Raw genomic sequence first — 55,972 nt, forward strand, 5'->3', positions numbered from 1 at the left:
CGTGTTCGCGGGCAAGCCCGCTCCCACAGGGAAGGCGCCAGCTTTTAGAAATTGAGCAAGACAGTTGCTCCCACAGGAATAACGCAGCTTCCAGGCTTACGCGATCCCTGTGGGAGCGGCCTTGTGTCGCGATAGGGCTGCGAAGCAGCCCCAGCACTCTCGGATCAGAACTCGACCTTGACCGCCTGCGAAGCACGGGTCGCCTTGGCCCGCGCCAGTTCGACCGATTCGTCACGCGCCAGGCACACGCCCATGCGGCGGGTACCGTTGATTTCCGGCTTGCCGAACAGGCGTATGGCGGTATCCGGCTCGCTCAGCGCTGCGCCCAGGTTGGCGAAGCTGGTCTGTTGGGACTGGCCTTCGGGCAAGATCACTGCCGAGGCCGACGGGCCGAACTGACGCACCACCGGAATCGGCAGGCCGAGAATGGCGCGGGCATGCAGGGCGAATTGCGACAGGTCCTGGGAAATCAGGGTGACCAGACCGGTGTCATGCGGGCGCGGCGACACTTCGCTGAACCACACCTGGTCGCCCTTCACGAACAGCTCCACACCAAACAGGCCGCGACCGCCGAGGGCATCGGTGACCGCCTTGGCCACGCGCTGCGATTCGGCCAGCGCCTTCGGGCTCATGGCCTGTGGCTGCCAGGACTCTTGGTAATCGCCCTTCTCCTGACGGTGCCCGACAGGTTCAAGGAAGGTGGTACCGCCCACGTGGCGCACGGTCAGCAGGGTGATTTCATATTCGAAGTCGATGAAACCTTCGACAATCACCCGGCCCTTGCCAGCGCGGCCGCCCTCCTGGGCATAGTCCCACGACTTCTGCAGGTCAGCATCGCTGCGCAGCAGGCTCTGGCCCTTGCCCGACGAGCTCATCACCGGTTTGACCACGCACGGGTAACCCAGGTCGGCTACGGCCTTGGCGTAGTCTTCATAGGTGTCAGCGAAGTGGTACGGCGAGGTTGGCAGGTCCAGCTCTTCGGCAGCCAGGCGGCGGATGCCTTCGCGATTCATGGTCAACTGGGTGGCGCGGGCAGTGGGCACCACGGTGAAGCCTTCGTTTTCCAGCTCGACCAGGGTGGCGGTGGCGATGGCTTCGATTTCCGGAACGATGTAGTGCGGCTTCTCGGCTTCGATCACCGCGCGCAGGGCAACGCCATCGAGCATGTTGACCACATGGCTGCGGTGCGCCACCTGCATTGCCGGAGCATTGGCGTAACGGTCGACGGCGATTACTTCGACGCCCAGGCGCTGCAGCTCGATTACCACTTCCTTGCCCAGCTCGCCACAGCCGCAGAGCAGTACACGGGTCGCGGTGGGCGACAATGGGGTTCCGATACGGGTCATTTCAGGTCCTCGAAGGCATCCGGGGCCGCGCCAGGCTAGGCGCCACCCGCTGAAAAAGGACCGCTATTCTACACCATCAACCGGCCACGGCGGCCCGCCGGGCGCGAAATGCCATGGCCAGCCACACCGCCGTTACACCGGCGAACTTCGAGGCCATCGCGGTGCCGATGACTGCCGGGGTCAAAGCGCCGATCATGCCGAAGAAAATGAAGGTATCCACCGGGATGCTCAGCGCCGAACTGAGCCACAGGCGGTCGCGCAGCGGCCGACGGGTGATGCTGAACACCAGCCAGTCGATCAGCTCGGAAATGAAGAACGCAGTGGCGCTGGCCAGGGCGATGGCCGGCTCCGAGGTGACATAGGACAACACCAGCGCCGCCAGCATGGCCACCAGCGCGCCGTGACCGAAGCGGGTTTGCACCATGTCGCGCAGGATGAACACCAGGCCGCCCCAGGCGGACCAGATGATGTCCAGATGCGGGGCACTGGAGAAGGCGTAGTTGATCAGCACTACGCTGCTGATATAGGCAATCAGATAGAACATGGCGGGCTGTCTGTGGGCAAGCCGTACAGATTACCGCTGGGCCGTTCGCGGGTAAACCCGCTCCTACAGGGTTCGCGTCAGGCCTGCAAGATGAGGCCGGCTTCTACTGCCCGTTCATGGCAACGCTTGAGCACCGCCCGGCGCTCGTCGTTGTCCATCCGCCCCCAGCGGCCAATCTCGGCCACGGTACGCTGGCAGCCGGTGCAGATATCCTGCTCGTCCAGCGCGCAAATGCTCACGCACGGCGATGCCACCGGCCGCTCTGCTACATCACTCATCATCAACCACCAACGCTTGCGCATAACGCTGGGCATTATGCACGTAATGTGCAGCACTCGCTTCCAGCATGCGTTTCTGCTGCTCGGTCAGCTCGCGTATCACCTTGCCCGGCGAGCCCATCACCAGCGAACCGTCCGGGATTTCCTTGCCCTCGGCAATCAGTGCGTTGGCGCCGATGATGCAGTGCTTGCCGATGCGTGCGCCATTGAGGATCACTGCGTTGATACCGACCAGGCTGAAGTCGCCCACCGTACAGCCATGCAGCATGGCATTGTGGCCCACGGTCACGCCCTTGCCCAACGTCAATGGCGAGCCCATGTCAGTGTGCATCACCGTGCCATCCTGCACGTTACTGCCTTCGCCAATGTCGATCAGCTCGTTATCACCGCGCAACACCGCGCCAAACCACACACTGGCATTGGCTTGCAGGCGCACGCTGCCAATGAGCGTGGCGTTGGGGGCGGCCCAACTGGTGGGGTGGCTCTCGACCCGCAGGTCGCCCAGGCGATATTTCATGCTTGTTCCTCAGGCTGCGACGCAGACGGCGGGGTAGGCCCCGCTCAATTTTCGATGTAACACTCCGGGGGTTGATGCAGGCTGATACCGGCATCGAACAGCAGGTTGACCAGCTCGACGATCATGATCGCCGACAACCCCCAGATCTTGTATTCACCATAGCGGTAACTTGGCACATACCAGCTACGCCCCTGGTAATCGATACGGTGGGTATGGTCACGCGGGTCCTGGCGGAAGAATTCCAGCGGCACGGTGAATACTGCCGCGATCTCGGCATCATTGGCGCGATACTCGACGAAGTCCGGGATAAGCCCGACGAATGGCGTCACTTTCAGGCCATGTAGCGAAATCAGCGGGCTGAGCGGGCCAATCACCTCCACCAGGCCAGGGGGCAGGCCGATTTCTTCTTCAGCCTCGCGCAGGGCAGTAAAGACCAGGTCCGGGTCTTCCGGGTCGCGGCGGCCACCGGGAAAGGCGACTTCACCACCGTGGGTAGACAGGCCCTTGGCGCGCAGGGTCAAAACCAGTTCGGGCGCTTCGCTGCGGGTAATGGGCAAGAGGACCGCCGCTTCGGGGAACCGCCTGTCGGTTTCCAATGACGCGGGTTGGTGGTTGCTCATTCGGCGAAGTAGCTCGTCCAGCATTGCGCACGCTCGTATCCAGGTCCTGTGTTGCATCATGCACCAAAGCCGCGAAGCACCCAAGCCCCAGCGCTTGCGGCGGCACGGTGGCCGCGCCAAGATAGCCTTGAACATAAGGAACCACACATGAAATTCTGCAGCGCGTGCGGCCAACCGGTCACTCAGCAGATCCCCGAGGGCGACAGCCGCCTGCGGTACGTCTGCGGCTCTTGCCAGACCATCCACTACCAGAACCCCAACATCGTGGCCGGCGTGCTACCGACCTGGGGCAGCCAGGTGTTGCTGTGTCGCCGCGCCATCGAACCGCGCCGGGGTTTCTGGACCCTGCCCGCCGGTTTCATGGAAAACGGCGAAACCCTCGACCAGGCCGCGCGTCGCGAAACCGTAGAGGAAGCCTGCGCCCGGGTCGGGCCAACGTCCCTGTACCAGCTGTTCGATCTGCCGCACATCAACCAGGTGCATGTGTTCTTCCGCGCCGAGTTGGCGGACCTGGACTTTGCCGTGGGTGTCGAAAGCCTGGAGGTGCGCCTGTTCGAAGAACATGAGATACCGTGGAACGCGCTGGCTTTCCGCACCGTCACTCGCACACTAGAATGCTACTATCGCGACCGCATCGGCCAGCACTACCCCATAGGCCATGAATACCTGCCGCCGATGAACGTTTCGCCACACACCTAAACGCCTTCAGGGATACTGTTACATGCGCTGGTTGCTTGCCCTCTTCTGCCTTTGCGTTACCTCGGTGTCCCAGGCGGCCTTCACCGAAACCATCATCCGCAAGCCCGCACCGGCAGCGCAAACCCCATCGCCTTCGCAGCAAGCCATGCAACCGTTGATCGACAAGGTACTGGTGATCAAGTCCGAGCGCCGCCTGCAGTTGATCAGCCGTGGCGAGCCGCTGAAAACCTACCGCATCTCGCTGGGCAAGCAGCCCAAGGGCGCCAAGGAACGCGAAGGCGACAAGAAAACCCCTGAGGGCTTGTACTGGCTGGACTGGCGCAAGCAGAGCGACCGCTTCAACCTGGCCATGCACATCAACTACCCGAACATCAGCGATGCCGCCCGCGCGACCCGGGCAGGGGTGAGTGCCGGCAGCATGATCATGATTCACGGCACGCCGATCAACGATGAATACCCGGAATGGTACTTCCATACCCTGGACTGGACGGATGGTTGCATTGCCATGCGCAACCGCGACATGCAGGAAGTGTGGGACTTGGTACGGGATGGAACGCTGATCGAGATCAGGCCTTGATATAGGGCCTTTCAGTACAGGTTGTAGGAACCTTCTCACCACTTTGCGAGAACTTGCCTGACAGTTGCTTAGGCAGGGTACTGCATCCAGACGAGTGACTTAATTTTTAGCATCCACGCAGACGAGTACGAAAACCGTACATCATTTGCGGGGTGCTTCAATGCCGTGCCTGATTCACCGCATCGCCCATTGGCTGTCGGCCAGTTGCCTGTCAGGCGTGCTGTCCATTCCCCACGTGCTGGCCGACGACCCTGCCAGCCAGCAGTTGCGCGATCAACAGCATGGGCTGCGGCAACTGGAGCAACAGCAGCGGCTGGAGCGCTGGCGGCGCATCTCCGCCCCGACTGAACCGACCAACAGCACTTCCCAGCGACCGCACGATGATCGCTGCTGGGCAGTCGATGGCGTGCGCGTGGCGGGTATGCACCGGCTTTCGAGCTCGGCACTGGCGCTCACCCTCCGTGCGCTCACGCCTGCCTGCATGGGCATCGCCGACATCAATCGGCTGCTCAAAGCCATCACCCAACGTTATGTACAAGCCGGCTACCCAACCAGCCGACCCTACCTGCGACAGCCCCCAGAACAAGGCATGCCGTTGGACATCGTCATTGTCGAAGGCTTTGTCGAAACCATCGAACTGGCAGGGCCCGACCTGCCCCTGTCCCTCTCCAGTGCCTTCCCAGGCCTGCTCGGGCAGCCACTGTACCTGCCCGACCTTGAGCAAGGCCTGGACCAGCTCAACCGCCTACGCGCCTATGAACTGGGCGCCACCTTGCTGCCCGGCGAACTGCAAGGCGGCACCCGCGTGGTCGTGCAGCCGGGCAAGGTTGCTTCACGCTGGCACCTGGACAGCCGCTTCGACAACCGGGGCAGCGAGCTGACCGGCCGCCACCGCGTCAACCTCGGCATTGGCCTGGACAGCCCGCTTGGCCTCAATGATGAGCTGCGCCTGTCGTGGACCCGCACGGTGCTCGATACGCCCGGCCAAAGCCAAGGGATATCGTTGTACTACAGCATCCCCTACGGCGCCTGGACCTTTGCCCTCAGCGCCAGCCAGCTAAGCTATCAAGCCCCACTCCCCTACAGCGACAAGGCTGCCGACGGCAGCAGCAGCTATCAGGGCCTGAGTGTCGAGCGGGTGTTGTGGCGCAACCAGCAAGGCATGCTCAGCGCCAGCGCCCGGCTGGACCGCAAGCAGCTGATCAACCGCAGCGCTGGCGCAGTTATCGTCCAGCAGAGCCCGACGCTGGCCACGGTAGAGGCCGGTCTCAACCTGCTGTGGCTCGAAAATGGCTTGTGGAACGGCTACTTCGGCGTTGCCCAAGGCATTGACGCATTGGGTGCCGACCGCGCGCCCCTGGGTGCTCAACGCCTGCGCCCGGACTTTCGCAAATACCGCGCCAACCTGCTGCACCTGCGTCAGGGCCCGGCACCCAACCCTTGGCGCTGGCAGAGCGAGCTGGCCCTGCAGTACAGCCGCGACCTGTTGCCTGCCGTCGAACAACTGCTGGTCAGCGACGATTCGGCTGTCCGCGGCTTTCGTTTGCACACTTACTCCGGTGCCAGCAGCGCCGTCTGGCGCAATACGTTCAGCCAAGCGCTGCCACTGACCTGGGCCCACCCCTTCGAGATACGCCCCTACATCGGCCTGGACCAGGGCTGGGTTCGCACCGCCGAAGGCAAACCGTCACAGCGCCTGGCCGGGGCCGCCGCAGGGTTGGAACTGAGCCTGCCCGGCAGCCGCCTGCGCCTGGACTACCAACGCGCCTTGTACACCAGTGACCTGCCCCGCCCGCTGCTGGAGCCCGGCTTCTGGGTGCTGGACTGGACCCTGAACATCTGATTCACCCACAACAAAGAGAACGAGAAAATGCAAACACTCTCGCAGTTACCGCCTGTTCGCCCGGATACCTTGCGCTGGGCAATCTTCCTCGCCGTGCTCGGGCCCAGCGCCGCACTGGCTCAGACCGGGCTGGAAGCAGCCAGCGGCCCCGGGGGGACCCCGGTCATCCACAATGGCCACGGGGTGCCGGTGATCGACATCGTGCCGCCCAACGCCAAGGGGCTGTCACACAACCAGTTCATCGACTACAACGTGGCCACCCCTGGCCTGGTGCTGAACAACGCCACCGCAGCCGGGCAGTCGCAACTGGCCGGTGCCCTGGCGGCCAACCCGCAATTTCAAGGCCAGGCCGCCTCGACCATTCTTAACGAAGTGGTCAGCCGCAACGCCTCGCTGATCGAGGGGCCGCAGGAAATCTTCGGGCGCCCGGCCGACTACATACTGGCCAACCCCAATGGCATCACCCTCAATGGCGGCAGTTTCATCAACACCACCCGCGCAGGCTTCGTGGTGGGCACCCCGCAATTCGAGGAGCAACAGCTCAGGTACCTCGATACGCTCACGGCCAGTGGCACCCTGCAGGTACTGGAGCATGGCCAGGGCAATGCCGGTGGCGCACTCGAACTGATCGCACCACGCGTGGACAGCAAAGGCCTGCTCATGGCCAGCGAAACGCTCGACATCACCGTCGGTCGCAACCGTATCGACAGCCGCAGCGGCGAGGTGGTCGAACACCTGCCCAGCCCCTCGTCGAGCATTGATGCCAGCCTGTTCGGCGCCATGCGCGCCGGGCGTATCCGTGTGGTAAGTACCGCCGAAGGCGCGGGTGTGCGTGTGGGGGCCTCGCAGATTCTGGGCGCCGAGGGGGTCGACATCAGCTCGGCCGGGGGCCTGCATGTCAGTGGCAGTGGCGACCGCCCGACCGAGCTGCGCAGCGAGCGCGGCGTGCTGAAACTCACCGCTGCCGATGACCTGATGCTTGAAACGGTCGACGGCCAGGCCCCGCGAATCGAAGCAAGGGCGGGCAAGAAACTCACACTGGACGCCAAGACAATCGAGCACATCAAGCACGACAGTGACAGCTGGAACAAGAAGTTCTGGTTCGTCACCCGCGAAACCTACAACAGCAAAACCACCACCACCCACCAGCAGCAACAGGGCAGTCAATTGCTGGGCACTGACAGCGTGCTGTTGCAGTCCGGCGACGACATGCGCATGACCGCAGCGAAGGTGGACGCCGGTAGCGAGCTGATGGTCGACAGCGGTGCCGGCCTGGACATCCTCGCCGGCATCGACAGCAAACGCACCGAACAGCAGGTGCGTCATCGCAAGGATTTATGGCGCGGTGACAGCGATAGCGACCAGCTCAAGGAAACCGCAAAGGGCAGTACCCTGAGCGCCGGGCACATGTCGATAAAGGCAAGCGACAACCTCAACGTGCAGGGCAGCAGCCTGCACAGCCGCGGCGATCTGGCTATCCAGGCAAAACAGGCCGACATCGGTACCACCACCTTGCAGGAACACGGTACCCAACGCGATTACCGAGGCGACCTGGTATCCGGTACATTCTTTGGCGATCGAAAAGGTAACGACACCGAGGGCCAGGTCGTCGCGGGCAGCACCATAACCAGCGATGGCGAGCTCACAGTCAGAGCCGACCAGGTCGCCATCAAAGGCAGTACCGTGTTCGGTAAAAAGGACGCGGTGCTCTACAGCGAGAACGGTTCGCTGGCCATCGCGGCGGACCATGGCAGCACGACCTCCACCCAGCGCACCAGTGACAGTAAGCTGTTCGGCCTGATCGGCAGCACGCACGAAAGCACGGACCGCAAACAGCAGGTACTGGTCAGCGACGTCAGCTCGACCAGCAACCTGCGCCTGGCCAGCGCCGAAGAGATGCGCATCCAGGGCGCCAAGGTTGCCGCTGGCAAGCATCTGCAAGTCGAGGCCAAAGGCGACCTGCTGATTGGCAGTGCGCAATCGGTCGATGAACGCGAAACCCGCGACCAACAACGGGGTTTCACGGCCAGCGCCAGACAGACCCAGGAAGCCGAGGATGGCAAGCCCGAGTCTCGCCAATACGCGGCTGGCGTGGCGTATGAGGTCGTGACCACCACCAGCAAGCAGCGCGCGACCAGCCAGGTTGCCAGTGAGCTCAAGGGTGCCTCGGTGGGCATGAGCAGCAGCGCGCACCTGCAGGTCAACGGCAGCAAGGTCCAGGCCACTGCCGGCGACCTCGATGTGCAGGCGCGGGAAGTGACACTGGGGGCGACCCGCAACGACCGTGACGTAGTCACCAGCACCACCGAAAGTGGTGGCGGGCTGACGGTAACCGGTGGCATCGACCGCCTGGGCAGTTTGTTCGAAGGCCATCACAACCGCGAGGTGCAAGCCGAACGCGAAAGCAAGGTGCAGCGCAGCGAGTTGCAGGCCAGCGGCGATCTGAAATTGCGCAGTGATGCACTGCTCACCGAGGCCGTGCACGTTGAGGCCGGCAACACCCTGCAGGTGACCGCCGAACGCATCGACAACCGTGCAGTGCAGGATACCCATGAACATGAACAAAGCCGTGACGACTGGTCGGGTAGCCTGGGCGCCAGTATCGAATACCGCGACCTGACCCGCCCTATCGAACGCCTGGTGCTGGGTGAGGAAGCCGCGCGCTTCCAGCAAGCCTCGCCCGAAGACGCCATGGCACCGCCCAGCGTGGGTGCCGACATGACGGTTGAACACCTCAAGCGCCTGGAAAACCAGCGCCGTGGCATTGCTCAGGTCAGCGAGTTGTCCGCAGCAAAGGTCGAGGTCAAGGCTGACACACTGGCCGACCAGGGCACAGCCTGGCGGGCCAATGCCGGCTCGCTGAAAATCGAGGCGCAGCAGCACCAGGTGAGCGCCGCCGAAAATACCCAGGAAACCACCGTTCAACGCCTGGCCTATGGTGGCGACGCGCGCCTGGACACCAGCACCGGCGAGGACTTGAATGTACGCGCCGCCGGCAAAGGAGGCTCGCTGGATAAAAAGGATATCGCCAGCACCGCCGTGCCCGGCAGCCTTTACGGGCAACAGGGTATCCAGGTACAGCTGGGCAGCGATGGCCGCTACGAAGGGGCCCGCATCGATGGCGGTGAAGGCAGCGTGGTCATGCACAGTGCAGGGTCGTTGGCCCTACCCCAGGCGACCGACCAGGCCGAACAGCAGTCACGCCAGCTCGATGGCAATGCCTGGGCCAAAGTCGGCAACCGCCCGGGCAGCACCGGCGTCGATGGCCGGGGCTATCTGGACCATGGCCAGAAGCTGAGCACGCAGAGCAAGGCACAAGTGGCACAAATCGACGCCAAGGGCGAAGTTCAACTGACCAGCGCCGGCGACCTGTTGCTCGAAGGCACCCGCATTGGCAACCGCGAGGCCAAGGCCGGCGACATACGGGTGCAAAGCGGTGGCCAGTTGCAGGTCAAGGCGGCCAGCAACACCCAGCAGGCCACAGGCGCCAACCTGGGTGGCGGCATGGAGCTGGCGGCCAAGGCTGGCCAGACCCAGGGGGGAGCCATAGGCGGCCACTTCAGCCACGGCAAGCAGGACGAACATGCACGTCAGGCGGTCGATGCCCAGTTTGCCAGCAACGGCACACTGACCCTGACCAGCAGCGCCCGCGAGGACATCGCCCTGCACCTGCAAGGCCTGCAGGCCTCGGCCGAACAGATCACCCTCGACGCCTCGAATGGCGGCATGCTGCTTGAAGCCTCTTCCAGCCAGGAGCGACGCGACAACCTCGACATCTCGGCCGGCGCCGGTTTCAACATGGCCAAGGGCGCGTTGGACACCCGCGGCCTGCATGGCCGGCTCAAGGTAGAGCTCGACAAGCGCGACAACCTCATCTGGAATACCAGTGACCTGCGCGCCGAGCGCATCGACCTGCAAAGCCGCGGCGATACCCGCATCGAGAGTGCCACCCTGGATGCAAAGCATATTGGCGGCACAATCGACGGTGACCTGCGCATCGCCAGCCTAAAGGACAACGTCAACACCCTGAGCGTGAAGGGCGATGTCAGGCTGAGCCAGGAGAAAAACCCGCAGGGCTATGTCAACGCGGCCAAATCGGTGGCAGGGCCGCTGGGAGGCAAGGTCGAGAAAACGGCAGGTTCTGCCCTGAGCAAGGCAGACCCAGGGTTCTCGCCGACCGTCAGCCTCGACGTGTCGCATGCACAGCGCGACAACGTGGCGCGTCAGACCACGCTTAAAAGCAGCGACGGCATCGACCTGCAGGTCGGTGGCAACGCTCATCTGGTAGGGGCACGCCTGCAGTCGGCCAAAGGCGACGTGAGGCTCGACGCCAACTCGGTCACCCAGGAAACGCTAAGCGGTAATGACTATCGCCGAGACCTGTCGCTCGATGCGTCCAACTCACCGGTGGATCTGGGCACCGCAATCGCCGAGATAGCCAAAAGCAAAATGGCGGCGGATGGGGAAAATGCGCTGGACCTGGGTGTGTTGAGAACCAGTGGGCATAGTCGCAGCGAGCAATGGGCTTCGAGCATGCAAGGGAAGAAGCACTAAGACGCAATCGCGGCCCTGGCCATTTGGGGGCATCAGAAATCTTGTGCTCTGCTGCTGATACCCAGGCACCGCGTGTCCCCCGCTTCCACAGCGAATACCACAGCCCCCTGGGCGTGTGATTGCTCTGTAGAAGCGGGCTTGCCCGCGAAGAGGCCGGTACAGGTCAAGCCAACCTGTGCAGCCCCCGCCACCGATCCAGCCCAAGCAACACCAGCCCTATCCCCCAGAAACCCGCCAGCACCCCAAGGGCGTTGAGCATCACCTGCCCATACCCCAGACTGGCCACATCGATGAACGGATAGGCATACACGCCAATCTCGCTCCCCCGCCACAACGCATAACCAAAGTAGACCGCCGGGTACACCGCCCACACCAGCAAATGCCATAGCCGCAACCTGCCCTTGGGCACCTCGCACCACCAGTACAGGGCATACAGCACCGGCATCACGTCGTGCAGCAACTCGTCCGCCAGCCATTGCCAACCCTGTGGTTGCCACAAATGACGCAGCAGCACGCTGTAGGCCAGCGCCACCAGCACGATACTGGCGGCCACTGCAGAGCTTACCGAGGGCGACAGGAAAAAGCGTTTGCCACGGCCTTCCCGGCCGAATGCGGCATAGCTGAGCACCGTCGCCACCAGGGTATTGGTCAGCACGGTGAAATAGCCAAACACATTGATCAGGCCGCCAATCAGGCTGGCCTGTTCCTGCCAACGCGCCAGCAGTACCAGGTTCACCTGCACGGCCAGGCCGAACCAGCCAAGCACAGCCATGCCGGTCAGCCAAGGGCGACGCGACATGTCAGGCCTGACGCTGCAGCTTCACGTACAGCTGCTCGACCTTCTCCCGCGCCCACGGTGTTTTGCGCAGGAACGTCAGGCTCGACTTGATGGTCGGGTTGCTCTTGAAGCAGCGCACATCGATGCGCTCGGCCAGGCCATGCCATTGGTAATGCGCCACCAGCTCGGTGAGGATCTGTTCAAGGGTCTTGCCGTGCAGCGCGTTGTGTTGGGCCGTGCTCATGCTGTGCTCCGTAGGAAAGATGCGCACCTTACACGAGTGTAGTGGTGGGAGGGATCCGTCAAGTCGACAGAAAAATCGCTGGTCAGAGGCAAAACCTCTGTGATGGAATAGTTATGTTATGTTGTAACACTAAAAAGCACCTGCCAAGGAACGCCCCATCCCCATGCTGTACACACCGCTTCGCCTCTCCCCCCTTGCCGTCGCACTCTGGCTGGCTGCATCCCCCAGCCAGGCCGTAGAACTTGAGCCACAGGTCATCACCGCCAACCCGCTGGGCAACCGCCAACTGGCGGCTCCCAGCACCGTGCTCGAAGGCGACAACCTGCTGCAACAGCAGCACGGCAGCCTCGGTGAAACCCTGAACAAGCAGCCCGGTGTCGCCTGTACCTGGTTCGGCCCTGGCGCCAGCCGACCGGTCATTCGCGGCCTGGACGGCGACCGCATCCGCATTCTGCGCAACGGCGTCGGCGCCCTGGATGCCTCGTCGCTGTCCTATGACCACGCCGTGCCCCTGGACCCGGTGACGGTCGATCGCGTCGAAATCGTCCGTGGCCCGGCCGCCTTGCTGTATGGCGGTAACGCCATCGGCGGCGTGGTCAACACCTTCGACAACCGCATCCCGGACTCGCCGATCGAGGGCATCCACGGTGCCGGCGAACTGCGTTACGGCGGCGCCGACACCACCCGCAGCAGCGCCGGCAAGCTGGAGGCCGGCGACGGCGCCTTCGCCCTGCACCTGGACGCCAACAGCCGCCAGTTCAACGACCTGCGCATCCCGGGCTACGCACGCAGCGCCAAGGTGCGCGATACCGACGAGCCCGGCAGCAAACACCGCCTGGAAAACAGCGACGGTCGCCAGGACGGCGGCGCAATCGGTGGTGCCTACCACTGGGACCACGGCTACGCCGGCCTGTCGTACAGCCGCTACGACAGCAACTACGGCTCGGTGGCCGAGTCCGGCGTGCGCCTGGACATGAAGCAGGATCACTACGCCTTCGCCTCCGAACTGCGCGACCTCGACGGCCCGTTCAGCTCGGTCAAGGTAGATGCCGGCTACACCGACTACGAACACAGCGAAATCGAGGAAGGCGAGGTCCATACCACCTTCAAGAACAAGGGCTACGAAGCCCGCATCGAAGCCCGTCACCAGCCGCTCGGACCGGTGGAAGGGATGATCGGTGCCCAGGTCAGCCGCAACGAATTCTCCGCCCTGGGCGAGGAAGCCTTCGTCCCGCACACCGATACCGACAGCCTGGCGCTGTTCATGCTGGAGCAGTGGCAAGCCACCGAACGCCTGAACCTGAGCCTGGGCGCGCGCATGGAGCACACCCGCGTAGACCCGGACGCCAAAGGCAACGAGAACTTCGTCGACGCCGACAGCGCCAGCAGCTTCAACGCCTTCAGCCTGTCGTCGGGGGCCGTGTACCAACTCGACCCGATCTGGTCGCTGGCCGCCAACCTCGGCTACACCGAGCGCGCCCCTACCTTTTACGAGCTGTACGCCAATGGCGCGCACGTAGCCACCGGCGCGTTTGAAGTTGGTGACGCCAGCCTGAACAAGGAAAAGGCGATTTCCGCCGACCTGGCGCTGCGCTTCGACAACGGCACCCACAAGGGCAGTGTTGGGGTGTTCTACAGCCACTTTCGCAACTACATCGGCCTGATCGGCACCGGCAACCTGCGTGAGGGCGGGCATGATCACGACCATGACGAGGATGACCACGACCACGACCACGACCACGACCACGACCACGATCATGACGACGGCTTCCCGGAATACCAGTACCAAGGCGTGCGGGCGCGCTTCTACGGCATCGAGGCCCAGGACCGCTGGCAGTTGGCCGAGAACCGTTACGGCAGCTTTGCGCTGGAGTTGTCCGGTGACTACACCCGGGCCAAGAACCTGGACAGCGGCGAGCCACTGCCCCGCATCGCCCCGCTGCGCCTGAACAGCGGTCTGGTCTGGGAACTGGACCGCTGGCAGGCGCGAGTAGACGTGCAGCACGCTGCGTCGCAGCACCGCAAACCCGCCAACGAAACCGGCACCGATGGCTACACCACCTTGGGGGCCAGCGTTGGCTACCGCTTCGACATTGGCCAGAGCCAGTGGCTGGCGTTTGTACGCGGCGAAAACCTCACCGACCAGACCGTGCGCTACGCCAGTTCGATCCTGCGCGATATCGCACCGGCGCCGGGGCGCAGTGTGGAAGTCGGGTTGCGTACCACCTTCTGAACCACAAGCGACGAAGATCGGTGTAGGAACGGGTTCACCCGCGAAGACGATGGTAGGTCAACCGGCGCATTCGCGGGTGAACCCGCTCCTACACCGGCCTCGATTAATGACGACTGTTGCCCGTTCAACAACAATCCTCTGCGACAATTTGTCTTTTTTTCTTACAACTTCCCCTATATCCTCCCCGCCGCAAGCTGAAACGCTTCATCGAACAACCTTGTCGCCATATCCATTGAGGGGCTCGCCCTTCGATGCGCTTGCCGTTTTTTCAATAATCAAAAGATAGCGCTATCTCATGTTCCAACTGCCTAAAACCTGTTACATCGGCCTCGCCCTCAGTGCCTTGGCAACCCCCGCCAGCGCCAGCGAAATGTTCGCCAGCGACTCCCCGTGGATGCTCGGCGACTGGGGTGGAACCCGCAGCGAACTGCTGGAAAAGGGCTACGACTTTACCCTTGGCTACACCGGCGAGATGGGCAGCAACCTGCACGGCGGCTACGACCACGACCGCACCGCGCGCTACAGCGACCAGTTCACCTTTGGCAGCCACCTGGACCTGGACAAGATCCTCGGCTGGCACGACACCGAACTCCAGCTGACCGTCACCGAGCGTCACGGCGACAACATCAGCAACGACCGCATCAACGACCCGCGTGTCGGCGGCTTCACCTCCGCCCAGGAAGTCTGGGGCCGCGGCGAAACCTGGCGATTGACGCAGATGTGGATCAAGCAGAAGTACTTCGACGGTGCGCTGGATGTGAAATTCGGCCGCTTCGGTGAAGGCGAGGACTTCAACAGCTTCCCTTGCGACTTCCAGAACCTGGCCTTCTGCGGCTCGCAGGTGGGCAACTGGGTAGGTGGCATCTGGTACAACTGGCCAGTCAGCCAGTGGGCCCTGCGCGTGCGCTACAACCTTACCCCTGAGCTGTACGCACAGGTCGGCGTCTTCGAGCAGAACCCTTCCAACCTTGAATCTGGCAATGGTTTCAAGCTCAGCGGCAGCGGCACCCAAGGTGCGGTAATGCCGTTCGAACTGGTATGGACCCCACGTATCCAAGGCTTGAAAGGGGAATATCGTGCCGGCTACTACTACAGTAATGCCAAGGCACAAGATGTTCTCAAGGACAGCAACGGTCAGCCGGCCGCCATCAGCGGCGCCGCCTACCGCAGCAGCTCGAGCAAGCACGGCTTGTGGATTGGCGCCCAGCAGCAGGTCACCTCGCTGGCGTCCGACCAGTCACGCGGCTTGAGCGTGTTCACCAACGCCACCGTGCATGACAAGAAGACCAATGCCATCGACAACTATGTGCAGGCAGGACTGGTATTCAAAGGGCCCTTCGATGCCCGCGCCAAGGACGACATCGGTTTCGCCCTGGCCCGCGTGCACGTCAACCCTGCCTATCGCAAGAACGCCCGCCTGGCCAACCAGGCCGCCGGCCTCTACGACTACGACAACCCAGGCTTCCTGCCCGTGCAGGACACCGAGTACAGCGCCGAGCTGTACTACGGCATCCATTTGGCCGACTGGCTCACGGTACGCCCCAACCTGCAGTACATCCGCCACCCGGGCGGGGTGTCGCAGGTGGATGGCGCCCTGATCGGTGGCCTGAAGATCCAGAGCAGTTTCTAACCCCTTTTTTGACCTGACGGAGAACCTACGATGAGCACTGAAGGTGCGAACCAAGGAAGCCGCTGGCTACCGCGCCTGATTGGCGCGCTGCTGTTGCTGATGGGCCTGGCCCTGCTGGCCGGCGGTATCAAGCTGAGCCAGCTGGGCGGATCGCTGTACTACCTGATCGCCGGTATCGGCTTTGCCCTTTCGGGCATCCTGCTGCTGGCCCAACGCCAGATCGCCCTGGGCCTGTATGGCCTGGTGCTGCTGGGTAGCACCGTTTGGGCCCTGCTCGAAGTGGGCCTGGACTGGTGGCAACTGGTGCCCCGTCTGGCCATCTGGTTCGCCATCGGCGTGGTGCTGCTGCTACCGTGGGCACGTCGCCCGCTGATCGGCCCGGCCAGCAAAGCCAATACTGCACTGCTCGGCCTGGCAGTGGTCGCTTCGGGCGCTTGCGCGCTGGGCAGCCAGTTCACCCATCCCGGTGAAGTGTTCGGCGAACTGGGCCGCGACAGCAGCGAAATGGCCAGTGCCGCACCGGCCATGCCCGACGGCGAATGGCAGGCTTACGGCCGTACCGAGCATGGCGACCGCTACTCGCCGCTGCACCAGATCACCCCGCAGAACGCCTACCGCCTGGAAGAGGCCTGGCGCATTCGCACCGGTGATCTGCCGACCGAAAACGACCCGGTGGAGCTGACCAACCAGAACACCCCGCTGAAGGTCAACGGCATGCTGTACGCCTGCACCGCGCACAGCCGCCTGCTGGCGCTGGACCCGGACACTGGCGCGGAAATCTGGCGCTACGACCCGCAGGTCAAGAGCCCGACCGGCACCTTCAAAGGCTTTGCCCACATGACGTGCCGTGGCGTCTCGTACTATGACGAAAACCGCTACGTCAGCCGCGACGGCAGCCCGGCGCCGAAAATTACCGACGCAGGCCAGGCGGTGGCCCAAGCCTGCCCGCGTCGTCTCTACCTGCCGACTGCAGATGCCCGCCTGATCGCCATCAACGCCGACAACGGCAAGGTCTGCGAAGGTTTCGCCAACCAGGGCGTGATCGACCTCACCACCGGCATTGGCCCGTTCACCGCCGGCGGCTATTACTCCACCTCGCCTGCTGCCATTACCCGTGACCTGGTGATCATCGGTGGCCACGTCACCGACAACGAGTCGACCAATGAGCCGTCCGGGGTGATCCGCGCCTACGACGTGCACGACGGCCACCTGGTGTGGAACTGGGACAGCAACAACCCGGACGACACCAAGCCATTGGCTGCCGGCAAAATGTATAGCCGCAACTCGGCCAACATGTGGTCAATCGCCAGCGTCGACGAAGACCTTGGCATGATCTACCTGCCGCTGGGCAACCAGACCCCGGACCAGTGGGGCGCCGACCGCACCCCAGGCGCCGAGAAGTACAGTGCCGGCGTGGTCGCCCTTGACCTGGCCACCGGCAAGGCACGCTGGAACTATCAGTTCACCCATCACGACCTGTGGGACATGGACGTCGGCAGCCAGCCGACCCTGGTACACCTGAAAACCGACGATGGCGTGAAACCGGCGATCATCGTACCGACCAAGCAAGGCAGCCTGTACGTGCTCGACCGCCGCGACGGTACGCCCATCGTGCCGATCCGCGAGATCCCCACCCCACAAGGCGCAGTGGAAGGCGACCACACCTCGCCAACCCAGGCTCGTTCCGACCTCAACCTGCTCGGCCCAGAGCTGACCGAACAGGCCATGTGGGGCGCCACGCCTTTCGACCAGATGCTGTGCCGCATCCAGTTCCGCGAGCTGCGCTACGAAGGCCAGTACACCCCGCCATCCGAACAAGGTTCGTTGGTCTACCCCGGCAACGTCGGTGTATTCAACTGGGGCAGCGTGTCGGTCGACCCGGTGCGCCAGTTGCTGTTCACTTCGCCCAACTACATGGCGTTCGTGTCGAAGATGGTCCCGCGTGAGCAGGTTGCCGAAGGCAGCAAGCGCGAAAGCGAGACCAGCGGCGTGCAGCCGAACACCGGTGCACCGTATGCAGTGACCATGCACCCGTTCATGTCGCCGCTCGGCGTACCGTGCCAGGCACCCGCCTGGGGCTACGTCGCCGCCATCGACCTGTTCACCAACAAGGTGGTGTGGAAACACAAGAACGGCACCACCCGGGACAGCACTCCGGTGCCGATCGGCCTGCCGGTTGGCGTGCCAAGCATGGGTGGCTCGATCGTCACCGCCGGTGGCGTCGGTTTCCTCAGCGGCACGCTCGACCAGTACCTGCGCGCCTATGACGTGAACAACGGCAAGGAATTGTGGAAGGCACGCCTGCCAGCGGGTGGCCAGGCTACGCCGATGAGCTACACCGGCAAGGACGGCAAGCAGTACGTGCTGGTGACTGCCGGCGGCCATGGCTCGCTGGGCACCAAGATGGGCGATTACATCATCGCTTACAAATTAGCTGAGTAAGCGACACCGCTCCCGCAGGCTCAACCCTGTGGGAGCAACTGTCTTGCTCAATTTCTGAAAGCTGGCGCGATCCGTGTGGGAGCGGCCTTGCGTCGCGAAAGGGCTGCACAGCAGCCCCGGGGTTTCAGCGTCGATGCAAATAATGCCGGGGCCGCTTCGCGGCCCTTTCGCGACACAAGGCCCCCACAGGCCGGTGTTCAGCCTCAGCCCAGCGCAGTGTCGAGAAACATCATCACCGCAAACCCGCCCATCAACCCTGGGTAATGGAGCTGGGTGCAGCGCTGGGCATCAAGGTCGAGCCGGCGCTGGAAGCCCTGAAGGTCGCCGTATTCATCTAAAGCCTGGCGCAGTCCTTGTGAGAGCGGCCTTGCGTCGCCAAAGGGCCGCAAAGCGGCCCCAAAACCTCAAGGCTTGCGCTTGCGCGGCCCACCATTGAAGCTCGGCACCTTGCGTACAGCCTTCACCGCCGGTTCCGCACTGCCAGCTTCACTGCTGTCCATCCAGCGCCCCAGCCCGCGCTTGGCGCTGTTTTCTTTCGGCTTCTTGGGCTTCTTCGGTTTCTTGATAACCTGCCCACTGGCATCGGTCATCGGCACCCGGTGCTCGGGGATGAAATCCGGCTCTTCATGACGCGGCAGGGTCTGCCGGGTCAGCACCTCGATAGCCGCCAGCAGTTGCACTTCATCCGCACACACCAGCGAAATCGCCTCGCCCTTGTTGCCCGCCCGCCCGGTACGCCCGATGCGGTGCACGTAGTCTTCGGCAACGATCGGCAGGTCAAGGTTGACGACCAGCGGCAAGTCATCGATATCCAGGCCGCGGGCCGCCACATCGGTCGCCACCAGCACTTGCACCTCACGGGCCTTGAAGCTGTCCAGCGCACGCTGGCGGGTCGCCTGTGGGCGATCACCGTGGATGCCGTCGGCATTCACGCCTTCGGCCAGCAAGCGCTCCACCAGCTGATCGACGCCATTGCGGGTCTTGGCGAACACCAGCACCTGCTTCCAGCGCTGCTTGCGCAGCAGGTGGCAGAACAGGTCGGCCTTGCGCTTCTTGTCCACAGGCACCAGCCACTGCTTGACGCTGGTGGCCGTGGCGTTGCGCGGGCTCACTTCGATACTGAGCGGGTCATTCAGCGCCAGCCCCGCCAGCATGCGAATCTGATCGGAGAAGGTGGCGGAAAACAGCAGCGTCTGGCGCTTGCGCGGCAGTGCCGCATACACCGACTGCAGCTCTTCGGCAAAGCCCAGGTCCAGCATGCGGTCGGCTTCATCCAGCACCAGGGTCTGCACCTGGTTGAACTTCACGGCGTTCTGCCGGAACAGGTCGAGCAAGCGGCCAGGGGTAGCCACCAGCAGGTCGACACCCCGGCGCAGGCGCATCATCTGTGGGTTGATACTGACCCCGCCATACACCGCGTAAGTACTCAGCGGCAGGTTCTCGGCGTATTCGCGCACGTTGTTGTGCACCTGCTCGGCCAGCTCGCGAGTGGGCACCAGCACCAAGGCGCGGATCGAGTTGCTGGCCACCTTCTCGCCCTCCAGCGCCAGGCGCTGCAGCACAGGCAGGGCAAAGCCTGCGGTCTTGCCGGTACCGGTCTGGGCTGCGGCCATCAGGTCGCGGCCGGCCAGCACGGCGGGGATGGCTTTGGCCTGCACCGGGGTCGGGGTGGTGTAGTCCAGTTGCTGCAGCGTGCGCAGCAGCGGTTCGATCAGGCCGAGTTTGGCGAAATTCATGGCAATACCGTCAGGGGGTTCAGCGAAGGCGGCAAGTTTACCGCATCGCCCCTGCCTACTTGCAGATTTCACCTTTCAACGGTTGCACAGGGTCAGGCGCCTTGCGCCACTGCGGCAGGCCGATCAGCACCACCGCACCGATGATCACTGCCATCGCCACACACTCTTCAGCGCCAATCTGCTCACCGGCAAAGACGATCCCCAGCAGCACCGCCACCGCCGGGTTGACGTAGGCGTAGCTGGTGGCCGCTGCCGGGCGCACGTGCTTGAGCAGGTACATGTAGGCACTGAACGCCAGGATCGAACCGAAGAACACCAGATAGGCCAGCGCCCCCCAGCCAGCGGCGGTCGGCAGCTGTGTCATGCGTTCGCCCGATAGCACACTGCCCAGCAACAGCACCGCACCCCCGGCCAGCATTTCCGCTGCGCTGGCCATCGGCCCCTGGGGCAGCGGCAAGGTCTTGCTCCACACCGAGCCAAACGCCCAGGACGCCGCCGCGAAGATGATCAGCGCTGCACCTATCGGGCTTGCCTGCAGGTTGGAGCCCAGGTTCAGCAGGCCGATGCCCACCAGCCCAAGGGCTATCCCCGCCCACTCCAGCTTCGAATTGCGGTGCCCGAACAACAGGCCGAACAGCAAGGTGAACAGCGGCACCGTCGCCACCGCCAAAGCCGCCACGCCCGAAGCCACGCCGGCATGCTCAGCCACGGTGACCCCGCCGTTGCCACAGCTGAGCAACAAGAAACCGATCGCCCCTGCCGCCCGCCATTGTGGCCAGGTAGGTGCCGGCACGCCGCGCCAACGCAGGAAGCCGTACAGCAGGCCACCGGCGATCAGGAATCGCACACCGGCCATGAGCATCGGAGGCCAGCTCTCGACGCCGATGCGAATGAACAGGTAAGTGGAACCCCAGACCAGATAAAGGGCCAGGAAGGCGCCAATCAGCAGCAGCGGGAAACGACGGGAGGCAGGCATGGGGAAAACTCGAAATCCGTTTACGGGTGCCTCAGTTTAACGGCCTGCCTGGGTGAAGGGACGTTACAGAACGGGTGCAAATGAGCGGCACAATTCTGGTGCATCCGGTGTGGCTGGCTTATCGCCTGGGACGATCACCTGCCAGCCCCTGACCGTACTTGGCCAGCGCTTCGCGCACTTTCGCAGCCGGGGTCTTCTGCAGCCGGCAAAGCAGCTCGTGCGACAGTTGCTGAACCCCGTGGTCCTGGTGCAACACACCCGCCAGATGCTGCAGCAGGTTGGCGGCCATTTCGGCATCGGCCATGGCCCGGTGCGCGGTCCCCGTGTCTGGCAACCCAGCCCAGCGTGTCAAAGTGCCCAGCTTGTGGTTCGGCGCGGCGGGCAGCAGCCGCCGTGACAGCAACAGGGAACACGCGAAGGGCTGGCTGCGGCTGCGGCCAATACGGCTCAGCTCGTAGTCCCAGAACTTCTGGTCGAAAGCAGCGTTGTGCGCCAACAATGGGGTGCCGCCGACGAACTCGGCCACCTCGTTCATCACCTTGTCCACCGGCGGCGCACTGCGCAGCATGGCGGTGGTGATGCCGGTCAGCCCTGCGACGAAAGCCGGCACCGGCACGCCTGCATTCATCAGGCTCTGGTAGCGCTCGACAATGCGCCCACCCTCGAGCATTACCACCGCCACCTCGGTGGCACGGCAGCCGGTACCGGGGGAAATGCCGGTGGTTTCAAAGTCGATGACAGCGATACGTTCCATGAAAAGACCTTAGTGTTTGAGCAACAGCGCGCCTTCGATGGGCACGTAGCGGGTGGCAGCACGGATCAGTGACAACGCCGTCAGCCCCGGCACGCCATACACCACCGCTTCGGTGCCATGGCGCTGGATTACCCGCTCCAGCAGCAGGTCGAAGTCACCGTCACCGGAGGCCAGCACCACCTGGTCGACCCGGCTGGCCGCGTCGATCACATCCAGGGTAATGCCCACATCCCAGTCACCTTTGGCCGAGCCATCGCTGCGCTGGATGAACGGTTTGAGGCGCACCTCGAAACCGAGGTTGCGCAAGATCTGCTGGAACTGCTGTTGTTTGCTGTCGCCACGGTCGATGGCATAAGCCACGGCCTCGACGATCTGGCCTTCGCGGCTGACATCGGCCCACAGGGCGGTGTAGTTGAAATGGCAGCCGTGGGCCTGGCGCACGGTGTAGTAGAGGTTCTGCACATCGGCGAACAGCGCGATCTTTTTCACCTGGGAACCTCATTTTTGGCCTGGAGTGCCGGGGGGCTGCTGCGCAGCCCTTCGCGGACACGCCCGCCCCCACAGGTATCGCGCGTACCCCTGTGGGAGCGGGCGTGCCCGCGAAGGGGCGCAAAGCGCCCCCGGAAATGCCAGCAGTATGCCAGACCTGTCAGACGTAAGAATCGTCGTCCGAGAAGAACCCGCCGTCATCGTTGCCAAAACCACCGTCGGCGTATCCGCCCTGGTCACTGCCCCAGCCACCGTTGTCAGCCACTTGCTGCTGCCCGCCCTGGTCGTTCCAGCCGCCACTGTCGCTGGCTGGCGCCGGCTCTTCCTTGATGACCTCGACGACTTCTTCCGGTTGCGAGTTGTGGTTGAACAGGCTGCTGATACCCTGCGCCAGCAGCACACCACCGGCCACACCGGCGGCGGTCTGCATAGCCCCGCCAAGGAAGCTGCTGGCCCCGCTGCGCGCAGGCGCGGCGCCATAGCCAGGCTGCGGCGCCTGAGGTTGGCCAAAACCAGGGGCCGACGGCTCGCGCCAGCCACCACCGGACACTACAGGGGGCGTCGAAGGGCGCTGTGGCTGCACCGCCGGCGCTGCGTTGCGCCCACCCGAACCAAAGATGCTGGACAAGAAACCACCCCCGCCATTGCTCGGCGCACTGCTGGTGGCTTGTGCCGCCTGAGCCTGGGCACGGGCCTGCTGCAGCTCGGCTTCCAACTGCTTGTTCTGTTCGTCGAGGCGTTTGATTGCGGCCTCCTGCACCAAAATCGCCTGGGCCATGTAGTAAGGCGCCGCCGGTTGCTGACGCACGTGCTGCTCGATGCACGCCTGGGCTTGCGGGTCACGCGGCTGGCTGGGGTCTTCGGCTTGCTTGAGGCGGCCGAACAGGCCGTCAATCAGGGTTTGTTCTTCAGTGTTCATGGGGCGACCTCGTGGGGTAGCGGGACATCGGACAGCGTCAAAGATGGGGCGTACAGGCGCGGGATTCAATCACTGCTGCGGTGAAACTTTTTTCAGCAAGTGACAGCCCCAGGCCTGCTTTGGGCTAAAGTTAGGCCCCTGTTTTTACTGCCATGCGATGTTGACTGATGAATCCGCTGAGCGTTTTGCGCGACTCCTTGTACTTCTTCCGCCGTCACCTGCCAAACATCCTGCAGCTGTGCCTGCCGCTGGTGGTGGTGGAAGCCCTGGTCACTCAATTGCTGTACCGGCAGCTGGGCGACCAGGCATCACCGGCCTACGGCATGCTGGTCAGCCTGTTGTTCTACCCGCTGTACAGCGCAGCCCTGATCCTGTACCTGGACACGCGCAGCAACGGCCAGGAAATCGCCAAGCGCGACCTGTTCGCCCGCGCCCTGCAGCTGTGGCCGCAACTGGCCCTGCTGATCCTGATCAGCTCGCTACTGATCATGGCCGGCCTTGCGCTGTTCATCTTCCCGGGGGTGTGGATCATGATCAACCTGGTGTTCGCCGAGTACCTGCTGGTGCTGCGCGGCCGGCCGGTGGTACAGGCGATGCGCGACAGCGCAAGCATGACCACCGGGCATTTCATGCGCATCATGGTCTGCGTGGTAGGCGTGCTGGCGCCGATCTGGCTGATCGACGGGCTGCTGCTGATGGCCTTCCCCGAGCCATCACCTGGGATGGAACTGGCCATGGACAGCCTCAGCGGCTTCCTGCAGCTGTTCAGCACCGTGGTGCTGTATCGCCTGTTCATGTTGCTGGAAGGTGAAGCCAGCACCTGAGGCCACCGGGGGCGGCCTGCCACACTCAGTGTTGTGCATCAGCTCCCTCTCGGCTTGGCCCTCGCCGTAGCCTCGGCCACCAGAGGGTCGTCCGGCCAGTAATGCTTCGGATACCGCCCTTTCAGGTCTTTCTTCACCTCGGCATAGGTCGTGCGCCAGAAGCTGGCCAGGTCCTGGGTCACCTGCACCGGCCGACGTGCCGGTGACAGCAGGTGCAGCTTGACCTGCTGCCGGCCGTTGGCGATGCGCGGGGTATCGGCAAGGCCGAACAGTTCTTGCAGACGCACGGCGAGAATCGGCGGGGTTTCGCTGTAATCCAGGCGGATGTTCGAGCCGGAAGGCACGGCCAAATGCGCCGGGGCCTGTTCTTCCAGGCGTTGCGGCAGCGGCCAGGGCAGCAGGTTGCGCAGCATCGACGGCAAGTCCAGCGCGGCAAAGTGGCTGAGGCGCGATACTTTGCTCAGGTAAGGCTGTAACCAGTCTTCCAGGCTGGCCAGCAGGGCCTCGTCCCCCAGGTCAGGCCATTCGCTGTGGCCATCCTTCTGCAGGTCGAGCTGACGCAACAGCGCCACACGTGCCTGCCATTGCCGCAGTTCCGGCGTCCAGGTCAGCAGGTTCAAACCTTTGCGCCGGACCAGGCCAAGCAGCGCTCGGGCCCTGGCTTCATCATCCAGCCCGGGCAGCGGCTCGCGGCTGAGGACCAGTTCGCCAACCTTCACCTGGCGCTCGGCGCGCAACACCTGCTCGCGCTCGTCCCAATCAAGGATATCGACCCGCTCGACCTGTTCGGCCAGCACACCCTCGAGCAACGCCGGATCGAATTCGGCTGCCAGATAGATCCGCTCCTCACGCTGCCCCTGGCGGCTACCCAGGTCGGCGATCACCAGCCATGGGCACTTCATCAATGCATCGACTTCGCCAAACAGGGCCGCACGGCCGTTGGCGAGCCGATACTCCGCCCCGCCCGCTCGGCGCTGCTGGGCGACCCGGTCAGGGTAGGCCAGTGCCAACAGGGCGCCCAGCCAGCGCGGGTGGTCCGGGTCGGCAACCGGTGCACCGACCTTGCCACGCAACAGGCCACGGTATTGCCGGGCCAGCTGACGAGCACGCTGCACACCACCCTGGCCGCCACGCGCAGCCTTGCTCTCACCGCTGACCAGCGCAAGCCGGCTGTGCAAGTCGGCACCACCGCCACGCTGGATGTCCCGCTCCCCCAGCAGTGCAGCCACATCGCATGCCATCTGTGCCAGGCCCAGGTCCTGGCCGCGCAGCAACAAGTGCGCGATGCGTGGGTGAGCCGGCAGTTCGGCCATGGCCTGGCCATGTTCGCTGAGGGTGTCGCGGCTGCCCGGCCGGAAGGCGCTGAGTCGCGCCAACAGGTCCTGTGCCTGGGCGTACGCTGCAGCTGGCGGCTGGTCGAGCCAGCGCAACTGCTCGGGGGTTACACCCCAGCGCGCCAACTGCAGGGCCAGCCCGGCCAGGTCGGCCTGGAGAATCTCGGCACTGCCATGGGCGGCCAGCTGGTCATGCTGGGCCTCGGACCAAAGGCGGTAGCACACGCCGGGTTCCAGGCGGCCGGCACGCCCAGCGCGCTGGGTGGCACTGGCGCGGGAAATGCGCTGGGTGTCCAGGCGGGTCATGCCGCTGCCGGGGTCGAAGCGCGGCACTCGGGCCAGGCCTGCGTCGATCACCACGCGCACGCCATCGATGGTCAGGCTGGTCTCAGCGATGTTGGTGGCCAGCACCACCTTGCGCGATCCCTTGGGCGGCGGATCGATAGCGGCACGCTGGGCATTGAGGTCGAGTTCGCCATGCAGCGGGCACAGCAGAATCTCGGGGCGCGCGCCCAGTACCTCCTGAAGGCTTTGGTGAACCCGGCGGATCTCGGCTTGCCCAGGCAGGAACACCAGCACGCTGCCGGCCTGGTCAGCCAGCGCATGCAGCACGCTGTCCACCACCCGTGGCTCGATGAACTCGCCTGGCTGGAACGGCCGCCCCCAGCGGATATCCACCGGATGCATGCGGCCTTCGCTGCTGACCACCGGGGCATCGTCCAGCAACCGCGACAGGCGCTCGCCTTCCAGGGTCGCGGACATCAGCAGAATCTTCAGTGGCGGGTCGTCACGCAGCAACTCGCGGCCGTTAAGGCTCAGCGCAAGTGCGAGATCGGCATCCAGGCTGCGTTCGTGATATTCGTCGAAAATCAGCAGGCCCACCCCTTCCAGCGCCGGGTCGGCTTGCAGGCGGCGTGTGAGGATGCCTTCGGTCACCACTTCAATACGGGTTTTCGGGCCGACCTTGCTGTCCAGACGGATGCGGTAACCCACCGTTTCGCCAACCTGCTCGCCCAGCTCACTGGCCAGCCGTTCGGCCGCTGCCCGCGCAGCCAGGCGCCGTGGCTCGAGCATGAGGATGCTCTGCCCGGCCAGCCACGGTTCGTGCAGCAGCGCCAGTGGCACGCGGGTGGTCTTGCCAGCGCCAGGCGGCGCTTCAAGCACCACTTCGTCACGGTTTTCCAGAGCCTGGCGCAGGGCGGGCAAGGCAGCATCAATGGGTAATGAAATCATGGTGGTCCTCGAACAGTCTCGCGAGTATAACGGCGAACCCAGCCTGCTCTATCATGGTCTTAACATCAGGTGCAGGCGCTTCGCTTGTCCTGCTGAACACCTTTTCGGAGATTTACATGCGCATCTCGACCCGCGTCATCGGTGGCGCCCTCATCGCCACCCTGCTGACCCAACTGACGGCCTGCGGCACCATTTTCTACCCGGACCGGCGCGGCCAGATCGGCGGCAAGATCGACCCTGTGGTTGCCGCCATGGATGCCATTGGCATCCTGTTCTATGTAATCCCGGGGCTGATTGCCTTCGGTATCGACTTTGCCACCGGCGCCATCTACTACCCAGGTGGCCGCACTGCCCAGGTTGACCCGGCCAAACTGCAAGAAGCCGTCAGCCCGGATGGCAAGGTCGACAACCTGAAGCTGCAAGCCATTCTGGAAAGCGAACTGGGCCAGCGCCTGCCGCTGAACGACCCACGGCTGATCCAGCACCGCGGCAGCATCGAACAACTGGCCAGTATGGGCCTGGTACCGACAGCCTGAGCCACACGGACACTGACCACGGATGATCACTACTCCGGCTGAACACCAGCGCCTGCTCCGCCTGGCCACGCGCGCGTCACTGGCGGTGGCCAGCATCCTGGTGCTGAGCAAGGCGCTGGCCTGGTGGCTGAGCGGTTCGGTGAGCCTGCTGGCCGGGCTGACTGACTCGGCACTGGACGCCGTGACCTCGTTCCTCAACCTGCTGGCGGTGCACTACGCCCTGCGCCCGGCAGACGATGATCACCGGTTCGGCCATGGCAAGGCCGAGGCCTTGGCCGGTATGGCGCAGGCGCTGTTCATCGGTGGCAGTGCGGTGCTGATCGGGGTGCAGGCGGTCGAGCGCCTGTCCACCCCGCAACCGCTGGGTGATACCTCAATCGGTATCGCGGTGATGCTGCTGTCGCTGGTGCTGACGGTCGCCCTGCTGGCGCTGCAGTACAAGGTAATCCGGCTCACCGGCTCTACTGCGGTACGGGCAGATTCACTGCACTACCGTTCTGACTTGTTGCTCAACGGCAGCATTCTGCTGGCCCTGTTGCTGGCGCGTTTTGGCTGGCCGCAGCTGGATGCGCTGTTCGGCCTGGGCATCGCCTTTTACATCCTCTGGAGCGCGCTGCAAATTGCTCGCGAAAGTACGGCGATCCTGATGGACAAAGCGTTACCCGGCGACGTTGGCGAGGACATGGCTGCGCTGGTGCTGGCCGTTGCAGGCGTGAAAGGCGTGCATGACCTGCGCACGCGCGTGTCGGGCAACCAGTGGTTTGTGCAACTGCACCTGGAGCTGCCGGGGCAACTGCCGCTGCATGAGGCACATAGTTTGTGCGTGGAGGCCTCGCGGGTGATCCGCCAGCGTTACCCACAGGCGGACGTGATGGTGCACGCCGACCCGGTATGAGGTAACCCCCCATGCCCCACCGATTACGCAATCCCTTGTAGGCGCGGGTTCATCGCGAAAGGGCCTGGGCTGCTGGCCAATTTCCACCTGCCGATCACCGTTGCCGCCGCTACCGTATTCGCGGGTAAACCCGCTCCTACACGCGCACAGGCCGTTGTAGGAGCGGGTTCACCCGCGAATGGGCCGGGCCTGCTGGCCAATTTCCACCCGCCGTTCAGCGTTGCCGCCGCTACCGTATTCTCGGGTAAACCCGCGCCTACACAGTTCCGCGCAGGGTTCAGTTGATGCTGTAACCCCGACCACTGAAGCAAGCCCCCAGCGCCCGCTGGTAGTGGCTGAGCACAGTGGCCGCCGGTGCGTACGTCGCCGTCGCCGGGTCGAAGCCTGACTGGCTCACCGCCCAGCGATGGCATTGGTAGCGGTCCTGCTCCTGCTGTTCCTGACCCTGGCCATACATCGGATAGGCCACCACGTCATACCCGCCATTTGCCGGGGCCACCGGCACGGGCGACGGCACGCCGACCGGCGGATTGACCACCACATATTCCTGGCTGTCTGCCAGGTACTGGTAATAGGTATCGGCCACCAGAAAGAACAGCGCACCACCCAACCACACTTCCCGCGCATAAGGCGGCAGGTAATTGACCCGCACGCCGTACGGCGGGGTCACCACGATGTAACTGCCCCCGTGCGGGCGGTACCAGTAACCCCCCGAGTAGAAATAATCAGCGCCCCGGTAGGGTACTTTCCAGTAGCGGTCAGAAAAATGGTCCACCGTGTGCCCCGGGCGATACTGCGGCCCAGGCCCCCAGCCATTGCCGTGGCCATCCGGGCGCCCGTGCCAGTCGCCACCGGGCCGTTGCCCCGGGCCACCGGCTTGCCAGTGGTGATCATCACCGTGGCGGCGGGGAATGTCCTGGTAATACCCCTGGCGCGGCGGTTGGGTCTGGCGCACTTCGTCGCGCGAGTTGAGCGAGCGCCCCGGCCCACCCTCACCTTGCACCTGCTGGCCACGTTCACCGGGCCCTTCGCCGGGCCCTTCAGCCAAGGCCCCAAGGCTGATGCTCAAACCCAGCAAACCAACACCTGCCAACTGCCAGATGCGCGACGTCATGGTGTTCCTCTCGGTAGAAAAAACTGCAACCAACGCCAGTCTACCGCGCCCACCACACAGGCAAATTAAAATTCCCGACATGAAAAAAGGGAGGCCACAGGGCCTCCCTTCAGGAATTGTCGTCCGTGCTCGGCACTTGTGGCGCCGGCTCACCTCACACCGTCTTCTGGAAGGTGTGTAGCCCGGGGGCCTGCAGATCCTGTTGGATGGCTGGCCGCAACCGCCCGCCTAGGGCGCGTCGCCGTGGACTGATGTCCGGGCAGTGATTCTGGTGATAAAGATACCGGACGGGTTGCGACAGAGGATTGCGAATATTGCTCAGATAAATAGCACTTGCGCAATTTTTCACCCTCGATTGATAATTCGCAGCAATCCGAACAGAAAAGGCAAATGCCATGAGCAAACTTGACCGCTACGACCTGAGCATCCTCGCCGAATTGCAGCGCGATGCGCGCATTTCCAACCAGGAACTGGCCGAACGCATCGGCCTGTCGCCATCGCCATGCTCGCGTCGGGTCAAGCAACTGGAGGACGATGGCTACATTTCGCGCCAGGTGGCCCTGCTCGACCGCAAGAAGCTGGGCCTGAGCCTGACCGCCTATGTATTGATAGGCATGGACCGCCACACCCCGGAACGCTTTGAAACATTCGAGGCCGCCATCCGAAACCTGCCACAGGTGCTCGAATGCAGCCTGGTCACCGGCATGGATGCCGACTATCAGTTGAAAGTGGTGGTGCCGGACATGGACCACTACCAGAAACTGCTTCTAGGCAGCCTGACCCGCATCGAAGGCGTCACCAGCGTGCGCTCGAGCTTCGTGCTCAACCAGGTGTTGGCCAGCACCGAGCTGCCATTGACCCACCTGCGTTAAATGCTTACCCAGCCGACGTATAATCGGACGCTCAACCCGCCTGGAGAACACCGATGGATCCCGCCGTATTCGAAGAATGGATGATGATCATTCTGGTCACCGTGCTGATCGGTTTCATGGGCTTCATCGTCTGGGACCTGGCAAAAAAGTCAAAGGCGGGTAAGTTCGGGACGCTGATCCTGTTCTTCGTACTGGGCCTGGGGGTGCTGGCCTTCATCATCAAAAGCGTGGTGGTGGGCTTTCTGGAAGGCGTATAAAACATTTCAGGGCCATTCGCGGGCACGCCCGCTCCCACAGGTTGGGCGCAGCCTTCAAGTACTGCACCGTCCCTGTGGGAGCGGGCGTGCCCGCCAACAGGCCCTGACCTGAACTAAAGCTTGGCAGGGACCTCCCGCCAGCAACCCTGCCCCAGCCCATCCAGCGCCCAGTCACCAATGCGCACGCGCACCAGGCGCAAGGTCGGCAAGCCCACTGCTGCCGTCATCCGCCGCACCTGACGGTTACGCCCTTCGCGAATCACCAGCTCCAGCCAGCTGGTCGGCACGCTCTTGCGAAAGCGTACCGGCGGGTTACGCGGCCACAGCTCGGGTTCTTCCAGGCGCCGCGCCTCAGCCGGCAAGGTCGGCCCATCATTCAGCGCCACACCATCGCGCAAACGCTGCAACTGCTCGTCACTCGGTTCGCCTTCCACCTGGACCCAGTAGGTCTTGGCCAGCTTGTGCTTCGGGTCGGCAATCCGCGCCTGCAACCCGCCATCGTTGGTCAGCAACAGCAAGCCTTCACTGTCACGGTCCAGCCGCCCGGCCGGGTACACGCCCGGGATGTCGATGAAGTCCTTGAGCGTCGCGCGCCCTTCACCGTCGCTGAACTGGGTCAGCACGTCGAACGGTTTGTTGAACAGGATCAGGCGAGGCTCGGCAGGTGGCGCCTTGGCCTGGCGACGTGGGCCGGCGGCAGGGCGCGCCGGGCGGGGGGCCGCCCGCGCCTGGGGGCGGCGCGGCTTGTTACGGGGTGGCAGTGACATGAATCCTCAGCGGAACGGCGGCTCATCGAAGCTGCGCAGTTTACGCGAGTGCAGCGAGTTCAGCTCGGTGCGCAGCAGGTCGAGGGCGGCAATGCCGATCTTCAGGTGCTGGCTGACCGCCCGGTTGTAGAAGGCGTTGGCCGAACCTGGCAGTTTGATCTCGCTGTGCAGCGGCTTGTCGGACACACACAGCAAGGTGCCGTAAGGCACGCGCAAACGGTAGCCCTGGGCAGCAATGGTGCCGCTTTCCATGTCCACCGCCACGGCACGCGACAGGTTGATCAGCGGGCGTTCCTGGGCCCAGCGCAGCTCCCAATTGCGGTCGTCGTAGGTCAGCACCGTGCCGGTGCGCAGGCGCTTTTTCAACTGCTCGCCACGCTCGCCAGTGACCTGAGCGGCGGCCTCCTGCAAGGCCATCTGTACTTCGGCCAGGGCCGGGATCGGGATATTCGGCGGCACGACCCGGTCGAGAATGCCGTCACGGCGCATATAGGCGTGTGCCAGCACGTAGTCGCCGATGGTTTGCGACTGCCGCAGGCCGCCGCAGTGGCCGATCATCAGCCAGCAATGCGGGCGCAGCACGGCCAGGTGATCGGTGATGTTCTTGGCGTTGGACGGGCCGACACCAATGTTGACCAAGGTAACGCCATTGCCGTCGGCGGCGATCAGGTGGTAGGCCGGCATCTGGAAGCGGTGCCAGACCACGCTGGCCACCAGAGCCTGGGTTTCGCCATGGTCCATGCCCTTTTCGATCACGACGTTGCCCGGCAGCACCATACGCACGAAGCGCGAGTCGTCACGCAGCTGTTCCAGGCCATGGCTGATGAACTGGTCGACATAGCGGTGGTAGTTGGTCAGCAGGATCCACGGCTGTACATGGCGCCAGTCGCTGCCGGTGTAGTGCACCAGGCGGCGCAGCGAGAAGTCGACCCGCGCGGCATCGAACAATGCCAGTGGCATGATTTCAGCATGGTCCCAGTCGTACAGGCCATCAGCGATGTTGTCGGTGGCCGCCGACAGGTCGGTGCTGGGGAACACCCGCGCCAACTGCGCAGCGGTAATGCCGCTGCCAGCCAATTCGTCGCCCTGGTCGACCACATAGGGGTAAGGGATGTTCTGCTCGCTGACGCCGACTTCTACCGTAACGGTGTAGTCATGCATCAGCGGGCGCAGTTGCTCCAGCAGGTAGCCACGGAACGCAGCGGGCTGAGTGACGGTGACGCTGTAGGTGCCGGCAACCTGGACCTTGGCATAAGCGCGGGTGGTGGCGGCGACTTCGCCATGGCTATAGTAGGTCAGGCGCAGTGCCGGGTAGCGGAACAGGTCGCGCTCATCGGTATCGGGCTCGGTACGGTCCTTCAGGTAACGCTTCAGGGCCTGACTCAGGGCACCTGTGGCCTGTTCATGCAAGGCCGCCAGACGGTCGACGGCCTGTTCGGGGGTATCAACGACTACAAAAGCGTGGCTCACACTGTGCTTCCTGTCTGGACATGCATGTGATCCATCTTGCCTGCCTTCTTGGTTAAATACACCCCCATTGATCGGTGTTGGGTGCATTCGCGGGCAAGCCCGCTGCTACAGCGGCCAGGCTGGTGTAGCCCTTGATACCAATGCCGCCACATCCACACCTCGAGGCAGCGCCCCGTACACCCGGCCACCACCGGCCAAGCGGCTGCCGATAAACGCATCACTGACCTCTGTATTCCCCGCCTCCAGCAGCAGCTTGGCCTGCAATGCCAGGGCAATATCCTCGGTCAGTTGCCGCGCGCGGTACTGCATGTCACCGGTGTCGGCAAACGCACCCTTGAGGTTGCCGATATGCGCCGCCAGGCGCGGGTCGCCATGCCCGTCACCCAGCTCGACAAACAGTGCATCGAGTACGCCCGGCTCCTTGGACAAGGCCCGCAGCACATCCAGGCACTGCACGTTGCCCGAGCCCTCCCAGGTCGAGTTGACCGGTGCCTCGCGGTACAGCCGTGGCAGAATGCTGTCTTCCACATAACCCGCGCCACCCAGGCATTCGGCGGCCTCGTTGATCATGGCCGGCGCACGTTTGCAGATCCAGTACTTGCCCACCGCCGTGACCAGCCGGGCGAAATGCGCCTGCTGCGGGTCGTCCAGTTGCTCCAGCGCCTGGCCCATGCGCAAGCTCAGGGCAAGCGCAGCCTCGCTTTCCAGGGCCAGGTCGGCCAGCACGTTCTGCATCAATGGCTGCTCGTTCAGCACCCGCCCGCCGACCTTGCGATGCGCGCAATGGTGGGCCGCCTGCGTCAACGCCTGGCGCATCAGTGCGCTGGAGCCGACCATGCAGTCGAACCGGGTCATGGCGACCATCTCGATGATGGTCGGCACGCCGCGGCCCTCTTCGCCAATCATCCACGCCAGCGCACCGCGGAACTCCACCTCGCTGGAGGCATTGGAGCTGTTGCCCAGCTTGTTCTTCAGACGCTGGATATAGAACTGGTTGCGGTTGTCATCGGGGCGATGGCGCGGCAGCAGGAAGCAGCTCAGGCCTTTTTCGGTTTGTGCCAAGGTCAGGAAAGCGTCGCACATCGGCGCCGAGCAGAACCACTTGTGGCCAACCAGCTCATAAGCCTGCCCCGGGCCTGGCGCACCGACCGGATAGGCTCGGGTAGTGTTGGCGCGCACATCGGTGCCGCCCTGCTTTTCGGTCATGGCCATGCCCAGGGTGACCCCGGCCTTGTGCCGGTCGCCAATGTTGCGCGGGTCATATTCGCAGGCAAGGACCTTTGGCAGCCAGTATTCAGCCAGCTCAGGCTGCAGGCGCAATGCCGGCACGGCGGCAAAGGTCATGGTCAGCGGGCAGCCGGTGCCGGCCTCGGCCTGGCTGTGCAGGTAGGTCATCGAAGCCCGTGCAACATGGGCGCCAGCACGGGGCTCGGCCCATGGCAAAGACGGCAGGCCATGTTCGACGGCGGTACGCATCAGCTCATGGTAGGCCGGGTGGAACTCGACCAGGTCGATGCGATGGCCATAGCGGTCGTGGCTGCTGAACTCGGGTTTGTGCGCGTTGGCCAGGAAGCCTGCCTGCATCAGCGGGCCGCCGGCCAGGGCACCATAGGCGTCGATCCGCGACTCGGCCCAGCCCGCGCCAAAACGCCTTGACCATTCTTGCAATGGCAGGTCGAGGCGGTACAGGTTGGCACCGTCGAGCGGCGGCGGCTGGTTGGTGACTTCGTGGGTTTCAGCGTACTGGTGCAGGCTCATCGGGGGGCTCCTGGATCCGGGTAGGCTTGAAAGACCCAGTGAAGCACTGCTTGCGGGGTAGTCAAAGGGGTATTAATGACTAAACGTGTGGTTGCAGGCGTGCGCGCGCGTAGGAGCGGGTTTACCCGCGAATACGGTGGCGGCGGCAACGGTGAACGGCGGCTGGATATCGGCCAGCAGACCCGGCCCTTTCGCGGGTGAACCCGCTCCTACAACGACCTGTGCATGTTTAGGAGCGGGTTTACCCGCGAATACGGTGGTGGCGGCAACGGTGAACGGCGGGTGGAAACTGGCCAGCAGGCGCGGCCCTTTCGCGGGCAAGCCCGCGCCTACAGGCTGTGCGCTACAGCGAGCGCCGCACCTGCAGCAGGTTCGGGCTCATCTGCACCTGCGAAATCGCCACATTCAAACTCAACTCGAAGCGGCTGCCCAACCCGCGCGTCGATTCATGCGCCAATCTGGCCCCCAGCAACTCTCCCATCTGCCGGCAAATCGACAACCCAATCCCCAAACCGCCATACCGCCGGGTCATCGAACCGTCGACCTGGAAGAACCGCTGGTACAGGGTCGACTGCTCCAGATCATCGAAACCGATACCGCTGTCGCTGACGGTAAAGGTCAACGCCAGATCATCCGGCCCCACCCGGCGGCCGCGCACCTGGATCATCACACCGCCCTGATGGGTGAACTTCAAACCGTTGTCCACCAGGCAACCCAGGCAGTGCGCCAGTTTCTGCCCGTCACCGAGCAACCCGTCCGGCAGGTCGGCCGGAATATCCAGGCTCAGGTACAAGCCTTTGCCCAGCGCCTGCCCGGCATAACCGGCGCGCAAGCCTTGCAACAGGGCGCGCAGGCTGAACGGTGCCGGCTGCGCCCGCAGGCGGCCGGCCTGCAATTCGGACAGGGTAAGAATGGCATCGACCATATCCATCATGCCTTGGGCAGACCCCACTGCCGTGTGATGGTACTGAGCCATTTCAGCCCCCATCGGTAGGGTGTGCATCAGCTCGAGCGAGCCAATCACCCCATTCATCGGGGTGCGCAGTTCATGCGTCACGCTGGCCAGGAACTCGTCCTTCAGACGATTGCTCCTGGCCAGTTGCAGGTTCAGTTGCTCCAGCGTACGCCCAGTGTCGCGCAAGGTCTGTGCCTGCTGCTCGCGCAGGCTGTTGATGCGGTCGGCCAGCGCCAGCGACAGCAAAGCCACTTCCAAGGCCGAACCGAGCTGGCTGGCATACATGGTGATGAACACGTTCGGCAGGTAGCCCAGCACCATCAAGGTGTTGACCAGACCACCAAGCAGGAACGCCGTCCAGGCGATGATGAACCAGCGCGCCACTCGAAAGCCGCGCCACCAGGCATAAAGGCCGGCGCTGAAAACGCTTATGGTGAACAGCAGCGCCAGCAGCGTGGCCATGCGCAGCGCAATGCCGTAGGGCATGCTCACCGCCAGTACCATGACCAGCGCGCCACCCAGCATCAGCAGTTGCAACAGGCGGTCGAAACCACGGCTGATGCTGCCCAATTGCAGGAAGTGCCGGGCGAACTGGCAACCGAACAGGCCGGCTGCACCGATGAACAAAGGCGTGGAGGCATTCGCCCACCAAGGGCTGTCTGGCCAGAAATAGGCTACACCGGCGCCATTCACCGAGACCTGGTAAAGGCCGAACGAAGCGATGTAAAGGATGTAATAGAGGTAGCTGACGTCACGCACGCTGAGGTAGATGAACAGGTTGTACACCAGCATCACCAGCAACACGCCGTAGATCATCCCCAGCACATACAGGCGCGTGGGCTGCTCTTCCAGATAGGCGTCAGGGGACCATAGTGCCAGCGGCGCTTGCACCGAACCCTGGCTTTGCAGTCGCAGGTACGCGGTGGTCACCTTGCCAGGTGGCAGTTGCAGTTCGAACAAGTAGTTGTTCTGCCGGATCTGTCGGCTGTCGTAGGGCAAGGCATCGCCCGTGCGCTGCGCCAGGCGGTACAAGCCGCTGCTGTCAGGCAAATACAGTTCGAGGTGATCCAGCGGCGGGTAGGCCAGCTCCAGCAGCCATTGCCGCGGGGCTGCGCTGGGCACGGCAACGGGGCGCAGCTCGACCTTGAGCCAGAACACCGAGGTGGAGTAACCGGCGTTCAGCACATCCTCACGGTGGGGCTGAAAGTATTTGGCAAACCCGGGGGCACTGACCTGAGCGATGCTGGCATTGCCATCGGGGTCTTCATAAACCTGCATGGCCTTGCCCAGTGGGAGATACCGGGTAGCGTCGTCGAAATCGACCGCTCCGGCCAGCACGGGCAGCAAACCCATAAGCACAATCAGCAAATAGCGCATACAGCCCCAGCATGGCCTGCCCGGTCGCGTCGCGGTAGCCTCCCATCCGTTTGAGACGACGTGATCCTGCAGCACCCGTTTGTCGAGTTATCCGAGCACTCTAGCATAGCCTCACAACCTGGCAATCGGCCACATAAAAACACAAAGAAAAGGCTCTAAATCAATGCTTTCAAAAGAAAACCAATCAGCAACCTGACCGATCGATCAGTAAAACTCGTTTGTCGGACGATCCGCCCAAACAGGTTTGGTGGTAAGCTCGCCGACCATGAATACCTACAGCTCCCGCCCCGTTGTCCTCTGTCTCTCCGGCCACGACCCCAGTGGCGGCGCCGGCTTGCAGGCAGATATCGAAGCCCTGATCGCCCAAGGCTGCCACGCTGCACCTGCAGTGACCGCCCTGACCGTGCAGGATACCGTCAACGTTTCCGACTTCCGCGTGCTCGACCGCGAGTGGGTGCTGGCCCAGGCCAACGCCGTGCTGGCCGACTCCACGGTGGCCGCCGTCAAGTTGGGCATGCTCGGCTCGATCGAGATGGTCGACACCGTCGCCGAACTGCTGGCCGCCCACCCCCACCTGCCGCTGGTCTGCGACCCGGTGCTGCGTGCCGGTGGCGGTGGCCGCCTGGGCAAGGACGAAGTGGGCTATGCCCTGCGCGAACGCCTGCTGCCGCTGGCGACCATCGCCACGCCGAACCTGCCCGAAGCACGCATCCTCGCCGAACTGCCCGAAGGCAGCGCTGACGAATGTGCCGAGAAACTGTTGCCGTTCTGTAGACACCTGCTGATTACCGGCGGTCACGGCGACGAAGACGAAATCCACAACCGCCTGTACACCCAGGACGGCCAGCACTTCACCTGGACGTGCCAGCGCCTGCCAGGCAGCTACCACGGCTCGGGCTGCACCCTGGCCAGCGCCTTGGCCGGCCGCCTGGCGCTCGGCGAGCAGCTGGAAAGCGCCGTGCGCACCGCCCTGGACTACACCTGGCGCACCCTGCGTGACGCCGAGCAACTGGGCAAGGGCCAGTACGTGCCGCGCCGCCTGCCCCTGGACTTCTGCTCCTGATACGAGGCCTTCAATGAAGCTACGCGGTCTGTACGCCATCACCGACAGCCAGCTGCTCGCCGGCCGTTTCCTGTCCCATGTCGAGGCGGCCCTGGAAGGCGGCGTGTGCCTGCTGCAGTACCGCGACAAGAGCGACGATGCAGCGCGCCGCCTGCGTGAAGCCGAAGGGCTGATGAAGCTCTGCGAGCGTTACGGCACCCAGTTGCTGATCAACGATGACGCCGAACTGGCCGCCCGCCTGGGTGTCGGCGTGCACCTGGGCCAGACCGACGGCCCGCTGACCCCGGCCCGCGCACTGCTCGGCCGTCAGGCAATCATCGGTTCCACCTGCCACGCCAGCCTCGAACTGGCCGCCCAGGCTGCCAGCGAAGGCGCCAGCTACGTGGCCTTTGGCCGCTTTTTCAATTCTGTCACCAAGCCGGGCGCGCCCGCTGCCAATGTCGGCCTGCTTGAGCAGGCCCGCGCCCAGGTGAAACTGCCGATCGCCGTGATCGGTGGCATCACCCTCGACAACGCCGCCCCGCTGGTCGCCCACGGTGCCGACCTGCTGGCGGTGATCCACGGCTTGTTCGGTGCCGACAGCGCGCAGGAAGTCACCCGCCGCGCCCGCGCCTTCAACGCCTTGTTCGCATCCTGATTCGAGAGATACTGCCATGTCCCGTTCCGAAGCCCTGTTCGCCCAAGCCCAGAAGCACATCCCTGGCGGTGTCAACTCGCCAGTCCGCGCTTTCAAGAGCGTTGGCGGCACGCCGCTGTTCTTCAAGCATGCCGAAGGCGCCTATGTCGTTGACGAGGACGACAAACGCTACGTCGACTACGTCGGCTCCTGGGGCCCGATGATTCTCGGCCACGGCCACCCGGACGTGCTGGACTCGGTACGCAAGCAGCTGGAGCATGGCCTGTCCTACGGCGCGCCGACCGCCATGGAAACCGAGATGGCCGACCTGGTCTGCTCGATCGTCCCGTCGATGGAAATGGTGCGCATGGTCAGCTCGGGCACTGAAGCCACCATGAGTGCCATCCGACTGGCACGTGGCTACACTGGCCGTGATGCCATCATCAAGTTCGAAGGCTGCTACCACGGCCACTCCGACAGCCTGCTGGTAAAAGCCGGCTCCGGCTTGCTGACCCAAGGCGTGCCAAGTTCGGCAGGCGTGCCAGCGGACTTCGCCAAGCACACCCTGACCCTGCCGTTCAACGACATCGCCGCCGTCGAGAAGACCCTGGCCGAAGTTGGCCAGACCGTGGCCTGCATCATCGTGGAGCCAGTGGCCGGCAACATGAACTGCGTACCACCGGCACCGGGTTTCCTCGAGGGCCTGCGCGAGCAATGCGACAAGCATGGCGTGGTGCTGATCTTCGACGAAGTGATGACCGGTTTCCGCGTCTCGCTAGGCGGCGCCCAGGGCCATTACGGCATCACGCCGGACCTGTCGACCTTCGGCAAGATCGTCGGTGGCGGCATGCCGGTCGGCTGTTTCGGCGGCAAGCGTGAAATCATGGGCTGCATCGCCCCGCTCGGCCCGGTCTACCAGGCCGGCACCCTGTCGGGCAATCCGCTGGCCATGGCCGCCGGCCTGACCACCCTCAAGCTGATCAGCCGCCCAGGTTTCCACGCCGAGCTGACCGACTACACCAGCCGCATGCTTGACGGCCTGCAGCAACGCGCCGATGCCGCTGGCGTGCCATTCGTCACCACCCAGGCCGGTGCCATGTTCGGCCTGTACTTCAGCGGCGCCGACGATATCGTCACCTTCGAAGACGTGATGGCCAGCGATGCCGAGCGCTTCAAGCGCTTCTTCCACCTGATGCTCGACGGTGGCGTGTACCTGGCACCGAGCGCATTCGAGGCGGGCTTCACCTCCATCGCCCATGGCGACAAGGAGCTGCAGATCACCCTGGATGCGGCTGAGAAAGCCTTTGCTGCCCTGAAGTGATGGCCAGCCTGTACCGGCCTCTTCGCGAGCAAACCCACGCCTACACTCATGAAAGCGACGCCCCCTTGTAGGCGCGGGTTCACCCGCGAAGAGGCCGGCACAGGCAATAAATACGCACGCACAATCAGCTGACTTCCCCAACCAAGCAGAAATTCGAGTAAAACTTTGTAAGGTTGGCGCTGCTTATCCCATAATGTGCCACCAGAGACATTGGCCGCAGCTTTGCAGAGGTAAGTCGATCCCCATGAACCGCACCGGCCGCGCCCTGACCCTGGGCTGCCTGTTGCTTCTTCAGCCCCTGCTGGCCCTGGCGGAGGGCGGTAACTCGTTGCTGATTCCGGCGACGGGCCGCTGCACCTTGAACGTTCAGCCTGAAGACCTGGCAAACGCCCTCAAGGCCTGCGAGCAGACGGCGACTGCGGGGGATGCCCAGGCGCAATTCGAACTGGGCGAGTATTACTACACGCAAACGCCAAAAAACCTGGGCAAAGCCCTGGACTGGTTCCAGAAGGCATCGCTGCAAGGCCAAGCCGACGCCCAATACCGCCTGGGTGCCATGTTCTTCCATGGCGAAGGGGTCAAGGCCAACAACGTGCAGGCCTACATCCTGCTGAAAATGGCTGCGGTCAACGGCGCCGAAGATGCGCTGGACATGGCCGACGAAGTGACCGAGCAAATGCCCCGTGACGAACTGGAGCATGCCACCCAGGTGCTCGGCCAGATTTTCCGCAAGTACCTGCTCGAACTGCAGAACGCCGAAGGGCGCACGCCGTTCTCGCCGCTTCCCTGAAGGTCACTTTTCCGGCATTGGCATCGGGAACGGCATCACATTGCCGCCGCCCTTGGCCTCGCTGATCTTCGCCGTGCCCAGGCGCTCCACCTCATCGATGCGCACAATCGAGTGCATCGGCACGAAACTGCGGACCACTCCGTCGAACTGGCTCTTGAGCTTCTCCTCACTCGGGTCCACTACCAGTTGCGAGCGCTCGCCGAACACGAACTCCTCGATTTCCAGAAAGCCCCACAGGTCACTCTGGTAGATCTGCTTGGCGTACATCTCGAAGACCTGGCCCTGGTTCAGGAAGATCACTTTATAGATGGCGGGTTCGCGTTTGCTCATGTTCGACCAGATAACACATGCGTAAGAAAAGGTGGGCATGATACCTGTTCTGGCCTGTTCACGGGTGAACCCGCGCATAGGATCCCCACCGGCCTTGCCGGAGTGGATTGACCCGCGGGGAGGCCAGAACAGCCCGTACATACCGTTGAACGTTTCAGTGCTTTCGCCACTGCCATTCAAGGGTTATTCTTGAGTTCAACTCCATTGCCGTCGAGCGGCTAAAAACGACCTTGAACGCACCCATAGAACCCCATCGTTTCATCCTCGAACCCTTCGAGGCCCACCGTTTCGCCAACTTGTGCGGCCAGTTCGACGAGCACCTGCGCCTGATCGAACAGCGCCTGGCCATCGAGATCCGCAACCGCGGCAATCAGTTCGAACTGATCGGCGAACCCAGGACCACCTCCGCTGCCGAACAGCTGCTGCGCCGTCTCTATCGCGAGACCAAGGCCACCGACCTGTCACCGGAAACCGTGCACCTGTACCTGCAGGAGTCGGCTGTCGAAAACATCGACAACCCGGCCGTCAACGAGGTCAGCGTGTCGCTGCGCACGCGCAAGGGCAATATCCGCCCGCGCGGGCTCAACCAACAGCGCTACGTCAAGGAAATCCTGGCCAACGACATCAATTTCGGCATCGGCCCGGCCGGTACCGGCAAGACCTACCTGGCCGTAGCCTGCGCCGTGGACGCGCTGGAGCGCGAACAGGTGCGCCGCATCCTGCTGGTGCGCCCGGCGGTCGAGGCGGGTGAAAAGCTCGGTTTCCTGCCCGGCGACCTGGCACAGAAAATCGACCCGTACCTGCGCCCGCTGTACGACGCCCTGTACGAAATGCTTGGCTTCGAACACGTGGCCAAGCTGATCGAACGCCAGGTGATCGAAATCGCCCCTCTGGCCTACATGCGTGGCCGCACCCTGAACAACAGCTTCATCATCCTCGACGAAAGCCAGAACACCACGCTCGAGCAGATGAAGATGTTCCTGACCCGCATCGGCTTCGGCTCTACCGCGGTGATCACCGGTGACATCACCCAGGTCGACCTGCCCCGTGGCACCAAGTCGGGCCTGGCGCACGTCATCGAGGTGCTGAAGGACGTTCCGGGGATCAGCTTTACCCATTTCCAACCCAAGGATGTGGTTCGTCACCCACTGGTTCAGCGTATCGTCGAAGCCTACGACCGCTTCGAAGCCCGCCAGTCCAAGCCCGAGGCGCCCGGCAAAGATGCTTGAACTTGATATCCAACGGGCCACGGATGCTGCCACGCCAGAAGACGCCGCCTTGCGCCGCTGGTGTGAATTGGCGTTGCGCCAGCGCAGCGCCGACTCGGAAATGACCATTCGCCTGGTCGACGAAGCCGAAGGCCGGGAGCTGAACCATACCTACCGGCACAAGGACTACGCGACCAATGTGTTGTCGTTCCCGGCCGATGTGCCCGATGAGCTGCTCGATATCCCGCTGCTGGGCGACCTGGTCATCTGTGTAGCGGTGGTCGAGCGCGAAGCGGCCGAACAAGGCAAATCGCTGGAAGCGCACTGGGCGCACCTGGTCATCCACGGTTGCCTGCACTTGCTCGGCTATGACCACATCGAAGATGAGGAGGCTGAGGAAATGGAAAGCCTGGAACGGGAATTGCTGGCAGAACTGGGTCACCCTGACCCGTATGCCGATGATGAAACCGACTCAATCACACACTGATACACGAAGGATCACGAGAACCGCCATGAGCGAAGATCGATCGAGCAACGGGCAGAAGTCCTGGCTGGGTAAACTGACCCAGGCTTTTGCCCATGAGCCGAAAAACCGCCAGGAGCTGCTTGAGCTGCTGCGCGAAGCCCATCAGAACAAATTGCTGGACAGCGAAGCGCTGACCATCGTCGAAGGCGCCATTCAGGTCGCCGACCTGCAGGTTCGCGACATCATGGTGCCGCGCTCGCAGATGAACAGCATCAAGGCCGGCCAGTCGCCTCGCGAGTTCCTGCCGGCGGTGATCGACGCCGCGCACTCGCGCTACCCGGTAATCGGCGAAAGCCATGACGATGTGCTCGGGATCCTGCTCGCCAAAGACTTGCTGCCGTTGATCCTCAAGGAGAACGGCGACAGCTTCAACATCAAGGACCTGCTGCGCCCGGCCACCTTCGTACCCGAGTCCAAGCGCCTGAACGTGTTGCTGCGTGAATTCCGCGCCAACCACAACCACATGGCCATCGTCATCGACGAATATGGCGGCGTGGCGGGCCTGGTCACCATCGAGGACGTGCTGGAACAGATCGTCGGCGATATCGAAGACGAGCACGACGTCGAGGAAGACAGCTACATCAAACCACTGCCCAGCGGTGATTTCCTGGTCAAAGCGCTTACCCCGATCGAGAACTTCAACGAGTTCTTCGACAGCGAGTTCTCCGATGACGAGTTCGACACGGTCGGCGGCCTGGTGATGAGCGCCTTTGGCCACCTGCCCAAGCGCAACGAAACCACTGAGATCGGGTCTTACAAGTTCCGTATTCTCAACGCCGACAGCCGGCGGATACACTTGCTGCGCCTGACCCCGATCACCCGTTAAGGACAAACATGCGTTGGATCACCCGCCCCGGCTGGCCCGGTAACCTGCTGGCCCTGGCGGCCGGTGCTTCCACCCTCCTGGCCCTGGCGCCGTTCGACATCTGGCCGTTGGCGGTGCTGTCCATCGCAGTGCTCTACCTTGGCCTGCGCGAGCTCAGCCCGCGCCAGGCCATGTGGCGTGGCTGGTGGTTTGGGTTCGGCCTGTATGGCGCCGGCACCTGGTGGATCTACGTCAGCATGAACACCTACGGCGGCGCCTCGCCGCTGTTGGCAATCGTGTTGCTGCTGGCGTTCTTCGCCGCACTGGCCTGGTTCTTCGCCCTGCCCACCTGGCTATGGGCGCGCTGGCTACGCCGCAACGAAGCACCACTGGCCGACGCCTTGTGCTTCGCCGCCCTCTGGTTACTGCAAGAGGCCTTCCGCGGCTGGTTCCTGACCGGCTTCCCCTGGCTCTACGCCGGCTATAGCCAACTGGACGGCCCGTTGGCCGGCCTTGCGCCGCTGGGCGGCGTCTGGCTGATTTCCTTCACCCTCGCCCTCACCGCCGCCCTGCTGTGCAACCTGCACCGCCTGCGCACCCGCCCCTCGTTTCTGGCCGTGGCCAGTGTGCTGTTGCTGGCCCCCTGGGGGCTGGGCCTGGCGCTCAAGGGCCATGCCTGGACCATTCCGGCAGGCGAGCCGCTGAAAGTGGCAGCGATCCAGGGCAACGTCGAGCAGGACCTGAAATGGGACCCCGCGCACATCGACGCGCAACTGGCGCTATACCGCGACCTGAGCTTCAGTTCCAGGCCGGTGGACCTGCTGGTGTGGCCGGAAACCGCCGTTCCGGTGCTCAAGGACCAGGCCCAGGGCTACATCGACGTGATGGGCCGCTTCGCTGCCGAGCGCCATTCGGCACTGATCACGGGCGTGCCGGTGCGTGAAGAAGTGCACCACCAGCGCCGCTACTACAACGGCATCACCGTCACTGGCGAAGGCGATGGCACCTACCTCAAGCAGAAGCTGGTGCCATTTGGCGAGTATGTGCCGCTGCAAGACGTGCTGCGTGGGGCCATCGAGTTCTTCAACCTGCCCATGTCGGACTTCGCCCGCGGCCCGGAAGATCAGCCGCTGCTGCAGGCCAAGGGCTACCAGATTGCGCCTTACATCTGCTACGAGGTGGTCTACCCCGAATTCGCCGCCGGCCTGGCTGCGCGTAGCGACCTGCTGCTGACCATCAGCAACGACACCTGGTTCGGCAAATCGATCGGCCCCTTGCAGCACCTGCAGATGGCGCAGATGCGCGCGCTGGAAGCCGGCCGCTGGATGATCCGCGCCACCAACAACGGCGTGACCGCGCTGATCGACCCGTTTGGCCGCATTACCACGCAGGTTCCGCAGTTCCAGCAGGCCGTGCTGTATGGCGAGGTGGTGCCGATGCAGCAGCTGACGCCTTACCTGCAATGGCGCTCATGGCCGCTGGCAATTGTCTGTGCATTGCTGCTGGGGTGGGCGTTGCTGGCAGGGCGTATTGCAAAAACCGTCTGATTGGCGATACGCGGCCACTGTAGGAGCGGGTTTACCCGCGAATACGGTAGTCGCGGCAACGGTGAACGGCGGGTGGAGATTGGCCGGCAGGGCAGGCCCTTTCGCGGGCAAGCCCGCTCCTACAGGGGATTATGTAAGCCGGTAAATCAGTAGAACACCCGATACCCCACCAACCCCACCACTTCATTGAACAACTGCCCGCTCTGCCACATCGCCCGGCTCTCTGGCAGCAGACCGCCAAACGGCCGCGCATGATCGCGCCCAAGGAACCCCACTGGCGCCGGCACCACCTCGAACCCCGCCATTTCAAAACTCCAGCGTGAGCGCTGCATGTGCCAGGCCTGGGTCACCAGCACCACCCGGCGAAACCCCAAAGGCTGCAGCACCTTGGCCGTGAGCTGAGCGTTTTCCCAGGTCGTGCGGCTGGCCTCTTCGCGCCATTTCACCTCGACCGCGAAATCTTCATGCAGGCGTTCCGCCATCAGCCTAGCCTCGCTGGGCGGCGTGCCGTAATGCAACCCACCACTGGTCAACACTGGCAGGCCCGAGGCCTTGGCCAGCCGCGCGGCAAAGCGCATACGTTCCAGTGCCGTGGCCGTGGGCTGGTCACTGCCACCCCAGGCCGGGTCCCCGCGCTCGCGCCCGGCGCCCAGCACCACAATGGCATCCGCCCGGTTCGCCAGGCCGGCCCAGTCGCTCACGGCCAGCGGCGGCTCACTTTCCAGCACACGGGCGGTTTCCTGCACCACCAGCGGCAGGCTCATCAACCACAGGCCACCCAGCCCTACGCTAAAGCAAAGCGCCGCCAACCGTGGCCGCCGCGTACGCAGCCACCATGCCGCAAGCAGCAGCAAAAACAGCACGCCCGGCGGCATCAGCCATTGTTTGATGAAGAATCGGATCGGCATCGGCCACACCTCCTTGGCAGGCGTGCAGCCTAGAAGGATCGACGCCGGTCAACAAGTGCGTACCGGCGTCGATCTTGAGTTGTGTGATAGTGAAGAACCGGCGCGCGATAGCCTGCGCCTGGCGTCCTGAACGGCTAGCGATGTGGCAGCGTCCTGGATCTCGCCGTACTGGCGGGGCGTTTCTTGTCCTTGAGCCAGATGATCTTGGCCGATGTCGGCTCCGCTTGTGGGTAACTGCCGACAGCGGCATTGTGGCGCTCCGGAAGGGATTCCAGGTAGGCCTTGATCACTTCGAACTCCGCGTGGCTCAGGCCACGCAACTCAAGCTCAGCTGGCATCTCGTCGCGCAATCGCACCGAGGTCCTGGCCGTTTCCAGTGCCAGGCCAAGCCGGTCGATCAGGCGCTCGTAAAGCTCCGGTCTGATTGCGGGTAGCTGCGTCTCTCCCATCCGTTCACCTCATTGAAGGTAAGAATATCTCCCCCCACACCTGAGCTTAGCGTCGCTGCAAAAAGCAGCCGTGCGCCGCGACCAGCGGCCATTCGCAACGAAGGTTTCCCACGATGCGCGGCGCTGCTGTATGCTACGGCGTTCACTCTAAACGACACCGGAGTGCCGGACGCAGCGAGGTTCCGCTGCCTGGAACAAGGTCTCTTCTCTCTCAGCCAAAAGTAGCCATGCACGAACAATACACGCCCCGTGATATCGAAGCCGCCGCCCAGAAGTTCTGGGACGAGCAACAATCGTTCGCTGTTACCGAACAGCCAGGCAAAGACACCTACTATTGCCTATCGATGTTCCCGTACCCGAGCGGCAAGCTACACATGGGCCACGTGCGCAACTACACCATCGGTGACGTGATTGCCCGCTACCAGCGCATGCTGGGCAAGAACGTCCTGCAACCGATGGGCTGGGACGCTTTCGGCATGCCCGCGGAAAACGCGGCGATGAAAAACAACGTCGCCCCGGCCAAGTGGACGTACGAAAACATCGACTACATGAAGACCCAGCTCAAGAGCCTGGGCCTGGCCATCGACTGGGCACGTGAAGTCACCACCTGCAAACCCGACTACTACCGTTGGGAGCAGTGGCTGTTCACCCGCCTGTTCGAAAAAGGCATCATCTACCGCAAGAACGGTACCGTGAACTGGGACCCGGCGGACCAGACCGTACTGGCCAACGAACAAGTCATCGACGGCCGTGGCTGGCGTTCGGGCGCGCTGATCGAGAAGCGCGAAATCCCGATGTACTACTTCCGCATCACCGATTACGCCGACGAGCTGCTGGAGAGCCTCGACGAACTGCCGGGCTGGCCTGAGCAGGTCAAGACCATGCAGCGCAACTGGATCGGCAAATCGCGCGGCATGGAAGTCCAGTTCCCGTACGATCAGGCCAGCATCGGCCACGAAGGCACCCTCAAGGTCTTCACCACCCGTCCGGACACGCTGATGGGCGCCACCTACGTCGCCGTCGCCGCCGAGCACCCGCTGGCCACCCAGGCTGCGCAGGGCAACCCGGCGCTGCAGGCGTTCATCGATGAGTGCAAGAGCGGCAGCGTTGCCGAAGCCGACATGGCCACCCAGGAGAAGAAAGGCATGGCCACTTCCCTGCTGGTCGAGCACCCGCTGACTGGCGAGAAGCTGCCAGTATGGGTCGCCAACTACGTGCTGATGCACTACGGTGATGGCGCGGTCATGGCCGTGCCGGCCCACGACGAGCGCGACTTCGAGTTCGCCCACAAGTACAACCTGCCAGTCAAGGCTGTGGTGCGCACCAGCGCTGGCGATGAAGTCGGCAGCGAGTGGCAGGCCGCCTATGGCGAGCACGGCCAGCTGATCAACTCCGCCGAGTTCGACGGCCTGGACTTTGCTGGTGCCTTCGACGCCATCGAAGCGGCCCTGATCCGCAAGGAACTGGGCAAATCGCGTACCCAGTTCCGCCTGCGCGACTGGGGTATCAGCCGCCAGCGCTACTGGGGCTGCCCGATCCCGATCATCCACTGCCCGTCCTGCGGCGACGTCCCGGTGCCGGAAGACCAGCTGCCGGTCACCCTGCCGGAGAACGTGGTGCCGGACGGCGCTGGTTCGCCACTGGCGCGCATGCCTGAATTCTACGAATGCAGCTGCCCGAAATGCGGTGCTGCGGCCAAGCGCGAAACCGACACCATGGACACCTTCGTCGAGTCGTCCTGGTACTTCGCCCGCTACGCCTCGCCAAACTACGACAAAGGCCTGGTCGACCCCAAAGCCGCCAACCACTGGCTGCCGGTAGATCAGTACATCGGTGGTATCGAACACGCGATCCTGCACCTGCTGTACGCGCGCTTCTTCCACAAGCTGATGCGTGACGAAGGCCTGGTCACCTCGAACGAGCCATTCAAGAACCTGCTGACCCAGGGCATGGTGGTCGCCGAGACCTACTACCGCGTTGCCAGCAACGGCGGCAAGGACTGGTTCAACCCGGCCGATGTCGAAATCGAGCGTGATGCCAAAGCCAAGATCATTGGCGCCCGCCTGAAGACCGACGGCCTGCCGGTGGAAATCGGTGGCACCGAGAAGATGTCGAAGTCGAAAAACAACGGCGTAGACCCGCAGTCCATGATCGAAGCCTACGGTGCCGACACCTGCCGCCTGTTCATGATGTTCGCCTCGCCGCCCGACATGAGCCTGGAATGGTCCGACTCCGGCGTCGAAGGTGCCAGCCGCTTCCTGCGCCGTGTCTGGCGCCTGGCTCAGGCTCACGTCAGCCAGGGCCTGCCAGGCAAGCTGGATGTTGCCGCCCTGGACGACGCGCAAAAGGTCATCCGCCGCGCCATTCATGCGGCCATCAAGCAGGCCAGCACCGATGTGGGCCAGTTCCACAAGTTCAATACCGCCATCGCCCAGGTGATGACCGTGATGAACGTGCTGGAAAAGGCCCCGCAAGCCACCGAACAGGACCGCGCCCTGCTGCAGGAAGGCCTGGAAGCCGTCACCCTGCTGTTGGCGCCGATCACTCCGCACATCTCTCACGCGCTGTGGCAGCACCTGGGCCACGCAGGCTCGGTGATCGATGCCGCCTGGCCAAGCGTCGACGAACAGGCGCTGGTGCAGGACTCCATTACCTTGGTGGTTCAGGTCAACGGTAAACTGCGCGGCCAGGTCGAGATGCCTGCTGCTGCCAGCCGCGAAGAAGTCGAAGCCGCTGCCCGCAGCAACGAGAATGTCCTGCGCTTCATCGATGGCCTGACCATCCGCAAGGTCATCGTGGTACCGGGCAAGCTGGTCAACATCGTCGCCAACTGATGAAAACGCCCACCCGCATTGGCTGCGGGTGGGCGGAACAGGCCCAAAAGGGAGCAACAACATGATCAAACGCAATTTGCTGGTAATCGGCCTGGCGGTCATGCTCAGCGCCTGCGGTTTCCAGCTGCGCGGCACCGGCTCCACCGAGCTGAGCGTAAAGGAAATGGACGTCAGCGCGCGCAATGCCTATGGCCCGACCGTGGTCCAGCTGCGTGAAGTGCTGGAACGTAGCGGCGTCAACGTGCACACCGGCGCACCGTATCGCCTGGTGCTGACCAACGAACAGGAGCGCGAGCGCTCGGCTACCTACAACAGCGGCAACCGTACCGCCGAGTACGAGCTGACCACCAAGCTGGATTACAGCATCCTGGGCCTGAACAACCTGGAGCTGATGAGCGACAAGCTGGAGGTGCGCAAGGTCTACGTGCGTGACGGCTCGAACATCACCGGCTCCGAGCAGGAAGCCAAACGCGCCCGCGAAGAAATGCGCCGCGACCTGGTCAACGCCATGGTCGTACGTTTGCAAATGCTGTCCCCATCCCAGCTGGATGAGTTGCAGCGTAAAGCCGACGAGCGCGCCAAAGCCGAAGCTGCCGCGCTGGAGGCTGCCCGCCGCCAGCAAGCCGAGACGCCTCAGCAATCGCCACTGGAAGTACCGGGCAACTAAGCCCGCGAGGGGCGCCCTCGGGCGCCCCACCTGTTCCCCATGAAACTTGCCCCCGCCCAACTCAACAAGCACCTGCAAGGCGCCTTGGCACCGGTCTACGTGGTCAGCGGCGACGACCCGCTGCTGTGCCAGGAAGCCGCCGACGCCATCCGCAATGCCGCGCGTCAGCAAGGTTTCGATGAACGCCAGGTATTCAGTGCCGACGCCAACTTCGACTGGGGCACCCTGCTCCAGGCCGGTGCCAGCCTGTCACTGTTCGCCCAGCGTCGCCTACTGGAACTGCGCCTGCCCTCGGGCAAGCCCGGTGACAAGGGTGCCGCCGCCCTGATGGAATACTGCGCCAACCCCGCCGAAGACACGCTGCTGCTGATCAGCCTGCCCAAGCTCGACAGCAGTGCGCAGAAGACCAAGTGGGGCAAGGCATTGATAGAAGGCGCCCATTGCCAGTTCATCCAGATCTGGCCGGTGGATGTGCACCAGCTCCCGCAGTGGATCAACCAGCGCCTGCAACAGGCCGGCCTGTCGGCCCAGCGTGATGCCGTCGACCTGATTGCCGCGCGCGTGGAAGGCAACCTGCTGGCAGCCGCGCAGGAAATCGAAAAACTCAAGCTACTGGCCGAAGGCAGCCAGATCACCGTGGAAACCGTGCAGGCTGCCGTCGCCGACAGCGCTCGCTTCGATGTCTTCGGCCTGGTCGATGCCATTCTCAACGGCGAGGCTGCGCATGCCCTGCGCATGCTCGAAGGCTTGCGCGGTGAAGGTGTGGAGCCGCCAGTCATCCTCTGGGCCTTGGCCCGTGAGCTGCGCCAACTGGCGGGGCTAGCCCAGCAGTTCAGCCAAGGCGTGCCATTGGACAAGGCGTTCAGCCAGGCCCGCCCGCCCATCTGGGACAAACGCCGACCGCTGGTCAGCAAAGCCCTGCAGCGCCTCTCGGCGCAACGCTGGGCGCAATTGCTGCAGGATGCCCAGCGAATCGATGCGCAGATCAAAGGGCAGGCTGAAGGTTCGCCGTGGATTGGCCTGGCGCGGCTGTCGCTGTTGATGGCTGGCCAGCGCCTGGCCCTCCCTCCCGAGTAACTGCGGCCACTGGTAGGAGCGGGTTTACCCGCGAAGAGGCCGGACCTGCTAATCAATCTCCACCCACCGTTCACCGTTGCCGCCGCCACCGTATTCGCGGGTAAACCCGCTCCTACACATAGGCACCAGCGCCTCGACCATATACACAATCAATTGGCCCCCACCCTTCGGGGGGCCTACAGTGCGCCCGAAACTCACCCAACCCGGGAAGCCCACCATGAGCAAAAAGCCGAAAAAGCACGGCCCCAACAAGGCCAAGTCCATCGTTGCCCAGCCACTGTTCCGCTGCCGCCAGGAACAACCGAACAAGGGCAAAGGCAGCTACCGCCGCGAAGCCTTCCAATCGAGAGATTGGGAGGCTTCCTACTTTTTGGCTGCATGAAAGCATCGCAAGCGCAGGCATGATATGGTCGTCACCTGACCTGCAACTCTGGATCTGTGCATGCTCTTCCGTCTTATCCCCCGCTGGGAAACCCGCCAGCTGATCGCGGCCTCCAGCTTCATTCTGCTCGTGGCCTGTGCGGAAAAGCCCACCGCCGCCGACGCGCTGCCGCTGGCCCCTGCCCAACCCAATCCCGTGGTGACCGTGCCCGGCGCAACGCCCGACGTCAGCACTGACATCCAGCCCCTGCAAACCTTCGCCCAATGGCAAGCAGGCTTCCGCGAGCAGGCACTGCAAGCCGGTATTTCGCCGAGCACCTTCGACCGTGCCTTCCTCGGTGTCACCCCCGACCTGGACGTGATCAAAGCAGACCGCAGCCAGCCAGAGTTCACCCGCCCGGTGTGGGAATACCTCGAAGGCGCCCTGTCGCCCCTGCGTGTGCGCAACGGCAAAAAGCTGCTGGAGCAGAACGCCGAGCTGCTGACTCGCCTTGAGCAACGCTATGGCGTGGACCGCCAGGTGCTGGTCGCGGTGTGGGGCATGGAAAGCAACTTCGGCCAGTTCCAGGGCAACAAGTCGGTGATCCGCTCGCTGGCCACTTTGGCCTATGAGGGCCGCCGCCCACAGTTCGCCCAGGACCAGCTGATTGCCGCGCTGCAGATCATCCAGCACGGAGACATCCAGCCTGAAGCCATGCGTGGCTCGTGGGCCGGCGCCATGGGCCAGACCCAGTTCATCCCGACCACCTACAACACCCATGCCGTGGACTTCGACGGCGATGGCCGCCGCGACATCTGGAACAGCACACCAGACGCCCTGGCCTCAACAGCGCACTACCTGCAAAGTTCGGGCTGGAAACGCGGCCAACCGTGGGGCTTCGAGGTACAGGTGCCGGCCGGCTTCGACTTCTGGCAGGCCGATGGTGCACTGCGCAAACCGGTGAGTGAATGGCTGGCGATGGGCGTGAAACTGCCAGCGGGTACCCAGCTGCCGCCAGGTAGCAACCAGCTGTCTGCCGCCCTGCTGCTGCCGGCCGGTGCACGCGGCCCGGCGTTCCTGGTGCTGGACAACTTCCGCGCCATCCTCAAGTACAACAACTCGTCGTCCTATGCCCTGGCGGTGAGCCTGCTCGGGGATCGCTTCAGCGGCTGGGGCTTCATTGCCGGCAGCTGGCCGAAAGAGGACCTGCCGCTCAGCCGCAGCGAGCGCATGGAGTTGCAGAACCTGTTGAACAGCCGCGGGCATGATGCGGGTAATGCCGATGGCATTATCGGGGCCAATACCCGCAAGGCGATCCGCAATGCCCAGCAAGGGCTGGGCTGGCCGGCGGATGGCTACCCGACCCATAAGCTGCTTGAGAGCCTGCGGCAGCAGTAAGCATTTCGGGGCCGCTGCGCGGCCCCGGTAATCTCACACCCTGAACAGATCCTGCTCCAGCACCAGTGTTTGCTGAACACTGTCCAGCCTCACCCGAGCCCCCAGGGGCAAGCAGACATTCGGGTCGCAGTGCCCGCTGCGCCAACCCGCCAGCACCGGCACACCCAACGGTGCAAACGTATCCTCCAGCAACGGCGTCAGCGCCGCTGTGGTAATCCCGGCAAAGTCGCCCACCAACACGCCTTTGATCCCCTCCAGCTTGCCTGCCAGGCGTAACTGGGTCAGCAGCCGATCCACCCTGTACAACGGCTCGTTGACGTCCTCGATGAACAGGATGCAGCCCTGGGTATCCAGCTCGGCAAGGGTCCCCATGGTCGCCCCCAGCATCGACAGGTTGCCACCCAGCAGCGGTCCGCTGGCCACCCCCGGCAGCACACAGTCCAATGCGAAGCCCGCCGGGTGCGCGACCTGCTCGCCTGCCCTCACATGCCCACCCAGTTGCGCCAGCAACGACGACTCGGTCGGTGGCAACTTGGCCCCCAACAGGTCGGCATTGAGCATCCCCCCATGGAAGGTCAGCAGCCCGGCATGCCGGTAGATCGCCGTATGCAGCGCGGTGATGTCGCTGTAGCCGATCAGCGGCTTGGGGTTGCGCCGGATCAGTTCAAAGTCGAGCTGGTCAAGCAGGCGCATGCTGCCGTAGCCCCCACGCATGCACAGAATGGCGTCCATGGCCGGATCGGCAAACGCTGCATGCAAGTCCTGCAGGCGCTGCTGGTCCGGCCCCGCCAGGTAGCCCTGCGCCTGCAGGGCACCCGGGTAGATACGGCACCGGTAGCCGCGGTCAACGAACCACTGGCTAACCTTCTGCGCATCAAGCCGCGCCGCGCCCGCCGGGGCGACAATGGCAAAACATGCGTTGGCCGGCAGCGCGGCTGGCAGGGTGGGTTGGAAGGTTTTGGCGCAATACATCGCGACTCCTTGCAGCGCATGGGACACAAACAAAAATGCCGATGCCGCCCTTGGGCGCGCATCGGCATCTGTGGCTCTGCTCTAGGCTAGCGCATAGCTCAGAGCTTGATCTTGGCTTCGTGGGCCTGCTGGTCGGCGTGGTACGAAGAACGCACCAGCGGGCCAGAGGCAACGTTCTTGAAGCCCATCTTGTAACCTTCCTCGGCGAACCAGGCAAAGGTGTCCGGGTGAACGAAACGCTGCACCGGCAAGTGGCTACGCGACGGCTGCAGGTACTGGCCAAGGGTGAGCATGTCGATGTCATGCTCGCGCATGCGATGCATCACTTCGATCACTTCCTCGTCGGTTTCGCCCAGGCCGAGCATCAGGCCGGACTTGGTCGGTACGTGTGGCACCAGCTGCTTGAATTTCTGCAGCAAGTCCAGCGACCAGTCATAGTCCGAGCCCGGGCGCGCGGCCTTGTACAGGCGCGGTACGGTCTCGAGGTTGTGGTTGAACACATCTGGTGGCTCTTGCGCGGTGATTTCCAGGGCAACGTCCATACGGCCACGGTAGTCCGGCACCAAGGTCTCCAACTGCACGCCCGGCGACAGCGCGCGGATTTCCCGGATGCAGTCAGCAAAGTGCTGGGCACCGCCGTCACGCAGGTCGTCGCGGTCCACCGAGGTGATCACCACATACTTCAGGCGCAGGTCGGCAATGGCAACCGCCAGGTTTTTCGGCTCGTCCAGATCCAGCGGCTTCGGTCGGCCATGGCCAACGTCGCAGAACGGGCAACGACGGGTGCAGATGTCACCCATGATCATGAAGGTGGCGGTACCACCCGAGAAGCACTCGCCCAGGTTCGGGCAGGAGGCCTCTTCGCATACGCTGTGCAGTTTGTGCTTGCGCAGCAGTTGTTTGATGCGGTCTACCTCGGGCGACACTGGGATACGCACGCGAATCCAGTCGGGCTTCTTTGGCAGCTCATCGGTAGGGATGATCTTCACCGGGATGCGCGCGACTTTGTCGGCACCACGCAGCTTGACCCCAGCTTCCACCTTCTTCGGCGCTGGGCGCGGGGTGGCATCCTGGGTAGGTATCAGGTTCGGCACGGCTTCTTGCACAGTTGTCATATTCAGTCGATTCCGCCCGTGAGGGTCGTCTGCTCAGCGTAGTCGAGGTGCTTGACCAGCTGTCCGCGCAGCCTTGTCCTGACCTCGTCGAGTTCGATCGGACCTGCCAGATCGCGCAGCTGGGTCATCGCCAGCCCCGCATAGCCGCAGGGGTTGATTCGGCGGAATGGCGCAAGGTCCATGTCCACGTTCAGGGCAAGGCCGTGAAACGAACGGCCGTTGCGAATTCGCAGGCCGAGGGAGGCGATTTTCGCTCCGTCGACATAGACACCCGGGGCATCGGGCTTGGCAGACGCCTGAACAGCATAGCTGGCGAGCAGGTCGATGAGGGCCAGCTCGATACGGCTGACCAGCTCACGCACGCCAAAGCCCAGCCGGCGCACATCCAGCAGCAGGTAGGCCACCAGCTGCCCGGGGCCATGGTAGGTGACCTGGCCGCCGCGGTCGGTCTGCACCACCGGGATGTCGCCCGGCACCAGCAGGTGCTCGGCCTTGCCGGCCTGCCCCTGGGTGAAGACCGCAGGGTGCTCGACCAGCCAGATTTCATCCTGGCTGTCCGGGCTGCGCTGCTCGGTAAAACGACGCATGGCCTCCAGCACCGGTTCATAGGGCTGCAGGCCAAGCTCGCGAAAACCGAGGCAGGCGGACATCAAAGCACCATTTTCACGATGCCGGTAGCGCGCAGGGCGCTGTTGATATCGTGCAACTGGTTCTCGCTTTCGGCAACGATGTGCAATTGCACGGTGGTGTACTTGCCTTCCTTGCTTTGGCGTTCGGCCAGGGTGGAAAGGTCGACTTTGGCGTGCTTGCTGAGAATCTCGATGACCGTGTCCTTGAAACCGACAACGGTGTCACCGATGACCTTGATCGGGTAATCGTCGCAAGGGAATTCGATCTTGTGCGACTTGACGTCTGGTTCGCTCATGGCGGAAACGGCCTCGTAAGCCGTGGCAACAACAACACCCCCGCGGTAGGCGCGGGGGCATGCAGGTCACGTATCAGTTGAACAACCCGTAGAAGAATAGACGGATGCTATCCCACATACGGCGGAAGAAACCACCTTCCTCGACGCCATCAAGGGCAATCAGGTCGGCGCTGTGAACCACTTTCTCGTCCAGTTTGACTTCCACTTTGCCGATCACGTCACCTTTGGCGATCGGTGCGGTGAGCTGCGGGTTCATGGTCATCGAAGCCTGCAGGCGCTTCAATTGGCCTTTAGGCATAGTCATGGTCAGGTCGTCAGCCAGGCCAGCCTTGATCTGGCTGGTAGCGCCCTTCCAGACCGGGGCCTGGGTCAGCTCGGTGCCCTTCTGGTAGAAGGTCTGGGTTTCGAAGAAGCGGAAACCGTAGGTCAGCAGCTTCTGGGTTTCGGCAGCACGCGATTGTTCGCTGTTGGTACCGAACACCACGGCGA

The 55,972-nt window shown here is 63.6% G+C and carries 52 protein-coding genes (1 of these 52 cut by a window edge); 26 read left to right on the forward strand and 26 right to left on the reverse strand.

Going from position 1 to position 55,972, the window contains the following annotated elements; genetic code table 11:
• Positions 1-164: 164 nt before the first annotated feature.
• The 5 genes from purT to AC3WLP_RS03930 all read right to left on the reverse strand — a co-directional run bounded on the left by purT (position 165) and on the right by AC3WLP_RS03930 (position 3,329).
• On the reverse strand, positions 165-1,346 hold the full coding sequence (purT, locus tag AC3WLP_RS03910; protein ID WP_010952557.1) for a formate-dependent phosphoribosylglycinamide formyltransferase: 1,182 nt from the start codon (positions 1,344-1,346) through the stop codon (positions 165-167).
• A 76-nt stretch (positions 1,347-1,422) separates the two neighbouring features.
• A complete protein-coding gene (locus AC3WLP_RS03915; RefSeq protein ID WP_003252131.1) occupies positions 1,423-1,890 on the reverse strand; it encodes a 7-cyano-7-deazaguanine/7-aminomethyl-7-deazaguanine transporter in 468 nt (155 codons plus the stop codon).
• A 77-nt stretch (positions 1,891-1,967) separates the two neighbouring features.
• Positions 1,968-2,171 (reverse strand): DUF1289 domain-containing protein, encoded by a 204-nt coding sequence (locus tag AC3WLP_RS03920; RefSeq protein ID WP_012053591.1) that lies wholly within the window; start codon positions 2,169-2,171, stop codon positions 1,968-1,970.
• Positions 2,161-2,685: a gamma carbonic anhydrase family protein gene (locus AC3WLP_RS03925; RefSeq protein ID WP_088513349.1), complete on the reverse strand. Its 525-nt coding sequence runs from the start codon at positions 2,683-2,685 to the stop codon at positions 2,161-2,163. The genes AC3WLP_RS03920 and AC3WLP_RS03925 overlap by 11 nt, the downstream gene beginning before the upstream one ends.
• Before the next feature lie 44 nt (positions 2,686-2,729).
• Positions 2,730-3,329, reverse strand: a complete 600-nt coding sequence (locus tag AC3WLP_RS03930) for a CoA pyrophosphatase (protein WP_088513348.1) — start codon at positions 3,327-3,329, stop codon at positions 2,730-2,732.
• Positions 3,330-3,452: 123 nt separating this feature from the next.
• Here AC3WLP_RS03930 and AC3WLP_RS03935 point away from each other — a divergent pair, with 123 nt between their 5' ends.
• From AC3WLP_RS03935 to AC3WLP_RS03950, 4 genes are all read left to right on the forward strand, one after another.
• Complete coding sequence (locus tag AC3WLP_RS03935) at positions 3,453-4,004, forward strand: NUDIX hydrolase (protein WP_012053593.1); 552 nt, start codon at positions 3,453-3,455, stop codon at positions 4,002-4,004.
• A 22-nt stretch (positions 4,005-4,026) separates the two neighbouring features.
• Positions 4,027-4,581, forward strand: coding sequence for a L,D-transpeptidase family protein (locus tag AC3WLP_RS03940; RefSeq protein ID WP_003252119.1), 555 nt, complete (start codon positions 4,027-4,029; stop codon positions 4,579-4,581).
• 160 nt (positions 4,582-4,741) lie between these two features.
• On the forward strand, positions 4,742-6,424 hold the full coding sequence (locus tag AC3WLP_RS03945) for a ShlB/FhaC/HecB family hemolysin secretion/activation protein (protein WP_088513347.1): 1,683 nt from the start codon (positions 4,742-4,744) through the stop codon (positions 6,422-6,424).
• A 27-nt stretch (positions 6,425-6,451) separates the two neighbouring features.
• Positions 6,452-10,978, forward strand: coding sequence for a hemagglutinin repeat-containing protein (locus AC3WLP_RS03950; protein WP_088513346.1), 4,527 nt, complete (start codon positions 6,452-6,454; stop codon positions 10,976-10,978).
• Positions 10,979-11,141: 163 nt separating this feature from the next.
• Here AC3WLP_RS03950 and AC3WLP_RS03955 read toward each other — a convergent pair whose 3' ends face one another.
• Both AC3WLP_RS03955 and AC3WLP_RS03960 read right to left on the reverse strand, forming a co-directional pair.
• The gene (locus tag AC3WLP_RS03955) at positions 11,142-11,777 is read right to left on the reverse strand and encodes a Pr6Pr family membrane protein (protein ID WP_004575440.1); all 636 of its coding nucleotides are present in this window, start codon (positions 11,775-11,777) and stop codon (positions 11,142-11,144) included.
• 1 nt (position 11,778) lies between these two features.
• A complete protein-coding gene (locus AC3WLP_RS03960) occupies positions 11,779-12,000 on the reverse strand; it encodes a VF530 family protein (protein ID WP_012053596.1) in 222 nt (73 codons plus the stop codon).
• 163 nt (positions 12,001-12,163) lie between these two features.
• On the opposite strand from AC3WLP_RS03960, the gene AC3WLP_RS03965 reads away from it, so the two are divergent.
• From AC3WLP_RS03965 to AC3WLP_RS03975, 3 genes are all read left to right on the forward strand, one after another.
• Positions 12,164-14,233: a TonB-dependent receptor gene (locus AC3WLP_RS03965; protein ID WP_088513345.1), complete on the forward strand. Its 2,070-nt coding sequence runs from the start codon at positions 12,164-12,166 to the stop codon at positions 14,231-14,233.
• Between the two features lie 295 nt (positions 14,234-14,528).
• Positions 14,529-15,863 (forward strand): carbohydrate porin, encoded by a 1,335-nt coding sequence (locus tag AC3WLP_RS03970; protein WP_003252108.1) that lies wholly within the window; start codon positions 14,529-14,531, stop codon positions 15,861-15,863.
• A 30-nt stretch (positions 15,864-15,893) separates the two neighbouring features.
• Complete coding sequence (locus AC3WLP_RS03975; RefSeq protein ID WP_019752450.1) at positions 15,894-18,305, forward strand: glucose/quinate/shikimate family membrane-bound PQQ-dependent dehydrogenase; 2,412 nt, start codon at positions 15,894-15,896, stop codon at positions 18,303-18,305.
• A gap of 404 nt (positions 18,306-18,709) precedes the next feature.
• On the opposite strand, the gene rhlE1 is transcribed toward AC3WLP_RS03975, so the two are convergent.
• From rhlE1 to AC3WLP_RS04000, 5 genes are all read right to left on the reverse strand, one after another.
• A complete protein-coding gene (gene rhlE1, locus AC3WLP_RS03980; RefSeq protein WP_003249817.1) occupies positions 18,710-20,041 on the reverse strand; it encodes an RNA helicase RhlE1 in 1,332 nt (443 codons plus the stop codon).
• Positions 20,042-20,096: 55 nt separating this feature from the next.
• The gene (gene yedA / locus AC3WLP_RS03985) at positions 20,097-21,017 is read right to left on the reverse strand and encodes a drug/metabolite exporter YedA (RefSeq protein ID WP_012053787.1); all 921 of its coding nucleotides are present in this window, start codon (positions 21,015-21,017) and stop codon (positions 20,097-20,099) included.
• A 118-nt stretch (positions 21,018-21,135) separates the two neighbouring features.
• Positions 21,136-21,771 carry a 3'-5' exonuclease gene (locus tag AC3WLP_RS03990; protein WP_088513252.1) on the reverse strand — a complete coding sequence of 212 codons (636 nt, stop codon included), beginning with the start codon at positions 21,769-21,771 and terminating at the stop codon, positions 21,136-21,138.
• A gap of 9 nt (positions 21,772-21,780) precedes the next feature.
• A complete protein-coding gene (locus tag AC3WLP_RS03995) occupies positions 21,781-22,260 on the reverse strand; it encodes a LabA-like NYN domain-containing protein (protein ID WP_010955394.1) in 480 nt (159 codons plus the stop codon).
• Positions 22,261-22,420: 160 nt separating this feature from the next.
• Positions 22,421-23,179, reverse strand: a complete 759-nt coding sequence (locus tag AC3WLP_RS04000) for a DUF2076 domain-containing protein (protein WP_088513253.1) — start codon at positions 23,177-23,179, stop codon at positions 22,421-22,423.
• A 167-nt stretch (positions 23,180-23,346) separates the two neighbouring features.
• Between AC3WLP_RS04000 and AC3WLP_RS04005 the strand changes: the two genes are divergently transcribed.
• Entirely contained in the window at positions 23,347-24,003 is a 657-nt protein-coding gene (locus tag AC3WLP_RS04005) for a YciC family protein (protein ID WP_003249806.1), read from the forward strand.
• A 38-nt stretch (positions 24,004-24,041) separates the two neighbouring features.
• Here AC3WLP_RS04005 and hrpB read toward each other — a convergent pair whose 3' ends face one another.
• Positions 24,042-26,570 carry an ATP-dependent helicase HrpB gene (gene hrpB, locus AC3WLP_RS04010; RefSeq protein ID WP_088513254.1) on the reverse strand — a complete coding sequence of 843 codons (2,529 nt, stop codon included), beginning with the start codon at positions 26,568-26,570 and terminating at the stop codon, positions 24,042-24,044.
• 116 nt (positions 26,571-26,686) lie between these two features.
• On the opposite strand from hrpB, the gene AC3WLP_RS04015 reads away from it, so the two are divergent.
• Both AC3WLP_RS04015 and AC3WLP_RS04020 read left to right on the forward strand, forming a co-directional pair.
• Positions 26,687-27,106, forward strand: a complete 420-nt coding sequence (locus AC3WLP_RS04015; protein WP_017147974.1) for a hypothetical protein — start codon at positions 26,687-26,689, stop codon at positions 27,104-27,106.
• A 22-nt stretch (positions 27,107-27,128) separates the two neighbouring features.
• Positions 27,129-28,001, forward strand: a complete 873-nt coding sequence (locus tag AC3WLP_RS04020; protein WP_088513255.1) for a cation diffusion facilitator family transporter — start codon at positions 27,129-27,131, stop codon at positions 27,999-28,001.
• Positions 28,002-28,278: 277 nt separating this feature from the next.
• On the opposite strand, the gene AC3WLP_RS04025 is transcribed toward AC3WLP_RS04020, so the two are convergent.
• On the reverse strand, positions 28,279-29,115 hold the full coding sequence (locus AC3WLP_RS04025) for a DUF6515 family protein (protein ID WP_004576861.1): 837 nt from the start codon (positions 29,113-29,115) through the stop codon (positions 28,279-28,281).
• Positions 29,116-29,510: 395 nt separating this feature from the next.
• On the opposite strand from AC3WLP_RS04025, the gene AC3WLP_RS04030 reads away from it, so the two are divergent.
• Positions 29,511-29,987 (forward strand): Lrp/AsnC family transcriptional regulator, encoded by a 477-nt coding sequence (locus tag AC3WLP_RS04030; RefSeq protein ID WP_003249795.1) that lies wholly within the window; start codon positions 29,511-29,513, stop codon positions 29,985-29,987.
• Positions 29,988-30,040: 53 nt separating this feature from the next.
• Positions 30,041-30,244, forward strand: a complete 204-nt coding sequence (locus AC3WLP_RS04035; protein WP_003249787.1) for a DUF2788 domain-containing protein — start codon at positions 30,041-30,043, stop codon at positions 30,242-30,244.
• Between the two features lie 113 nt (positions 30,245-30,357).
• On the opposite strand, the gene AC3WLP_RS04040 is transcribed toward AC3WLP_RS04035, so the two are convergent.
• The 3 genes from AC3WLP_RS04040 to AC3WLP_RS04050 all read right to left on the reverse strand — a co-directional run bounded on the left by AC3WLP_RS04040 (position 30,358) and on the right by AC3WLP_RS04050 (position 34,239).
• Positions 30,358-31,011, reverse strand: a complete 654-nt coding sequence (locus tag AC3WLP_RS04040; protein WP_492576056.1) for a pseudouridine synthase — start codon at positions 31,009-31,011, stop codon at positions 30,358-30,360.
• 6 nt (positions 31,012-31,017) lie between these two features.
• Positions 31,018-32,481: an AMP nucleosidase gene (gene amn / locus AC3WLP_RS04045; protein WP_003249782.1), complete on the reverse strand. Its 1,464-nt coding sequence runs from the start codon at positions 32,479-32,481 to the stop codon at positions 31,018-31,020.
• 105 nt (positions 32,482-32,586) lie between these two features.
• Entirely contained in the window at positions 32,587-34,239 is a 1,653-nt protein-coding gene (locus tag AC3WLP_RS04050; RefSeq protein WP_088513256.1) for an acyl-CoA dehydrogenase family protein, read from the reverse strand.
• Between the two features lie 75 nt (positions 34,240-34,314).
• On the opposite strand from AC3WLP_RS04050, the gene AC3WLP_RS04055 reads away from it, so the two are divergent.
• Entirely contained in the window at positions 34,315-34,440 is a 126-nt protein-coding gene (locus AC3WLP_RS04055) for a diguanylate phosphodiesterase (protein WP_196250024.1), read from the forward strand.
• Positions 34,441-34,582: 142 nt separating this feature from the next.
• Here AC3WLP_RS04055 and AC3WLP_RS04060 read toward each other — a convergent pair whose 3' ends face one another.
• Entirely contained in the window at positions 34,583-36,571 is a 1,989-nt protein-coding gene (locus AC3WLP_RS04060) for a sensor histidine kinase (protein WP_088513257.1), read from the reverse strand.
• Between the two features lie 265 nt (positions 36,572-36,836).
• On the opposite strand from AC3WLP_RS04060, the gene AC3WLP_RS04065 reads away from it, so the two are divergent.
• From AC3WLP_RS04065 to AC3WLP_RS04080, 4 genes are all read left to right on the forward strand, one after another.
• A complete protein-coding gene (locus tag AC3WLP_RS04065) occupies positions 36,837-37,634 on the forward strand; it encodes a hydroxymethylpyrimidine/phosphomethylpyrimidine kinase (protein WP_003249777.1) in 798 nt (265 codons plus the stop codon).
• Between the two features lie 13 nt (positions 37,635-37,647).
• Complete coding sequence (thiE, locus tag AC3WLP_RS04070) at positions 37,648-38,271, forward strand: thiamine phosphate synthase (RefSeq protein ID WP_004576913.1); 624 nt, start codon at positions 37,648-37,650, stop codon at positions 38,269-38,271.
• Between the two features lie 16 nt (positions 38,272-38,287).
• Positions 38,288-39,571 carry a glutamate-1-semialdehyde 2,1-aminomutase gene (gene hemL, locus AC3WLP_RS04075; protein WP_012053798.1) on the forward strand — a complete coding sequence of 428 codons (1,284 nt, stop codon included), beginning with the start codon at positions 38,288-38,290 and terminating at the stop codon, positions 39,569-39,571.
• A 244-nt stretch (positions 39,572-39,815) separates the two neighbouring features.
• Complete coding sequence (locus AC3WLP_RS04080) at positions 39,816-40,361, forward strand: tetratricopeptide repeat protein (protein WP_004576914.1); 546 nt, start codon at positions 39,816-39,818, stop codon at positions 40,359-40,361.
• Between the two features lie 3 nt (positions 40,362-40,364).
• Here AC3WLP_RS04080 and AC3WLP_RS04085 read toward each other — a convergent pair whose 3' ends face one another.
• The gene (locus AC3WLP_RS04085) at positions 40,365-40,691 is read right to left on the reverse strand and encodes a DUF1820 family protein (RefSeq protein WP_003249769.1); all 327 of its coding nucleotides are present in this window, start codon (positions 40,689-40,691) and stop codon (positions 40,365-40,367) included.
• Between the two features lie 230 nt (positions 40,692-40,921).
• On the opposite strand from AC3WLP_RS04085, the gene AC3WLP_RS04090 reads away from it, so the two are divergent.
• The 4 genes from AC3WLP_RS04090 to lnt are packed head-to-tail and all read left to right on the forward strand — an operon-like array spanning position 40,922 to position 44,777.
• A complete protein-coding gene (locus AC3WLP_RS04090; RefSeq protein WP_004576915.1) occupies positions 40,922-41,920 on the forward strand; it encodes a PhoH family protein in 999 nt (332 codons plus the stop codon).
• A complete protein-coding gene (ybeY, locus tag AC3WLP_RS04095; protein WP_003249763.1) occupies positions 41,913-42,386 on the forward strand; it encodes an rRNA maturation RNase YbeY in 474 nt (157 codons plus the stop codon). The genes AC3WLP_RS04090 and ybeY overlap by 8 nt, the downstream gene beginning before the upstream one ends.
• A gap of 25 nt (positions 42,387-42,411) precedes the next feature.
• Positions 42,412-43,251, forward strand: coding sequence for a CorC family transporter (locus AC3WLP_RS04100; RefSeq protein WP_003249762.1), 840 nt, complete (start codon positions 42,412-42,414; stop codon positions 43,249-43,251).
• Between the two features lie 8 nt (positions 43,252-43,259).
• Positions 43,260-44,777 carry an apolipoprotein N-acyltransferase gene (lnt, locus tag AC3WLP_RS04105; protein ID WP_003249759.1) on the forward strand — a complete coding sequence of 506 codons (1,518 nt, stop codon included), beginning with the start codon at positions 43,260-43,262 and terminating at the stop codon, positions 44,775-44,777.
• Between the two features lie 146 nt (positions 44,778-44,923).
• Here lnt and AC3WLP_RS04110 read toward each other — a convergent pair whose 3' ends face one another.
• Both AC3WLP_RS04110 and AC3WLP_RS04115 read right to left on the reverse strand, forming a co-directional pair.
• Positions 44,924-45,685, reverse strand: a complete 762-nt coding sequence (locus AC3WLP_RS04110) for a YdcF family protein (RefSeq protein WP_012053801.1) — start codon at positions 45,683-45,685, stop codon at positions 44,924-44,926.
• A gap of 134 nt (positions 45,686-45,819) precedes the next feature.
• Complete coding sequence (locus AC3WLP_RS04115) at positions 45,820-46,134, reverse strand: hypothetical protein (RefSeq protein WP_012053802.1); 315 nt, start codon at positions 46,132-46,134, stop codon at positions 45,820-45,822.
• Positions 46,135-46,361: 227 nt separating this feature from the next.
• On the opposite strand from AC3WLP_RS04115, the gene leuS reads away from it, so the two are divergent.
• From leuS to AC3WLP_RS04140, 5 genes are all read left to right on the forward strand, one after another.
• Positions 46,362-48,968 (forward strand): leucine--tRNA ligase, encoded by a 2,607-nt coding sequence (gene leuS / locus AC3WLP_RS04120; RefSeq protein ID WP_004576918.1) that lies wholly within the window; start codon positions 46,362-46,364, stop codon positions 48,966-48,968.
• Between the two features lie 61 nt (positions 48,969-49,029).
• A complete protein-coding gene (locus AC3WLP_RS04125; protein WP_012053804.1) occupies positions 49,030-49,635 on the forward strand; it encodes an LPS-assembly lipoprotein LptE in 606 nt (201 codons plus the stop codon).
• 39 nt (positions 49,636-49,674) lie between these two features.
• Positions 49,675-50,712, forward strand: coding sequence for a DNA polymerase III subunit delta (gene holA / locus AC3WLP_RS04130; RefSeq protein WP_003249749.1), 1,038 nt, complete (start codon positions 49,675-49,677; stop codon positions 50,710-50,712).
• A 217-nt stretch (positions 50,713-50,929) separates the two neighbouring features.
• Positions 50,930-51,094 carry an alternative ribosome rescue factor ArfA gene (gene arfA, locus AC3WLP_RS04135; protein ID WP_003249747.1) on the forward strand — a complete coding sequence of 55 codons (165 nt, stop codon included), beginning with the start codon at positions 50,930-50,932 and terminating at the stop codon, positions 51,092-51,094.
• Positions 51,095-51,154: 60 nt separating this feature from the next.
• The gene (locus tag AC3WLP_RS04140; protein WP_003249746.1) at positions 51,155-52,471 is read left to right on the forward strand and encodes a lytic murein transglycosylase; all 1,317 of its coding nucleotides are present in this window, start codon (positions 51,155-51,157) and stop codon (positions 52,469-52,471) included.
• A gap of 33 nt (positions 52,472-52,504) precedes the next feature.
• Here AC3WLP_RS04140 and AC3WLP_RS04145 read toward each other — a convergent pair whose 3' ends face one another.
• The 5 genes from AC3WLP_RS04145 to AC3WLP_RS04165 all read right to left on the reverse strand — a co-directional run.
• On the reverse strand, positions 52,505-53,443 hold the full coding sequence (locus AC3WLP_RS04145; RefSeq protein WP_088513259.1) for a S66 peptidase family protein: 939 nt from the start codon (positions 53,441-53,443) through the stop codon (positions 52,505-52,507).
• A 98-nt stretch (positions 53,444-53,541) separates the two neighbouring features.
• Positions 53,542-54,558 carry a lipoyl synthase gene (gene lipA, locus AC3WLP_RS04150; RefSeq protein ID WP_003249742.1) on the reverse strand — a complete coding sequence of 339 codons (1,017 nt, stop codon included), beginning with the start codon at positions 54,556-54,558 and terminating at the stop codon, positions 53,542-53,544.
• Positions 54,559-54,560: 2 nt separating this feature from the next.
• Complete coding sequence (gene lipB / locus AC3WLP_RS04155; RefSeq protein WP_003249738.1) at positions 54,561-55,208, reverse strand: lipoyl(octanoyl) transferase LipB; 648 nt, start codon at positions 55,206-55,208, stop codon at positions 54,561-54,563.
• Positions 55,208-55,483: a DUF493 domain-containing protein gene (locus AC3WLP_RS04160; RefSeq protein WP_003249736.1), complete on the reverse strand. Its 276-nt coding sequence runs from the start codon at positions 55,481-55,483 to the stop codon at positions 55,208-55,210. Before AC3WLP_RS04160 ends, lipB begins: the two co-directional genes overlap by 1 nt.
• Before the next feature lie 73 nt (positions 55,484-55,556).
• On the reverse strand, positions 55,557-55,972 hold the 3' end of the coding sequence (locus AC3WLP_RS04165) for a D-alanyl-D-alanine carboxypeptidase family protein (RefSeq protein WP_003249733.1). The gene runs 745 nt beyond the window's last position; only the last 416 of its 1,161 coding nucleotides appear in the window; the start codon falls outside the window, past its right edge; it ends in the stop codon at positions 55,557-55,559.

This window comes from Pseudomonas sp. FW305-E2 (assembly GCF_058782925.1).

What these genes read in the sequence shown, in the direction of transcription:
- lipA (WP_003249742.1), bottom strand. Translation starts at nt 54,558, where the DNA reads ATGACAACTGTGCAAGAAGCCGTGCCGAACCTGATACCTACCCAGGAT.
- AC3WLP_RS03920 (WP_012053591.1), bottom strand. Translation starts at nt 2,171, where the DNA reads ATGATGAGTGATGTAGCAGAGCGGCCGGTGGCATCGCCGTGCGTGAGC.
- AC3WLP_RS04040 (WP_492576056.1), bottom strand. Translation starts at nt 31,011, where the DNA reads ATGTCACTGCCACCCCGTAACAAGCCGCGCCGCCCCCAGGCGCGGGCG.
- AC3WLP_RS04100 (WP_003249762.1), top strand. Translation starts at nt 42,412, where the DNA reads ATGAGCGAAGATCGATCGAGCAACGGGCAGAAGTCCTGGCTGGGTAAA.
- AC3WLP_RS04060 (WP_088513257.1), bottom strand. Translation starts at nt 36,571, where the DNA reads ATGCGCTATTTGCTGATTGTGCTTATGGGTTTGCTGCCCGTGCTGGCC.
- AC3WLP_RS03960 (WP_012053596.1), bottom strand. Translation starts at nt 12,000, where the DNA reads ATGAGCACGGCCCAACACAACGCGCTGCACGGCAAGACCCTTGAACAG.
- hemL (WP_012053798.1), top strand. Translation starts at nt 38,288, where the DNA reads ATGTCCCGTTCCGAAGCCCTGTTCGCCCAAGCCCAGAAGCACATCCCT.
- AC3WLP_RS03955 (WP_004575440.1), bottom strand. Translation starts at nt 11,777, where the DNA reads ATGTCGCGTCGCCCTTGGCTGACCGGCATGGCTGTGCTTGGCTGGTTC.
- lipB (WP_003249738.1), bottom strand. Translation starts at nt 55,208, where the DNA reads ATGTCCGCCTGCCTCGGTTTTCGCGAGCTTGGCCTGCAGCCCTATGAA.
- rhlE1 (WP_003249817.1), bottom strand. Translation starts at nt 20,041, where the DNA reads ATGAATTTCGCCAAACTCGGCCTGATCGAACCGCTGCTGCGCACGCTG.
- AC3WLP_RS04000 (WP_088513253.1), bottom strand. Translation starts at nt 23,179, where the DNA reads ATGAACACTGAAGAACAAACCCTGATTGACGGCCTGTTCGGCCGCCTC.
- arfA (WP_003249747.1), top strand. Translation starts at nt 50,930, where the DNA reads ATGAGCAAAAAGCCGAAAAAGCACGGCCCCAACAAGGCCAAGTCCATC.
- AC3WLP_RS03915 (WP_003252131.1), bottom strand. Translation starts at nt 1,890, where the DNA reads ATGTTCTATCTGATTGCCTATATCAGCAGCGTAGTGCTGATCAACTAC.
- AC3WLP_RS03925 (WP_088513349.1), bottom strand. Translation starts at nt 2,685, where the DNA reads ATGAAATATCGCCTGGGCGACCTGCGGGTCGAGAGCCACCCCACCAGT.
- AC3WLP_RS03965 (WP_088513345.1), top strand. Translation starts at nt 12,164, where the DNA reads ATGCTGTACACACCGCTTCGCCTCTCCCCCCTTGCCGTCGCACTCTGG.
- AC3WLP_RS03945 (WP_088513347.1), top strand. Translation starts at nt 4,742, where the DNA reads ATGCCGTGCCTGATTCACCGCATCGCCCATTGGCTGTCGGCCAGTTGC.
- leuS (WP_004576918.1), top strand. Translation starts at nt 46,362, where the DNA reads ATGCACGAACAATACACGCCCCGTGATATCGAAGCCGCCGCCCAGAAG.
- AC3WLP_RS04050 (WP_088513256.1), bottom strand. Translation starts at nt 34,239, where the DNA reads ATGAGCCTGCACCAGTACGCTGAAACCCACGAAGTCACCAACCAGCCG.
- AC3WLP_RS04140 (WP_003249746.1), top strand. Translation starts at nt 51,155, where the DNA reads ATGCTCTTCCGTCTTATCCCCCGCTGGGAAACCCGCCAGCTGATCGCG.
- thiE (WP_004576913.1), top strand. Translation starts at nt 37,648, where the DNA reads ATGAAGCTACGCGGTCTGTACGCCATCACCGACAGCCAGCTGCTCGCC.
- AC3WLP_RS03940 (WP_003252119.1), top strand. Translation starts at nt 4,027, where the DNA reads ATGCGCTGGTTGCTTGCCCTCTTCTGCCTTTGCGTTACCTCGGTGTCC.
- AC3WLP_RS04110 (WP_012053801.1), bottom strand. Translation starts at nt 45,685, where the DNA reads ATGCCGATCCGATTCTTCATCAAACAATGGCTGATGCCGCCGGGCGTG.
- yedA (WP_012053787.1), bottom strand. Translation starts at nt 21,017, where the DNA reads ATGCCTGCCTCCCGTCGTTTCCCGCTGCTGCTGATTGGCGCCTTCCTG.
- AC3WLP_RS04005 (WP_003249806.1), top strand. Translation starts at nt 23,347, where the DNA reads ATGAATCCGCTGAGCGTTTTGCGCGACTCCTTGTACTTCTTCCGCCGT.
- AC3WLP_RS04115 (WP_012053802.1), bottom strand. Translation starts at nt 46,134, where the DNA reads ATGGGAGAGACGCAGCTACCCGCAATCAGACCGGAGCTTTACGAGCGC.
- purT (WP_010952557.1), bottom strand. Translation starts at nt 1,346, where the DNA reads ATGACCCGTATCGGAACCCCATTGTCGCCCACCGCGACCCGTGTACTG.
- AC3WLP_RS04025 (WP_004576861.1), bottom strand. Translation starts at nt 29,115, where the DNA reads ATGACGTCGCGCATCTGGCAGTTGGCAGGTGTTGGTTTGCTGGGTTTG.
- AC3WLP_RS03935 (WP_012053593.1), top strand. Translation starts at nt 3,453, where the DNA reads ATGAAATTCTGCAGCGCGTGCGGCCAACCGGTCACTCAGCAGATCCCC.
- ybeY (WP_003249763.1), top strand. Translation starts at nt 41,913, where the DNA reads ATGCTTGAACTTGATATCCAACGGGCCACGGATGCTGCCACGCCAGAA.
- AC3WLP_RS03950 (WP_088513346.1), top strand. Translation starts at nt 6,452, where the DNA reads ATGCAAACACTCTCGCAGTTACCGCCTGTTCGCCCGGATACCTTGCGC.
- AC3WLP_RS04125 (WP_012053804.1), top strand. Translation starts at nt 49,030, where the DNA reads ATGATCAAACGCAATTTGCTGGTAATCGGCCTGGCGGTCATGCTCAGC.
- AC3WLP_RS04055 (WP_196250024.1), top strand. Translation starts at nt 34,315, where the DNA reads ATGACTAAACGTGTGGTTGCAGGCGTGCGCGCGCGTAGGAGCGGGTTT.
- AC3WLP_RS03970 (WP_003252108.1), top strand. Translation starts at nt 14,529, where the DNA reads ATGTTCCAACTGCCTAAAACCTGTTACATCGGCCTCGCCCTCAGTGCC.
- AC3WLP_RS04160 (WP_003249736.1), bottom strand. Translation starts at nt 55,483, where the DNA reads ATGAGCGAACCAGACGTCAAGTCGCACAAGATCGAATTCCCTTGCGAC.
- AC3WLP_RS04085 (WP_003249769.1), bottom strand. Translation starts at nt 40,691, where the DNA reads ATGAGCAAACGCGAACCCGCCATCTATAAAGTGATCTTCCTGAACCAG.
- hrpB (WP_088513254.1), bottom strand. Translation starts at nt 26,570, where the DNA reads ATGATTTCATTACCCATTGATGCTGCCTTGCCCGCCCTGCGCCAGGCT.
- AC3WLP_RS04035 (WP_003249787.1), top strand. Translation starts at nt 30,041, where the DNA reads ATGGATCCCGCCGTATTCGAAGAATGGATGATGATCATTCTGGTCACC.
- AC3WLP_RS04145 (WP_088513259.1), bottom strand. Translation starts at nt 53,443, where the DNA reads ATGTATTGCGCCAAAACCTTCCAACCCACCCTGCCAGCCGCGCTGCCG.
- AC3WLP_RS03990 (WP_088513252.1), bottom strand. Translation starts at nt 21,771, where the DNA reads ATGGAACGTATCGCTGTCATCGACTTTGAAACCACCGGCATTTCCCCC.
- AC3WLP_RS03930 (WP_088513348.1), bottom strand. Translation starts at nt 3,329, where the DNA reads ATGCTGGACGAGCTACTTCGCCGAATGAGCAACCACCAACCCGCGTCA.
- holA (WP_003249749.1), top strand. Translation starts at nt 49,675, where the DNA reads ATGAAACTTGCCCCCGCCCAACTCAACAAGCACCTGCAAGGCGCCTTG.
- lnt (WP_003249759.1), top strand. Translation starts at nt 43,260, where the DNA reads ATGCGTTGGATCACCCGCCCCGGCTGGCCCGGTAACCTGCTGGCCCTG.
- AC3WLP_RS04065 (WP_003249777.1), top strand. Translation starts at nt 36,837, where the DNA reads ATGAATACCTACAGCTCCCGCCCCGTTGTCCTCTGTCTCTCCGGCCAC.
- AC3WLP_RS04080 (WP_004576914.1), top strand. Translation starts at nt 39,816, where the DNA reads ATGAACCGCACCGGCCGCGCCCTGACCCTGGGCTGCCTGTTGCTTCTT.
- AC3WLP_RS04030 (WP_003249795.1), top strand. Translation starts at nt 29,511, where the DNA reads ATGAGCAAACTTGACCGCTACGACCTGAGCATCCTCGCCGAATTGCAG.
- AC3WLP_RS03975 (WP_019752450.1), top strand. Translation starts at nt 15,894, where the DNA reads ATGAGCACTGAAGGTGCGAACCAAGGAAGCCGCTGGCTACCGCGCCTG.
- AC3WLP_RS04020 (WP_088513255.1), top strand. Translation starts at nt 27,129, where the DNA reads ATGATCACTACTCCGGCTGAACACCAGCGCCTGCTCCGCCTGGCCACG.
- AC3WLP_RS04015 (WP_017147974.1), top strand. Translation starts at nt 26,687, where the DNA reads ATGCGCATCTCGACCCGCGTCATCGGTGGCGCCCTCATCGCCACCCTG.